At 44.9% G+C, this 57,671-nt stretch carries 31 protein-coding genes and 1 pseudogene; 6 read left to right on the forward strand and 26 right to left on the reverse strand.

Annotated features, from left to right (window positions below; genetic code table 11):
- Window positions 1–123 (forward strand): annotated as a pseudogene (locus B4Q04_RS22965) (IS5 family transposase); the annotation flags it as partial.
- Window positions 124–189: 66 nt separating this feature from the next.
- Here B4Q04_RS22965 and B4Q04_RS16545 read toward each other — a convergent pair.
- The 18 genes from B4Q04_RS16545 to galB form a co-directional block, all read right to left on the reverse strand.
- Window positions 190–3,105: a glycoside hydrolase family 2 protein gene (locus B4Q04_RS16545; protein WP_201723409.1), complete on the reverse strand. Its 2,916-nt coding sequence runs from the start codon at window positions 3,103–3,105 to the stop codon at window positions 190–192.
- A gap of 35 nt (window positions 3,106–3,140) precedes the next feature.
- Window positions 3,141–5,402: a c-type cytochrome gene (locus B4Q04_RS16550; protein ID WP_088697472.1), complete on the reverse strand. Its 2,262-nt coding sequence runs from the start codon at window positions 5,400–5,402 to the stop codon at window positions 3,141–3,143.
- Window positions 5,403–5,444: 42 nt separating this feature from the next.
- The gene (locus B4Q04_RS16555; protein ID WP_088697568.1) at window positions 5,445–6,692 is read right to left on the reverse strand and encodes a glycoside hydrolase family 117 protein; all 1,248 of its coding nucleotides are present in this window, start codon (window positions 6,690–6,692) and stop codon (window positions 5,445–5,447) included.
- A 49-nt stretch (window positions 6,693–6,741) separates the two neighbouring features.
- Window positions 6,742–8,229 (reverse strand): sulfatase family protein, encoded by a 1,488-nt coding sequence (locus tag B4Q04_RS16560; protein WP_088697473.1) that lies wholly within the window; start codon window positions 8,227–8,229, stop codon window positions 6,742–6,744.
- 220 nt (window positions 8,230–8,449) lie between these two features.
- Window positions 8,450–10,123, reverse strand: a complete 1,674-nt coding sequence (locus B4Q04_RS16565) for a T9SS type A sorting domain-containing protein (RefSeq protein WP_088697474.1) — start codon at window positions 10,121–10,123, stop codon at window positions 8,450–8,452.
- 180 nt (window positions 10,124–10,303) lie between these two features.
- On the reverse strand, window positions 10,304–12,784 hold the full coding sequence (locus B4Q04_RS16570; RefSeq protein WP_088697475.1) for a hypothetical protein: 2,481 nt from the start codon (window positions 12,782–12,784) through the stop codon (window positions 10,304–10,306).
- 46 nt (window positions 12,785–12,830) lie between these two features.
- The gene (locus B4Q04_RS16575) at window positions 12,831–14,363 is read right to left on the reverse strand and encodes an alpha-L-fucosidase (RefSeq protein ID WP_088697476.1); all 1,533 of its coding nucleotides are present in this window, start codon (window positions 14,361–14,363) and stop codon (window positions 12,831–12,833) included.
- Window positions 14,360–16,018, reverse strand: a complete 1,659-nt coding sequence (locus B4Q04_RS16580) for a DUF4038 domain-containing protein (RefSeq protein ID WP_013994951.1) — start codon at window positions 16,016–16,018, stop codon at window positions 14,360–14,362. Before B4Q04_RS16580 ends, B4Q04_RS16575 begins: the two co-directional genes overlap by 4 nt.
- 8 nt (window positions 16,019–16,026) lie before the next feature.
- Entirely contained in the window at window positions 16,027–18,681 is a 2,655-nt protein-coding gene (locus B4Q04_RS16585; protein ID WP_088697477.1) for a WD40/YVTN/BNR-like repeat-containing protein, read from the reverse strand.
- The gene (locus B4Q04_RS16590) at window positions 18,682–19,506 is read right to left on the reverse strand and encodes a polysaccharide deacetylase family protein (protein ID WP_013994953.1); all 825 of its coding nucleotides are present in this window, start codon (window positions 19,504–19,506) and stop codon (window positions 18,682–18,684) included. It lies immediately after the preceding gene.
- Between the two features lie 3 nt (window positions 19,507–19,509).
- Entirely contained in the window at window positions 19,510–20,508 is a 999-nt protein-coding gene (locus B4Q04_RS16595) for a family 43 glycosylhydrolase (protein WP_013994954.1), read from the reverse strand.
- Window positions 20,509–20,526: 18 nt separating this feature from the next.
- Window positions 20,527–23,157 (reverse strand): WD40/YVTN/BNR-like repeat-containing protein, encoded by a 2,631-nt coding sequence (locus B4Q04_RS16600; protein WP_088697478.1) that lies wholly within the window; start codon window positions 23,155–23,157, stop codon window positions 20,527–20,529.
- 33 nt (window positions 23,158–23,190) lie between these two features.
- On the reverse strand, window positions 23,191–24,474 hold the full coding sequence (locus B4Q04_RS16605; RefSeq protein WP_088697479.1) for a family 16 glycosylhydrolase: 1,284 nt from the start codon (window positions 24,472–24,474) through the stop codon (window positions 23,191–23,193).
- A 12-nt stretch (window positions 24,475–24,486) separates the two neighbouring features.
- On the reverse strand, window positions 24,487–26,103 hold the full coding sequence (locus B4Q04_RS16610) for a sulfatase-like hydrolase/transferase (protein WP_236631039.1): 1,617 nt from the start codon (window positions 26,101–26,103) through the stop codon (window positions 24,487–24,489).
- A 37-nt stretch (window positions 26,104–26,140) separates the two neighbouring features.
- Complete coding sequence (locus B4Q04_RS16615; protein WP_088697480.1) at window positions 26,141–27,709, reverse strand: sulfatase-like hydrolase/transferase; 1,569 nt, start codon at window positions 27,707–27,709, stop codon at window positions 26,141–26,143.
- Window positions 27,710–27,713: 4 nt separating this feature from the next.
- A complete protein-coding gene (locus B4Q04_RS16620; RefSeq protein ID WP_088697481.1) occupies window positions 27,714–29,102 on the reverse strand; it encodes a glycoside hydrolase family 28 protein in 1,389 nt (462 codons plus the stop codon).
- Between the two features lies 1 nt (window position 29,103).
- Window positions 29,104–30,507, reverse strand: coding sequence for a glycoside hydrolase family 28 protein (locus B4Q04_RS16625; protein WP_088697482.1), 1,404 nt, complete (start codon window positions 30,505–30,507; stop codon window positions 29,104–29,106).
- Between the two features lie 5 nt (window positions 30,508–30,512).
- Window positions 30,513–32,990 carry a beta-galactosidase GalB gene (gene galB / locus B4Q04_RS16630; RefSeq protein WP_013994961.1) on the reverse strand — a complete coding sequence of 826 codons (2,478 nt, stop codon included), beginning with the start codon at window positions 32,988–32,990 and terminating at the stop codon, window positions 30,513–30,515.
- 361 nt (window positions 32,991–33,351) lie between these two features.
- Here galB and B4Q04_RS16635 point away from each other — a divergent pair, with 361 nt between their 5' ends.
- The gene (locus B4Q04_RS16635) at window positions 33,352–34,908 is read left to right on the forward strand and encodes an alpha-L-fucosidase (protein WP_013994962.1); all 1,557 of its coding nucleotides are present in this window, start codon (window positions 33,352–33,354) and stop codon (window positions 34,906–34,908) included.
- Between the two features lie 209 nt (window positions 34,909–35,117).
- On the opposite strand, the gene B4Q04_RS16640 is transcribed toward B4Q04_RS16635, so the two are convergent.
- Both B4Q04_RS16640 and B4Q04_RS16645 read right to left on the reverse strand, forming a co-directional pair.
- Complete coding sequence (locus B4Q04_RS16640) at window positions 35,118–36,635, reverse strand: sulfatase-like hydrolase/transferase (protein WP_088697483.1); 1,518 nt, start codon at window positions 36,633–36,635, stop codon at window positions 35,118–35,120.
- Window positions 36,636–36,804: 169 nt separating this feature from the next.
- Window positions 36,805–41,046: a two-component regulator propeller domain-containing protein gene (locus B4Q04_RS16645; protein ID WP_013994964.1), complete on the reverse strand. Its 4,242-nt coding sequence runs from the start codon at window positions 41,044–41,046 to the stop codon at window positions 36,805–36,807.
- A gap of 500 nt (window positions 41,047–41,546) precedes the next feature.
- On the opposite strand from B4Q04_RS16645, the gene B4Q04_RS16650 reads away from it, so the two are divergent.
- The 4 genes from B4Q04_RS16650 (at window position 41,547) to B4Q04_RS16665 (ending at window position 49,614) form a co-directional block, all read left to right on the forward strand.
- Window positions 41,547–44,726: a SusC/RagA family TonB-linked outer membrane protein gene (locus tag B4Q04_RS16650; RefSeq protein ID WP_088697484.1), complete on the forward strand. Its 3,180-nt coding sequence runs from the start codon at window positions 41,547–41,549 to the stop codon at window positions 44,724–44,726.
- An 11-nt stretch (window positions 44,727–44,737) separates the two neighbouring features.
- Window positions 44,738–46,648 (forward strand): RagB/SusD family nutrient uptake outer membrane protein, encoded by a 1,911-nt coding sequence (locus B4Q04_RS16655; protein WP_088697485.1) that lies wholly within the window; start codon window positions 44,738–44,740, stop codon window positions 46,646–46,648.
- A gap of 20 nt (window positions 46,649–46,668) precedes the next feature.
- A complete protein-coding gene (locus B4Q04_RS16660) occupies window positions 46,669–48,672 on the forward strand; it encodes a SwmB domain-containing protein (protein ID WP_088697486.1) in 2,004 nt (667 codons plus the stop codon).
- Window positions 48,673–48,774: 102 nt separating this feature from the next.
- A complete protein-coding gene (locus tag B4Q04_RS16665; protein ID WP_088697487.1) occupies window positions 48,775–49,614 on the forward strand; it encodes a family 16 glycosylhydrolase in 840 nt (279 codons plus the stop codon).
- A 7-nt stretch (window positions 49,615–49,621) separates the two neighbouring features.
- On the opposite strand, the gene B4Q04_RS16670 is transcribed toward B4Q04_RS16665, so the two are convergent.
- From B4Q04_RS16670 to thiD, 6 genes are all read right to left on the reverse strand, one after another.
- Window positions 49,622–50,725, reverse strand: coding sequence for an aldose epimerase family protein (locus B4Q04_RS16670; RefSeq protein WP_088697488.1), 1,104 nt, complete (start codon window positions 50,723–50,725; stop codon window positions 49,622–49,624).
- Window positions 50,726–50,786: 61 nt separating this feature from the next.
- Window positions 50,787–52,478 (reverse strand): sulfatase, encoded by a 1,692-nt coding sequence (locus B4Q04_RS16675; RefSeq protein WP_088697489.1) that lies wholly within the window; start codon window positions 52,476–52,478, stop codon window positions 50,787–50,789.
- A 33-nt stretch (window positions 52,479–52,511) separates the two neighbouring features.
- A complete protein-coding gene (locus B4Q04_RS16680) occupies window positions 52,512–53,903 on the reverse strand; it encodes a sulfatase (protein ID WP_088697490.1) in 1,392 nt (463 codons plus the stop codon).
- Between the two features lie 14 nt (window positions 53,904–53,917).
- Window positions 53,918–55,426, reverse strand: a complete 1,509-nt coding sequence (locus tag B4Q04_RS16685) for an alpha-L-fucosidase (RefSeq protein ID WP_088697491.1) — start codon at window positions 55,424–55,426, stop codon at window positions 53,918–53,920.
- A gap of 28 nt (window positions 55,427–55,454) precedes the next feature.
- Window positions 55,455–56,204, reverse strand: a complete 750-nt coding sequence (locus tag B4Q04_RS16690; protein ID WP_088697492.1) for a DUF1080 domain-containing protein — start codon at window positions 56,202–56,204, stop codon at window positions 55,455–55,457.
- 306 nt (window positions 56,205–56,510) lie between these two features.
- Entirely contained in the window at window positions 56,511–57,308 is a 798-nt protein-coding gene (thiD, locus tag B4Q04_RS16695) for a bifunctional hydroxymethylpyrimidine kinase/phosphomethylpyrimidine kinase (RefSeq protein ID WP_088697493.1), read from the reverse strand.
- Window positions 57,309–57,671 lie beyond the last annotated feature (363 nt).

A 57,671-nucleotide genomic window follows, 5' to 3' on the forward strand; every position in this document is an offset into this window, starting at 1 on the left:
ATCGACAGTTTCAGGTCACTGCTCAACAGGTTCGATACCTCCGTTGAGAGTTGGAAAGGGTTCAACTACCTATCATTCATCGTAATCGCCCTGAAAAAAATCAAACTAAAAAAGTTTAAATGAGTTCGATGTAAAAAAAATCCCCTCGGCATAACCGAAGGGATTTTTAGAAGGTTCAAAGGTGATTTTTTAATGCCACTCGCTCAAAATAAAACTATTGAGCCAAACCGCTTTTTCGTCGGAGCCTTTAAAAACAAGGATCACCTTGTTTTTTCCATCCGATTCAAAATAGATTTCAGTAGGTTGAAACGGTGTGGTCTGCATATTTTCTCCTTCAGTAACCGTAATGTTCGGTAGGGTAGAGGTACCGTTCGCATCGCTAAGCGTAATACCGATTTCTCTGGCATAGGGAATCTTATAGATTTTATAAGTGGCCATTTTTTCTTGATTGGGGTCCATACTATCGGTATTGGTCCTTGGGGCATGATGCACCGTATTCAATTTGTACCTTCCTTTTCTTAGACCTGAAAATTCTAGGCTGAGTCCTTCTTTAGATATGCCCAAGACACCTTCGCCATGTGCAAAACCGTACTTTCCGATAACATTTATTTCGCCTAACCAACGGGTCGAACTGGCATGGCCCTTACTTTGAACCGTAGCGGAAAAACCTCCGAATTCTTTGAACTCTTTGGTTGATGGGGCGTTGTCTTTCCCGTTCCAGGGCGTCCAATCGAACTGTACCAATTGTTCTTCGCCGCCCAAATCCACTCGAAGTGTTTCAAAGTCGTAAATAGGTTTTGCATTAGTCGCGATGACATCAAAATTTGCTTTTTGGGTAGTTACCCTTGCACTAGCTGATTTTAGGCCTTTTGCCTTGGCCGTTATGCTTATGTTTCCAGGAGTGTTACCGGCCCGTATCAATACAGGTGCCACACCGTACTCCGTAGGCATGGGGTTGGAACCTATGCCTTCTTTGTCGCCAATAATCTCCGCATCGCCCTTAACCGAAAATGCGATATTCATCTCGGCATCTTGTAAAAGGGTTCCGTTCTTATCGACCACTTTGGCGTAGGCTACAAGGATATCGGAACCATCGGCAACAAATTTTCGTCCTTCGGTATCGGGCTCGAGTACGATTTTATAAGCGGATTCGGGGGTCTGGGTAGTTTCCGAAACCACTACTTTTCCTTCGATCAGACCATTTGCGGTGAGTTTTCCTTTTTCGTATTCGGGAATGGAAAAAACGAACGGGGCATGTTTGAGGTATTTGTACTTATCGGCTTTGGAAGGATGCTGTGTGGCTATGGTCTTACCGTTCACTTTTAATTCTACTTTTTCAGAATTGCTGAAGACTACGACTTCCTTGGTGCCTTCTTTCCAATCGGTGGCGATATGTAGATAGGGGTAGTCGGTAAGTTCGGCGGGGTACCAGGCCAAGTTTTCCTCGGGTCTTGGATAACGAAAAGCGGTCATAAAGCCACCGCGACTTCTGTTTTTTGGGGTTTTGGTAGGATGAAAGGTGTAATAGGCGTGGGCCGTCCACGAAATGAGTCCCAGTTTCATAGGGTCGTTCATATATGCATTGACGGCTTCGGGGCCACGACGGCCTTCCATGGCCAGAACGGGTTCATCACCACTCCAATAATAGGGGCCATAAACCATTTGTCCATAAATATCGGTCAGGCCGGAAGTTTGCCAACCCGTCCACCGGCTACTTTGCGAAGCGGTATATCTGAACGGATCCTCCTGTTTGATGACGTTATGGGCCCTAGGCACATAGCCCCTATGGTTGATACCCGCTCCCCAAATAAATACAGAGGTATGGTTTCTATGGTTCCTGACCATGGTTCTAGCCGCTTTTTCATAATTGTCGAACCATGCTTCGTTACCGATTGACATCCATGTCGGGGCTTCTTCATATACCAACATACCGAGTTCGTCGCAGGCCTCGAGCAAAGAGTTGTCATGTGGGTAATGGGCGGTACGAATTACGTTCATGCCTAATTTCTTCAATTGAAGAATATCTTTATAATGTAAAGAATTGGGCATGGCATCACCTATAAAGCCATAGTGTTGGTGCAAATTGGTGCCAATGAGTTTTATGGGCTTTCCATTAAGGACGACACCGTCGTGGTTGTTCATTTCAATTTTACGAAAGCCTGTTTTAACTTCGGCTTGATCTACGGCCTGATCATCGTCAAAAACCAAAGTATGTACACGGTACAAATTAGGTTCGTCGGTAGACCATAGTTTTAAATTGTCTTCTATACTTCCGATAAGATTAAACTGAACGTCCGTTCCGCTAGGGATTGTTTTGGTCTGCTTCAACTTTAATACAACCAGTCCGTTGTCATCTATAATCCTGTTTACTACCGTGGTCTTTTTAGACTGGCCACTTTCATTACGGACCGTTGTTTTGATATTGATCGTAGCATTTAGGTTTACCGGATCTACGGTCGGGGTGGTAATATACTGGCCGGCATTTTCGGCTTCCCAGTTAAAGGTAATGTGCAAGGGATTAGTCTCGACCAAATATACATCGCGGTATAGGCCGGCAAACTTGATATAGTCCATAGGCCCTGGATCAGGTGGAACGTCTTCGCGTCTACGGTTATCGGCCAGAACCGTAACTAGGTTTTTTTTCCCTCGATTTACAAAATCGGTAATATCAAAGTGGAAAGGGGTGTAGCCTCCAACGGCATGCTGACCGATGTGTTTGCCATTGACCCAAACATCGGTTACTTGGTGAACGCCTTCAAACTCAAGAAAAACTTTGGTGTTCGCATTTTCCGAAACCTGAACCTCTTTTCGGTACCATCCTACTTTTCGCATAAAGGTTTTTTGGTACTTATCATCTTGGGCGCCGTTCAGGTCCATCGTAGTCAGTTCCAATCCGTGGGGAACGTTGACCGTCTCCCATTTCGAATCATCCGTATCCAATGTATAGAAATCGGCGTCGGGATCGCCCAAATGGAACTTCCAACCTTGGTTAATATTAAGTTTACTACGGTCCGTTTTTATAAAACCTTCTGGCAAGTTTGCATTTTGGCTCCAAGCCGCTACGGATAAAAATAGCGCACAGAGCATTATTTTAAATGTTTTCATACTATAACGATCTAAGTGTTTTGAATTAAAAGATCTTACTTCTCTTTTTCCAGTTCTTCGATCGTCCAATAGTCTTCACGATCTTTTTGACTGTTCCGAACGTTTCTAACCTGCCATGCGCCAATACCCTTCGAATCGTTTAAGTGCATTCTGATATAGGTCAATACACTGGCAATGTAGTCATCGTCTTGTTGTTTCATGCCGACCATAACCCCTGAGTACTCCTTGCCGTCAATAGGACCTGTTAGTCCGTTTAGAAGAATTTTTACAGGGATATCCCATTTTTTTGCGGTTACCCTAGGGGAGCCGATCAATGAAGGGGCCATACCTTCAATTCCTTCGCCGTTTTTGCCATGACAAGAGGCACATAGGTTTTTGAAATGGGTATATCCGTTAACAATTCTATTTCGGGTATTGCTACTCTCTAGAACGTATTGCCTTTTGATCTGTTCGATTTCCCGGGGAATCTCTTTTAGGCTTTCCTTGCCGATAACCGCTATAACCTCATTACTTGGGTGGTTGGCCATAATTTCGGAAATGGTTTCTTTGCCCGCCTTGTCCTTGGCCGACCTTAGGGAGAGTACCACTTGCTGTAGCACCTCGGGTTCGTTGTCATTTTTCAGGGCTTTTACAGCCTCAAGAACGCTTGAATCTCCAGCAGCCAACAAGGGCTCTCCTACGCGTAAGGCCGCCATGCGTACGCGGGCGTCCTTATCTTGTAGCGCGGTCAATACAAGGGCTTTGTCAATGGCATCGAGGCCCTCTAATGTCCAGATGGCGTGGAGCCTGCCCAAGGCATAGTCGGCATTCCCGAACATAGAACCGATAAAGGGTTCGCCTCCGGTAACTATATCCTTTAAATCGGAAACGATAGCCTTGTCTTGTTTGAGTACCAATAGCTTTTGGGCGGTTAGCCGGTACCAGCCGTTCGGATGGTGTAAATAGTCTAATAGTGCATCACTGGATTTGTGTAATAGGTCTTCTTGTTTTGAAGGGGCGATTTGGTCGTGGACCACTCTGTAGATCCGTCCTTTTCCTATGTTCTTGTCAAAGCCTTTTCGTTCTACCACGGGACGTAGAAAGCTACCTTTTCTGACCCAGTTGCCTTCTTGTATGATACCTCGGTACATATCTACCACATACAGGCAGCCATCAGGGCCGGTCTGGGTATCCACAGGTCTAAAGTTGGTGTCGGTAGATGCCAGGAATTCGGTTTCACCATAAGGGTTTGACAATACTTTTTTACCGTTTACGATATTGACTTTGGCCCTGCGGATCAAGCGTCCGACAGGTTCAGGAATGAAGAGGTCGCCGTACATGGGGAGTTTGTCGCCCAAGAAAATCGACTGTCCGCAGCTAGCCGTAAAATGGTTCAATGTACCATCTTCGCGCAAGCGGCCAAAACCACCCTGAACGTCAGGTGTTCCGATAATGGGCCATACTTTTTCAAAACCTTCTTCCCATTTTCCTTCCATTTCCAAATTGCCGTAATAGGGGTGTTGTTGATAGCCCAAGGCGGGAGTCTCGCCTCCTGCGCTGGAATAATAGATTTGGCCGATTTCATCCTGTGTCATACCCCATTGTCCGGAGGGGGCATCCATGAGGGTGTCGATTTCCATTTCACCTTTGGCAAAACGGTATCGTAGGGAACCGTTGGATAGATAAAGATAGTTGTCTAAGCCCCATATCATGGTGGCGGACTGATGTTCTAAGTTGGCGTTGTCGCGTTTGTCATTTTTAAGGATGAGTTTTTTTTCATCGGCCACGTTATCGCCATCGGTATCACGGTAGGTGTATAGGCTACGATTGTAGGTTTCCCCGATAATGACACGGTCATCGAGCGGAAGCAGTATTCGAGGCAGGATCAAGCTATCTACGAATACGGTAGTTTTGTCCATTTTTCCATCGCCATCGAGGTCTTCTAAAACCGAGACCCGGCTCCATGGCTCGTTTTCATCGGTACCGTCTATATCTTGCATATAGGTCAACATTTCGGCCACATAGAGTTTGCCATCGGGGCCCCAAGCAATAGTAACCGGTTCGTTGATCATGGGTTCACTGGCTACGAGTTCCATATGGTAGCCTTCGGGAAGGTACATGTTCTTCATGCTTTCTTCGGGAGACATAAAAGTCGAAGGGGGATCTTTTACCAATTCGGGTTTGGTGTAAATAAGGTCTGTATAGACCGGCTTTTCTTTTTTACAGTTGCTAAGCGTCATCATGATGGCGGGTAGCAGTAAAAATAGATTACCTCTTTTTAGGAGACTTCTTTTAAGGTGGTAGATGGTTTGATACATATTTGTTGTTTATGAGTGTATTTAATTTTTATAAAGGTTAGATTATTTATGTTGTTTTTCGATGCGTTCGCGTTGTTTTTTTGAAAGTCCCATTTGGTAGTAGAATTCGGGCTTGAAATAAGTACCCAAGCGCTTCATTTGTGGGTCGTCTACATCTAGGCTTAGATCGCAGTCAAAGCGGGCCAATACGGCATGGTTTTGGTCCCAGGTCGTGGCATTGGTAAAATGCGATATGCCCCAAGAAATGCCCCGTCCGTATTTGGTGTTGGTGAAGGCGTCGGCTACGTATGGCCCGGCGGCATTGGGCATAAACTCGACTATGGAGGCAATGTTAAAATTGACCCCGTCTTCGGCGTATTGCACGGTATTGTGTTCGGTGCCGTCACGTATGACCAAGGCGGCCATACCTTCTTTGAAGGGAAACAAAGTAGTCTCATGGCCCGAGTTGATTACCGGGTTCAAGGGACTCTTTTTAAAAGGCCCCAAGGGATTATCGGCTATGGCTAAACCTTGCATACGCACCAAATTGGGGTCGCCGTCAAAATCGGACTTGTAGTACAGGTAAATTTTGTCTTTATAGACAATGGGGTAAGGATCGTGAATGGAATATTGGTCCCATTCCCCTTTTTTCCCGTTGGGAATGACCACCTCGGTATGGGGCGTCCAGGGGCCGTCAGGGGAATCGGCATAGGAAACGGCAACGGGACAATCATCGCCCCTTGTTCCACTGGCTTCCATAAAGCCTTGATAATACAGGTAGAATTTTCCTTTCCATTTTAAAATGTCGGTAGTGGTAACCGAGCGCCAGCCTACGTTCGGTTTGGGAGGTCTGGGTACGGCCACGCCCTGTTCTTCCCAAGTAAAACCATCCTTACTGGTAGCATACCAAATTTCAGCCAAGTCCCAATCTGCCGAGGGAATGGTATCATTGCTGTTTTTTGCGCCTTGCGGAGGGGTCGGGGTGTTGCGATAGGTATACCACACGTAATATTTGCCGTTTTCGTAGATGACTTTTGAGGGGTCTCTTCGCGAAATGGTACCATCATGGCCGTTGTAATCAAAGCCCTTTAATTCGGTATACTTGAATTGCGTATAGAGTTCGTTGTTTTCGGGCCTCGGGGCCATATAGTTGTCGTAGTTGCGTTGCATGGCCGCACTCAATGGCCGATTGGGTTTTTCTTTGGGAAGGATGAACGGAAACCCTTCGGGCTGCTTGTTTTTTTCTTGGCCCGATAAAAGGGTAGGGAGCCATAGCAAAATGGCTAGCAATTTAAAAATGCTTTTTTTCATGATCATTCTTTTTTCTTGGTATATGGTTTTGGTATGTGTTTACATGTTTTTAAAAAAGCGTGCTTGTATCGTTGTTTCTCAATTCAAGGTATTTCTTGTGCATTCGGGCTACACGCTTGGCCTGTTCGGGGCGGTCTATAAGGTTCATTTCTTTTTTCTCCTGAACATTATCCTTTAAATGGTATAACTCTATGGGCTTTAGGTCCTTGAAGTTTTTTTTGTTTTTGCCACGCAGGATCAATTTGTAGTGGCCATCACGTATGGCGTAAAAGGGACCGTTAGCGGCTTGCGACATGTGCATGAGGTATTTATGGACGGGCTGATCGGAATTTTGTGTAAAAATCGGCATGAGGTTGGCGGAGTCCAAGACCTTATCGTCTAAAGGTAGGTTGACAATTTCTGAGAGTGTAGCGACCATGTCGTGGCCCACAATGGCAACATCGGATACTGAGTTTTTATCGATTTTTCCGGGCCATACGGCTACAAAGGGAACGCGATGCCCACCTTCGTAGATCGAAGCTTTTTTACCCGCTAGGCCATTGCTCGAATCGTGACCTGCTTGGGTCAAGGCCCTGTCGTGATTGAGACCGCCATTATCGGAAGTAAATACAAAAAGGGTGTTTTTGTATGTGCCGGTTTTTTTTAGGGCCTTTATCATCATGCCGACCTGAGCATCGAGTTCGGCGATCATATCACCGTGATTGCCCAAAGTGCTCCCTTTGATTTTTACGCCGTCTAAGGTTTCGGCAGGGGTGTGCGGAACGTGTACCGCCTGACTGCAGTAATAGATGAAGAAGGGTTTTTGTTTTTGGTTCTTAATATAGTCTACGGCCTTGTTGGCCAATATGGGTCCGGCTAAGGAAGGATTCCAGTGGGAATCACCGATGCCGTCGCGATTGCGTTTTCTATTATCTTCTTCATATTCGGTCTGTTCAAAAGGAATGTGTACCAATTTGGAATCGGCTTGTAGTTTCATCCATTCCCCATTTTCATAATAGATATAGGGTTTGTTCTGTATGCCTTGGGGCAATTCTATAGAGTAATCGAAACCGAAGCGCTGCGCGCCTCCTTCGGTCTTTGAGTAATCGTCGGGGGCACCGTTCCAAACGCCGCCCAATCCCCATTTTCCGAAGAATGCGGTATTATAGCCCGCCTTTTTAGCGATACGGGATAGGGTCGTGGCATTATCGCCAATGCCGTCGCTGGTCAACGGGGACCATACGCCCCAAGGGCTATTTGTATTTCTGTACGGGTAATTACCGGTCATCATTGAATATCGGGTAGGAGCACATAAAGAAGCGGGGGAGTGGGCATCGGAAAACCGCATGCCTTGCCGAATGAGCTTGTCGATATTGGGGGTTGGAACCAAAGGGTCTTTGCCCGTTCTTTCTTTGTGGTAAAAACCAATATCGCCAAGACCGATATCATCGGCCATTACGATTACAATATTAGGGAGGTCTTGAGCTTTCAGGGAACTGCTAAGTCCCGCAAGGAAAACTAGAAAACATATTTTTTGTATTAATGTAAATCGATTCATAGTGTTCTATTTTTTGAAACAGTGTTTTGGTCCTTAGTATTTTTTGTATTATCCCTTCTTAGTAGGTTTTAAATAGTCCTTTTTCAAAACCTTCAAAAAAATGTGTAATAGCCCCAAGATATTTTACCTTGTATCTTGGGGCATTTGTTTTACACACCTTTGTTCGTCGAGGCATCTTCTACAATATCATTGTAATTCGATGTCGTCAACCAAGTTGGGATTAGATTTTATTAGAGCGGTCTATAATCAATTTTTGCGATTTTTTAGTTCCATCCTTTGTTTTGACTATCAACACGTATATACCGGGGTCAAACTCGCTTAAGTCAATGGTCTTATTCGGTATTTTGTTAGATTTTAGAACCTTTAGGACCTGTCCTGATACGGTCAGGATTACGACGGAGTAATCGGTAAGTTCTGTGGTAAGGGTTATGGTGCTTTTTGCCGGGTTTGGATAAAACAGTGTTTCTTCTTTATCGACCTCGTTTTTAGAAGCCTTGTTTTCTTCTTCGATAACAATCGGCTTTTGCAACCGAATAGGGTCTTTGTCAAAACTGACATCTAGAATATCAACATTGGTCTTTACGATATTCTGGCCTGCTTTGATCAGCACATCTCCCGTTCCTTCATCATTTCCGCCAAAGGATATTTTTTTAGTGTTTGCATCGCCGCCCATGAAATTGTTCAACTTGATTGCACCACCCTTTTTGGTTCCGATCTGTATATTTTCTCCCTCATTGATTGTGATGTACTTTGCGATTTTTGTAGAAGAATTGAAGGTGTTTCCGGCAATATAGATGTTTCTAGGTCCATATGCGTGTACATCTCGTTTACAATCTTTGTTAATGTGCCCTGTTTTCGCACATTTTGTATTTGCCCTCCTTTCATTACTTCCGTATACATTGTATGTCCATGTTTTGTACGTATCGGAGGGCCGTGACTGGGTTACCCTTTTATGTCCCTCGGTACCATTTATGTGGATGTAGGTATATGGTCGAGATACCGTATTGGACATGGAGAAGGTATTGTTGTAAATTTCGATGTTTTGGGTAAACTGTTCCATATGGATAGGTTGGCAGCCTCCTCCTGCATCATCCGTCATACCCGCAAATGTATTCCTTCGTATAATCACATCTTTTGATTGTACCATTGCGATATGAAATTGTTTACTTTTTTCAAACGTACAATTTTCAATGATCGAGCCGTTTAGGCTTGTGCTTTCGGTATACCTTCTTCCCGTACCACCGCCACTGTCTTCCCTATCGTTTCCATTATCCGATGAAATGGCGGTTTTATAGCCTTCCTTAAAGATACAGCCATCGATCAGTACCTTATCAACACTTAAAACGACTTCTCCTCCTCGTTTGTTCGTGTTGCGATTAAAAATTTGAACCGGCATAAATTCTATGTTCGAAAAAATACAGTTCTTTAAAACCAAGCCATCGGTAGCGTAAGCGGTAATGGCGGTAATGGCATTCCAGAGGGAATTGGTGAATTCTACATTTTTAAATTGATGTCCCTTGCTCTTATTGAAGCGAAATATAGTATTGCCCCAAGATTTTTGGTTTTTTCCTCCATCTAGGGTTAGGTCGGATATTCTATAATTATTGCCCTTGGCATCGATTAAAGCTCCTTTTTTAGAGGTCAGTTGAAGAATCGTTTTATTTTTGCCGCTTCCCTCTAAGATTAATCCATCATTTACAAAAGTCATGGTTTTTGAAAATTTATACACTCCTTCGGGAAAGATTATTTTTTTTGTTACACCATCATTTCCCCATGCAATAATCTGGTCTATATCGTTGACATCGGCAGTTTCGGTCTGGGCCCAGCTATGATATATATTTCCTAGGCATAATATTACTACCGTAGCAAACCTAATTCGTTTTAAATTATACATAATCTAATTTGTTTTTGAGTTTTGTTAATTACTGTTAGCGATCAAGCGTTGTTCCTTGATCATAAATTGTTGAGATTTTTACAGATTCATTTATTTTGGGTTTATAGGTTCATAGATTTGTTTAAGTGATTCTATCGTAAGTTTTGGGGACTATACTATTATTTGAAATGTTTGTAGCGCTTAACCTTTGTCCGCTGCAAGCTTAGAGAAAGCAATAATCAACTTTCCTTCCTTTGTTTTTCCAAGCAGTTTTCCTGCAAAATTCATATCCGTAATTCCATTTCCAGAGCCGTCAAATTCCACGATGAGATCCTTCCTTTTTTTCTTGGATTTAATAACTTTTGAGCCCTTTCCAAAATCGACTTCCTCTGAAGCGCCGAATCGTAAAGAGGCAAGGTCGATATCGTTTTGGGCGTCAAAATCCGCTTCTGAATGTATCAAGACCCTTATCTTCTTTGTTGATGGGCCTATCTTGTGTTTGTTCAAGAGCTGAATGCGCTTGTGTACGGTAAGGGGAACAATGATGTTTTTTGAACTGTGTTTATCCCTGGCCAAATCATCTGCTTTTGGGACATCTATTACGGCAAGGGAAAGATGGGTGGCCCTGCCGTATTCATCTTGCAATATATGCGGGCGCTCTAACTTGTACCAATGGGTTCGCGTACCGTCTTCGTAGGAAGTATTGTCTGGTGTGTAAGCCGTACCGGGATTGAACTTCCAATGGATGCCATCAGGTGAACGTAGGTAAATGGCGCGATAGTCCCAGAATGCGTTAATCATCATATGATACTGTACTTCATCCTTCCAAAGAACCGGGTCTTCGTAATTGGAGTTTCTATATTTTTTGGGAATAATGGGGTTGTATCGGACCTGGTCGGTCAGCACGGTATAGGGCCCGAGTGGGTCGTCTGTGGCACTGCGCATCATTTCCCCGGCCTTGGTTACAAATAGAAAGCGGCCATCTTCTAACTGAACTCCAGAAAGGTTACGATAATACCGGTATGAAAGTTTTTCGTCTTCATTGGTACTTTTCCAATCGACGGTCATGGTTCCCAAACGCTTCCATGGGCCGTTCATGCTCTTGGAGGTGAATAGGGTCGCTTCCCAATCTATCAAGGAATACAGCATATATGTGCCGTCGTTCAATAGAATTATATCGGGATTATGGCCTAGTCCATTATGAAAACCATAGGCCGTATCTTCTTTAACCTTGTACGGTCCGGTCGGTGTTTCGGAGACTACATGGGCCACCGTTGAATTGGGCCATTCCCAATGGCCTTTGGTTGCGTTTGCGGGCCATCGGGTGACCAGCATATGGTATTTGTTATCTTGGTCCTTTACCGGTCTGCCGCCCCAATAGCTCCATTCGGGATCTTCTATGCCATTATCAGGGTCACGGGGCACAACGCCTTCCGCTCCCCATAGATCGGTCCGCAATTGCTTATGGATGGGCATGGGTAGGATAAGGTCGCTAAACGAAGTGCCGGATATCGCTTTTACTTTGGCCCTTACCAGTTGTGAAGCCTCACTCTTATTCCCCGAATGATCATGGGTAAAGACCACATACGAGTTATAGTCCCCTTTTTTCGGGGTGAAATCAACATATTCGGTGCTTGTAAGGTCATGGGCGATCTGGCGAAGATGATTTCCGTTGGCCCCTCCTCTATAAACCGAATAATGGGCCACATCAACATCGACACTTTTGTTCCACTCCAGTTTAATTTCAGTTTCAAGGGCCTCAATTTTTAGTATTGTAGGAGGGGCAGGAGCCTCATGGTCTATTTTTTTAAGAAGCACCTTGTTGGATCCTGACGATTCTGAGGTGTCGAGACGGGTTACGACATAGCTATATGCCATACCGTTGATAAGGTTTGTATCGGTAAAGCTAAGATCAGCGGTCGTAGTCAGTTTTTTGTACGTTTCGCTTTTTCCTTTGCTTCTGTAAACCGAAAACTTGCTGTCTGAATGCGCTTTTTTGTCCGTCCAATCCAAACGGATACCGTTGGCCACTATTTTTCCCGAGAGGGTAGGACCTTCTTTTTCGGGAGCTCTTACGCTAAGGTTGACATAATCTAGAAAAACTTTAACGTCTTCACTGGAATAAAATACTACCCGAACACGGGGAGGTCCCGCCATTACGTCTTTTTGGGTTACGGTATAAGTCCCTGAAAAATGTTCTATGGTTTTGTCCGAACCTATGAGTTTTACTTTTTCGGCCAAGATGCGCTCTTGTTCACCAAAGAAGAGGTGTAAGGAAAGGGAACCCTTGCTGATGTATTCCAGATCGGCCCCAAGGCTCCAGTTCAATTCATCGCCCACTTTTAGGTCTTGATAAGCAGGGGTGGTGCTCAAGGGCTTGGAATCGATATAGGCATAATCAAAAGAGCTAAAATAGCGACCGGCGAACAGGCCCATAGAGTGTCCTTCTTTTTGAGGTTCCATAGAGGGGGTCCAGAATGGGGATTGCAATCCGAGGCGCCAAGAACCGGCCTGTATTAAATTAAAATCACCATCGTTTACATTGGGGTAGGGAGCGTTGTCCCCAAGGAGAACACTTTGTGCCGATAAGCTCAAATGGCAAAAAAGAAGCAAGGCAATTGACAGAAAAGTGAATGCAAGGTTGCTATTTTCTTTTTGTCGGCGGTGATTTAGAGGTGTCATTTTTTATAGTACTATATTAGTGTTCTATTATTTTAAGCGGGAAAATTTAATGGCGCTCGATTTTTAGTACATAAGCGAAGTCGCATGGTTTTTCTTTGGGAAATTGAACAAGGAGACCTTCCGCTTTCTGCTCCCATTTGATGCTTTCACGACTTCCCAACATTGAAATGCTTTTGATATCGTTGGGATAGAGCTTCCCTTTACTGCCTAAGGTTCTAATGGTAATTTCTTCCCCTGGCCATTCCATACAGATGGCATACAGGTTTTTGCCTTTCTGGGTAAACCGAATATCTTCTGAAGTGTATTTCGGAATCAATTCCCCGTGGTTTTTCCCTTGCCCGTGATGGCCTGGGTTAGTTACTTCCGTAGGGCCTTCACCAAAAAATATCCACGGCATGGTGTTGTAAATCGCTTCCCCGTTGATCTTTAGCCAATCGCCCATGGCATATAGTTCCTTTTTTGTTTCCTCAGGAAAACTTCCATCGGCCTTAGGGGGGACATTTAAAAGCATTCTGCCATTCTTGCTGGTCATATCGATTAACATGTCGACCAATGTACCGGCATCCTTTACCTTGTTCACAGGGTTGTAAAACCATGTGTTACGCCATTCAAAGTGGCGTTGCATATTGATGTCGGCCATCCATGGATCATATTGCATTCCCAATAGGTTTCCGTCTTCGATATCGCGAATCCCTATTCCCGGAGGGATATCATGGGTCTTATAAAAAACTTCTACTCCTTTTCCTAGTTCTTGCCCCTTGTTGAAATAATCACTGAGCAATTTTTGTTGATAGCTTTCCGGTACACTGATCAGTTCATTATCCCCCTCAGGCAACAGGCGGCCACGGTCTGTGTACTTTTTTAATTCGCCCTTTACGGTTCCGCCAAAGCCGGTGTCGAACCAGATCATATCCGGTTCGTATTTATCGATGGCTTCTGAAATACGGTCAAACCAAGCTTTAAATATAACTTCCGCTATTCGACCTTGATTAGCTGTAGCGTATTTTGAATTATCTTCATGGGGATTGAGGTAAGTAGGGTCGTCTTTGGATAATCGGCCCCACATACGGCTCCAAAAATCACCCGTATGGAAAGAGGATATTATAGGCATATTGCGTTTGCGAAGTTCTTTTGCCAGGCTTCCGTATAGGTCTACTTTAGGTCCTTTGTTTACCGAATTCCAATCCGTTATATCGCTATCCCAATTTACGATCCCGCTACCGTGCCATGCTACGGGCCCGCCGAACTGGGCGCCTGCATCTTGCATCAAATCGACCCATTTTTTAGCATCGAACTTTTCGCCTTTCCAAGCATCGATAGCTTCAAGAACCGTCATTTCGGGATTTTTGGAAGCTACTTGTACCGTCTGTGGTCCCCAGTGAAAATAGATTCCGAATTTCATTCCATAAAGCCAATCGGGCGTAGTATGCTTTTGCAAAGACGACCAATCCGCTTGATAGGGCGCGGCCGATTTTTCGTTTTTCTTAGGCGGGTTTTGGGCAAAGCCGATTACCGATGTCACGAAAAAAACAAGGCAGGGGCATAATTTAAAAGGGAAAGAAGGGGCTAAGATTTTCATTTAGTTTTCGGTTTTAGGTTGCGAATGATAAGAATGGCATCGGCCTCGTACCGCCATGGGCGGTAATCCCAAAAACCAAGCTCCTTCATATTGTACTTTTCTTCGGGAGTCAATTCGCCCGTAAGGGTATTGAACCACTGTTGGGTGGCGTTTTCGTAGTCGAACTCCTTTGAAACCTGAACCTTGGCCGAGGTGTAATGGTTTTCCTTTGGGGTATATATTAAAATGATGCCATCCTTTTCATTGGTCAAATTGTATCCGCTACCATTGTATCTGGCATTGGGTTCAAAATTCTCGAAAGGTGCGGAATCAAATAGTTTTCGCATGTGGGTGAAATATTCAAAATGGGGTTTTTTAAAATCTTCAGGTTGTTCAAAAGGGTTGTGGATCAAGGCATTCCATGAAGCGCCTTGCCAATAATAGGTGGTGTATCCGCCTGCGAACAGACACATATAGTTTCTTCGCAAACACACTTCGGCATTTACGTAAGCTCCCGGAAAGACCACATAAGGCGATTCTTCATATCCCCCGTGTTCGATATTAAAAATAGGTTTGTTGGGGAAGTCGTTTCGGGCATTCAACATATTCTGGTATAGGGTATGTTGCCAGTTTTGCATCGATATAAAATCGACTTCATCGGCATGGTTTCTACAGAAGCCATAATCATGGACGGATACCAACCTATCATAAGAATCTAGGTTTCTAGTCCGTTCAATACGTTCTGAAATATAGGCGGCAGTGGCCCTGGTTTTGTGCAGGGCTTCCTTAGAAACGTCCCAGATGATATTCGGAAAAGCTTGGTAGCGTTTTATGATATAGTCATAATACCTATTGTCGGCCTCAGATTCCATTTCCGGCCATGATACGAGTTTGTTCCAGACGTAGATCATAAGGTGACTAACGATTTCTTGATCGTGCATTTCTGAGATGACCTTGTCAAAATGCTTGAAAAAGTCAAGGTTGAGCGAACTGTAGTCCGGATTGGAATTGGACCCCAAAAACGGGAAAATATCTTCGCGTCCCCCATATTCGTGTTCGGGATGCTCGGCCAGACGTTTGTCTTTTGGCCAAGAAACGTCGTATGAATAGACGTTCATCACGACCTGATTGAAGCGGTATTCGTTTAAAAGCGATAAGAGGTGCTTGGTCTTGGCCATATCTTCTTTTCCGTAATCGAGAGCAAAGAGCCAATCGCATTCAAAAGCCAGATTAAAGTAATGTGAACCGTCTTCATAGAACAAATGCCGTGGGTTGTCTTTGTTCAATACAATGCCTCCATGGCGGTCGCTTTTTTGGTTTTTAACGACGGTAATCTTTCCCTTTTTTCCGTTCAAACCCTTTAGTTCGGAAGTTATTAGGAAGGATTTATCGCCCATGACGCCACTGGAGTATCGTAGCACCCATGTACCCTTGCCATTGTAAAATAGGGGAATCTGCTGTGTTTGTTTTCCATCTGTCACTTGGGCGGTGGCCACAACCTCAAAAGGGGCCTTTGGTCTTTTGTTTACAGGGAAGACCACGTCGATGACCTCCCATTGTTGGCATTGTATACCGGTGCTTGGTTTTGGGTCGGTATAGGTTTTAGACTGCGATATGCCCGCGATAGGAAGCAGTAATACATAGCAGAAAGCAAAAAGGGTTCTAAATAGCTTCATTTCGGTTCTTATTGGGCCCACCCGCCGGTGTTGCCGTTCAAATAGCTTATAAACCAACCGCTTCCCCATCCGGCACACCAAAGCACATCTTTGTTATAGGGGTCAGGTTTAACGTCGACGATTTTGTCGGGTTGGCCCAGGCCCTTGTTGATTTTTTTCCAGCTTTTACCGCCATTTGTACTGAGGTAGATCCCCGGATTCATGAATTTACCGGACATACTCACTTGTTGTCCCGCAGCGCTGAGAACGATAAGTTTCGGGTCAAGGGGAGAGGTTTCGGCCTGCCAAACAAAGGGGGCCTTGAATATTTGTTGCCAAGTTTCACCCTCGTCCGAACTCCGCCAAACTCCGCCTTCTTCATAAGTGCCGCTACGTTGTCCGGTAGAAATAAGTATATCCTTGGTATTGCGATCTATGAATACATTGTTCACCGAATTTATGATGGATGGAATGGCCATCTTTTCCCAATTACTCCCTTTGTCCCTAGACATATAGAGCCCCCCGTTTTTATCGTTCAGGGCCGCGTATAGGGTTTCCGGTTGATCAGGATGCATAATGATACGCCTAACACTTGCATTTTTATGAAAACCGGTATTGCTCAATTCCCAAGTATGGCCTCCGTCAAAAGAACGATAGAAACCATACCCCCCTTTGGTTAGTTTTTCAGGTTTTCCCCCACCTATTTCAGAAATTTTGCGAGAGGTCGAACAGAAATACATGGTATCGGGGTTGTTCGGGTCGATCAATAGGGAGTTCTGAGGGGCCAGACCTTGCCATGAATTATTGTCGGCTTCAAAAATGGTAGCGATATTCGCCCAAGTTTTTCCGCCATCGGTAGTCTTGCGTAATTTCCCGCGGTGTTCTTGGCGCCAAGACAAAATGAAAATAGTATTGGGGTCTTGCGGATGTACCGCTACGGTCGATATGGAATGGGCACCATGATTACCGCTATGGTCATGTACCTGTCCTTCAATCTGCTGAACGGCTACGGCCTGCTTGTCGGGCCACCCTTCTAGATCTGTGGTTTGCCACAATCCGTGTTCGCCGCTACAGAGCAATCTTCTGTTTTTAATACCCGTTTCTAAAAGCATAAACCTTCCCGGAAGATTACTGCCCCCTCGGCCGATCCATTTGTTACTGCCCGGTGAGGTCTCATAATCGTCTATTTGCTGCCAGGTCATGCCCTTGTCCGTTGATCGTAGGGTTTGTTGGTCTATACCGATATAAAGGTTGCCATTAGGGGCTATTGACATCATTCGGTTACCGGAGGAACCCGCGGTACCGTCCATATAGGTCTGTAGGTGGGCAAACTCGATATTGGTTCCGGTAGGGTTGTTCCTGCTTTTCCAATAGTCCAGATCCTTGTTTCCTTTCCAATACGGACCGTATCTGGCACAGGTAATCCAAGTTTTTCCACCATCTAAGCTTCGCCATACATCGCCTGGGCCGAAGGTGAAATCGTGTTTGCGATTGTAGCTCACATAGATTTCGTCTTTGTTCAAGGGGTTGACCACCAATCGATTGAAAACCGGAAGTGTTTTTGTGGGCAGGGCGGTGAACTTTTTCTTCGATTCCGACTTTGAGGTTCCGAACCAGTATCCCATGGTTTTATGGAAACGGTCAACTTCGGCATTGGAGTGGAGGGCAGTCATATCAAAATAGAGATTACCGGTAATGTCTTTCCAGCTTTTGCCACCATCGGTACTTTTAAATACGCCTCCTTTTGCGCTTACCGTATTTCCTTTGTCTTCATAAACGGTTTGGTCTACCAAGTACAGAACAAATTCATTGGTTTTTGGATCGTAGTAGGAGGTCAGGTCACGGGGAAGGTTGTTGGGGAGTCCCTTACCGCCTTTTTTCCAAGAAAGTCCGCCATCGGTACTACGCAGCACCCCGAAGTTGGTAGCCATAACAATGTGTCGATGGTTCTTTGGGTTTACAATAATCTTTCCCACGTCGGTCTTTTCGTGAAGGCCCTTAGTTATTTTTTTCCATGTTCGGCCTTTATCGGTAGACTTATAGATGCAGCCATAGGCTGCGTATTTGAAGAAAATGCCGTTGGGGTTGGCGGCCGATCTATGGTTGCTCTTTACGTTCCAAAAATCGCCTGCCCCTGCATACCAGATATTGTCGTCGGTAGGGTCTACGGCCAGTTCGCTCAAACGCGTTCCCTCTTGTTCGTAATACCAACCCTTTTCAAATGATTTGGGGTCGTTGGGGTCTATGTTTACGTCTTTATGGCTTCCGCCCAATTCCGTGGTCTTTTTCCAGCTTCGGCCCCGATCAAGGGTTTCAAAGACCCAACCGTTCCAATCGATGGCCATACCGTAGTCGGGGTTTTGCAGGGAGAATTCAATATCTAAGACCCGTTTCATGTCGTGGCCCAACCCATCGTGGTCTTTTAGCGAATGCCAAGATTTTCCGTTGTCCCATGTTCCGTAGCTCACATGCATATCGGGGCCCATAAACATCACGTTGGCGTCGGTGGGGTGGTTCCAGAATTCTTCGCAATAGCCCGACATTCCCGGACCGAAATTCTTCCATTCAATGGAAGGATCCGATGCTATTTTCTCCGTTTTGATCTGTTGAAAAAAGTCTTTGGTCTGGGCTTGAAGTGTCATAGTAAGACATCCCAATACTAGAAATAAAGTCGTTTTTTTCATCTATTTGTTTTTTTCAATGGTTTTCGGTTTATTTTGTGGTGTACGGGTCTTTATGTATTTCGCAACCTCGACTAGGGGAGCGATCCATATTTCATCTTGTTTTTCGCGCAAATAGGCTATCAATTCTTGATGGGCCTCTACCGAAACATTCAGGGGGCTACCACCTCCCACACCATGGAAGAGAAAGACCAAAAGAGTATTGCTTTCTATAGCTTGGTCGACCAATTGTTTCATTTCCTGTCCAGTGTGCCCTTTCATGCCGAAGCAATTGATATCGTCAAGGTCTATTTGCCCTGCTGTCATCATGTTTCGTTTAACTCCCCGGGCCGCAATAAATTCACCTTTAAGGTAGGGGAAGAACAATACGGAGTCTATTTTCATGTGACCGCAGGGATATGCGAAGGTGCGTTCGGTTTTACCGTCAATAGAGTGGAGTAAGGTGTTGGTAATCTTAATTTCATTGACTACCCGGTCTAAGGTAAAGTTGGCCAAGTCCTTTTCGGGTGAAAGCGGTTTTTTTCGACCAGGTTTATTGATGCAAGGATGGGTTAAGCTATGGTTGCCCAGTTCATGGCCGTTTTGGGCCGCTGAACGCCATTCGTCAAGTCTTTTGTTCAGGGTTTCCGATTCGCCGATCAAATAAAACGTAGCTCTAAGTCCATGTTCGTCCAAAGCGGGAATTACGTTGTCAAGGTGCTCGTTTAATGCATCGTCGTAAGTAAGCACTACGGCACATTTTTTAGTGTTCCAGAGCTTGTTTTCCTGCGCGACGAGGCTCTGAAAACCAATAGTGATAAGCAGCGATAAAAGGAGCTTGAAATGCATGGTTTACTTTTGTTTATGGTTTTGTGGCTTCCAGGTAAAGCGGTCTATACTCACCCCTCTGTAAGGCCATTCTACACTTGATATATACCACTGCCCATCTTCACCCTGAAAAATCTCGGGGGCATGTGCCTTTAACACGGTAATTTCCTTTTCTTGGTCAACCCCAAAATTGGTTAGGTCATTCGACTGATAGACATAGGCTTTGTGGGTATAGGCGCCTTGAATATCCTTGCCGTCCCATCCACCTTCCCAGGCACAGACAAAAAGGTAAAAGGAATTGTTATGAAACAATAGACTGGGAGATTCTGGGTCGAATTGATTCGTTTTGAGAATGGTTTTGGGTTCGCTCCAGTGTATTAAATCTTTGGAAGTCACCATACGGACACTTTTAATGGAACAGTAGGTCAGGTAATATGTGCCTTTGTATAAAAGTAAATTGGGATCTCGTGCGCCATCGGGGTCTGAAAAGAGTTCTCCTTTTGGTTCCCAATCATAGAGATTATCGGAAACAGCCAAACGGATAGGGCTATGGCCGTATACCATTTGAAAGCGTCCGTCTTTTCTAACGACATAAGGGGCGTGGTTTGCAGGTATTTCACCGGGTCGGTCTCTAGGGGCGAGTATCTTGGGAAGGTCGTTATAATGGTTTTCTTTTAGGGTTTCCTTGAAATTTGTAGCCCGTGACACGGCGTGAAAGGAAGCGTATTCACCTTCATGTATCCCCTTGTTGAGCGGTTTGGTTTCCACGAGGGGGTGGGTAATGCCGAATATGTGCCATAAGCCGTCATCGCCCTTTACAAAGGTGTGGTCGTTGGGCACCCATTCGTCGTACCATTTGCCCTCTTTCAGGTTTGGGGTGTCGGGACCGAAAAAATAGTCTCCGTCCGCTTTGTATACGCGTACGTATTGATTGGCCTGTTCGGGTACCAAAAGCTCTGCTTGGGCGTGTAGGCCGTAGGTTATACCGCATAGGGTCGAGAGTAAAAAGGAAAGGTTTTTCATGCTTCTTGGGTGTTCTGGTTAGTTCTGGGTGGTTATGGACTTGTTCGGTTTTGGGTGCTGTGCTACGTACCATCCACTACCTCGTGTTGAAGCGTAAAACTTGCCCGGGGTATAGTTGTCTATGGCAATATCGTTGATGCGATCGCTTTGGCCGTTGCCCTTATTTATTTTTGACCATGACTTTCCTCCATCTTGTGAAAGGTAGGTGCCTGCATTTTTTGTACCGATGGAGACATTGCCCAAGGTAGAGACCAAAATGGTGTTCGGGTTGTAGTAGGCCGTTTCAATACGGTTGGTCCAAGGGTGGTCAAAAATCCGTTTCCAGGTACGAAGGCCGTCGTTACTGACCCAAACCCCTCCGGCATTGGGTTTTCCCCTTTTGCTACCTGCGGTAATATAGGCTTTTCCGTCTCTAGAGAAATGGATGTCGTTAATGCCTTGGTCGCCCGATATTTTTTCGGTGGAAGAAACCTTACTCCAATACTTGCCGTTGTCAATCGATTTAAAGAGTCCCCCTCCTTTGTTCTGTATGGCTACGTAAAGCGTGTTGGGGTCCTTAGGGTCGAAGGCGATTTTTGTTGCATCACGGGAATCGGGCAGGCCTGTATTCGCTTCTTGCCATGTTTTTCCGCCGTCGTATGTTTTGTGTACTCCAAAACCCGTTACCGAATTCCCGACCCATTGCAGGTCCGTAGAACGCTTGGGTACCACAAAATACATGTTGTCGGGATTGTCAGGGTCTATGATAAGATGGTTTTGGTGTACACTTTGGTCACCACTGTGGGGTTTTGTTTCCCATTTAGGGATTGCTATGCCCTGCTCTTGCCACGTTTTTCCATTATCAATGGACTTTAGAAATTTGCCTTTTGCCGCCTGTCTAAAGAACAAAGCGTAATGGATCATCGTATCTTTAGGATGTATGGCGTACCAACTTAAGGAGGTTTCATTGTCAAGAAAATTATGTGACTCCGCAGCTTGTGCCCCTAGACGTAACTTAGGTCCTTCGTTGTTGGTAATCCATAGACTGTTTTCGCCGGCCATACAGAATACCTTGTGCCTTACTTCGGGATGTTGGTAGAAACCGTGGCCGGGCAGATTGCTGTTTCCCGCTCCGACATAACTTTCCGTACCGGGAGTGGTATACTCGTCATCGATATCTACCCAGGTTTCGCCCTTGTCGTAGCTCATAAGCGATATTTTGGCCATTTGGGTATGAAGTACGGTTCCGTCGGCATTCCACCGAACAAAATTGGAACCTTTACGTTCGTAAAAATCACGGTCTACCCAATCTTTCAAATAACGGAGGGAAATATTGGTTCCCATAGGGTTGCCCCTGTCGGTCCAATAGGCGTAGTCTTTAGAACCTTTTTTCCATGCCTTTCCGTTTCGCAGGGCAACATGCCATGTCTTCCCCCCATCTTTGCTGCGCCATATTTGCCCAGGTTTGAAATTATTTCGCGAGGCATTGGAATATTCGTTGTTCAGGTAAATGTTGTTGGCATCATTGGGGTCTACCGCAATGGTATTGAAACGAATGGTAATGGCCGAGGGCATCTCAGGATATTTCTTTTTGAATTCACCGTCTTTCATACCAAAAACATAGGCGGCACAGTGTACATAGCTCTTTTTGATATCGGCGTTGTTTTGAAATTGACGCATGTCTAGGCTTAGGTTGCCTTGTAGTTTTTGCCAAGTTTCCCCACGGTCTACACTCTTGAAGATACCCCCTTTGTCATCGGTCAATGTCTTCCCGTCGGGTTTCCACATAGGATTGGAGATAAGGTAGAGCGTAAGGGTGTTGGTGCCAGGGTCGTAATGGTGCGCCATGGCCCGCATTACGTCATAATCGAAGCCCTTGGTCTTCTGTTTCCAGTGTTTTGCCCCATCGGTACTTTTGTAAAAACCGTAGTTGGTGCTGGCATAGATCGTGTTCGAATCTTTCGGGTCAACCAATAGGGTTTCGAATTGGGTATCGGGGTGAAACCCCTTGTTCATGAGTTTCCAGGTTTTTCCCTTGTCGGTACTTTTCCATAGTTTGTTGAGGCTGGGCTTATGTTCTTTTGAGCCATGGGGTTGGCTATTCGGAAAGAGCATTCTTCCCAAATGCCGCATTTCGCCACCTCCTGCATACCAAATGGCATCATTTTTCGGGTCTACCGCTACACACGACACATATTTGCCCTCGAATACCGGATGGTTCAGGTTCTGCCATGATCGCCCGCGGTCATGGGTAACAAAGATGCCCTTGTTCTTGTCATCGCTACAAAAACCGAAATCGGGGTTTTGGCGTGAAAAATCGATACTGAACAACTGCATGGGGCCTCGTTGGCCTTCCCTGTACCCTGTAGCATCTTCATCGAGCATGGTATTGTAGGTTTTTCCTTGATCGAAAGAAACGTAGGAATTTCCCATATTCGGACTGATATAAAGGGAGTTGGGGTCGGTCGGATGCCAAAAGGCACATTTGTTGTTTCCGCTCATTCCCGGGCCGAATTGCTGCCAAACCACCGAGGGGTCGGAGGCTAGGTCTTGGGTCTTTAGGCGCTCAAAAAAGTCCTTGTTCCCATCCGTATTTTGCCCGTAGGTCGATATACCGCATAAAACCGTGAATAACAATGTTATCTTGGGGGCTATCATCTTTTTATTCATGTCATTTTTATTTAAGTGAACGACCTAGGGACCTTATTTGGTCAAATGGATATAGACCGTACTTTCGTCAAGGCTATTTTTTTTATTCCCCTTTAACGGACGTATATGGGCCGAGAGCTTATAAGGGGATTCGAGCGGTAATTTTTGATCCAATTGCAAGGTGTATTCCAGGTTGGCATATCCGGCATAGGCCGTGAGAATCGCTTCCTTTATTTTTTTGCCTTCGTTGTCAAACAGTATAAATGCTATTTCACGGTCTTCGTTCGCTTGATACGAAAGGGGGATTTCTAGGGATTTTGATCGTTTGTGTTCGATGGTCGCACTAGGAAACGTTACGTTTTCGTGGTACAGTTTTAGGGTCGGGTCTTTTTCTACTTCGGAATTAGGGTCGTTTACATCGACCAATCGGTAGGCCCTGACCCAATCGTAATAGACTGTGTTCTTGCTCGGGTCAGATAGCTCTTCGGCATTAGGAAGTTCGATCCAGGGAAAAGGATAGGTTTCGTTTACCAGACGCATGTACATTGGCTGGTCAAAAGGTTTCTTCTTTACCTTGTCATAGAATTTTTGGTGTTTGGGCGGCCTGTTGTTATAGTAATAGCTAGCGGTGCTTTCATCGCGCCACCATCCTCCATAAACATTAAAGTCTTCGGAGGTAAGCTTGGCGTCTTCGAACTTTACTTGCGGTGCCCTGTGGTCATATTTTTTTCCGTTGCAATCGGTATACCAAAAATGGGCATTGGAATGCATGCCACTGGCAAAATAACTTCCATTGAAATCGCCTTCGCGTCCGATAGATTCATGAATGTCCCATTCCAAACCGTAGCGGTCACAATCCTTAGGCCCTTTGAAATTATTGGAGCTTGAAAACCAAAAGGTGGTAGACATCGTTGTGGCCGCGGCTTTGACGCGACATTCGTAATACCCGAATTTCGTCGCCTTTTTAGACACTACTGCGGCACCCGCTATGTTAAAGGTAATGTCTTTGCCGTAGGCATGTACAATAGTGTCTTTCTCTAATTTTTTTCCTTCCATCTTTAAAAACCCGTCTCCTACCGAAACCTGTGAGGACATAAAAAGACCTGGGGCCCTGCCGATCCAGGTCGGGTGGTGGTCGAGCCATTTGGTGGTGTCGAGTTCGGTACCGTTGAACTCGTCGGAAAAATCAGGGTTTAGCACCCATCGCTTGCCCATAGGTGGTTTGGGTGGACCTTGGCGTGTTTCTTTGTCGGTGGAACTATAGGTTTTAGGGGGGTCTTGGGCAAAAAGACTGGCGTTTACAAGAACGAGGGTCAAAATAGCTTGTTTAAGAATCATTTTTAATAGGTATTATTTTTTTAAGATTAGCGGAGTTACGGGGCCTATGCCGTTCACCGGAGCGTCATGTGCCGTTTCATGAAGGTCATATTGGGGAATGACCCGCAATAGTTCATCGCGTTCTTTTCTATGGGCTTGCGATACTTTGCCCCAGTCGGTGATTTTTGGAAAACTGATCAGGTCTTCGGGCGTTCGGCTCACATCGTACCAGACATTGTTTCCATCCTTTAGAACAAGATTTCCTCTTACGATCTGGGTTTCCTTATGATATGCGTAAATCCAATTTCTATGTGTTTTTTTATCGGTAGTTAAAAACGGAAGCAAGCTTTCTCCGTTAATTTCGTAGCTGTCGGGTATTTCAACCTGGGCAATGTCGGCAATGGTAGGAAGCATATCTGAGATATTCACCAACACATCTTGTAAGCCTTTCTTGGTCATATGCATACCGGGGGCATAGATAATCAAGGGGACATGGGTTCCCTTTTGCGAAATAGGGCTCGATTTCCCATAACCGCTCGTACCATTGTCGGCACAGAAAATGAAAATGGTGTTGTTTTCGATACCGAGCTCCTTGAGTTTGTTTATGTACTGCCAAACTTGATAATCGAGATAGTTGATGTGATGGTGGATACCACTTTCGGTAACCGTACCATGGGTGTTGTATACTCCCTTGTCTCCGGTGATATGGGGTTCGATACGGGAGTATTTGGTGCCGTCCCAGTTAATCTTCGGGGTGCCGGGCCATTTGTTTCCAGAACCTGGGTGAAGAAAGTCCCATGCATCATGACCTAGGTGGCTGGTGTGGTAAACAAAGAAGGGTTCGCCTTCCTTTTGTTTTCTTTCCATGAACTCAAAGATGAAATCGAGTTCTACATCGGGACCAAAGGTGTTCAGGCCAAATTCTTTTTTTGCCTTTTTAGTGTTCGGCCACCAAACCAGCTTTTTGTTGGTGCCCGGGTGGTTCATGAGTTGTACGTGCGGTTTCCAGTACCAACCGGATTGCACATAGCTTTTCTTGTGAATTTCTTTATTGGTATCCGCATTGAAAATCTTCTTTTTCCCGTTTACTTTTCTAGTCTCTAACCGGAAGTCCGTAGTATGAATGGCTTTGTTGTAAGAGCCTTCACCAGGGGTAAAACAGCCTTCGTCAAAAGCGAAGCCCTCTATGTTCATTTGGGTTTTTCCCGCCCAAAAAGTGGCATACCCGCCCGCTTTGGCCACATTTGCAATGGAGTGGGGGGAACTGTCGTATAAATTCCAAGAGCCCTTGCCGTCGGGTGCCTTGCCCTTGTCTTTGTTATGCCACCATTTGTGCAAGTGGGCATATCTGCCCGTCATCATCATGGCCCTACTTGGGCCGCATATGGTGGCTGCCCAAGCGGTCTTTATATAGCAGCCTTCTTCGGCGAGTTGGTTCAATACCGGGGTTTTGGCCCGGTATTGAATATCGGAGCTGTTGCCCCCTTTCGGTGGGCTCCAAACCGTAGAACCGTAAATGGGAAGTTCCCGAGCACTAATATCATCGGCATACAAAAGGATGATGTTCGGTTTTTCTTGGGCCATTGCATTGGAGGAAATGATGATGCTTCCTAGCAAGGCCCATAGGGTTTTGTGGTTTGTGACTTTCATTGTTCTGGTTTTGAAGCGGTTTTTAAATTGTCTGAATTCAATAAAACTCCCAAAACCCGTATTTCTCTCCCTCAATATTTTCCTTGATATCGCCCAATTCTTTGGCTTTCTCTTTCATTTCCTTACGCATGGTCTTCACCTGATCGGCGTATTCGGGAAAGAAGGAAAGGTCGTAGACTTCCCAAGGGTCGTTTTTTATATTGAACAATTGGGTAACACGGGATCCTTTTACGGTTTCACCATTTTTCTTGTCGTAATTTTTGGCGCGTACGTATTCGATGAGTTTATAATCCCCTTTTCTATAGGCCCTTTGGAATTGTTTGTAGGCATGATAGGTATAATCGCGAACACTGGCCTTCTCTTTGTTGATAACGGGCAATAGGCTTTTGCCGGTCACGGAACTTGGAATGTCTACACCTATAAAATCGCAGATGGTAGGAAAGATATCGAAGTTATAGGCCAGGGCATCTCTCTTACTGCCTTTATCTTTTATGAGGTTTCCTGAAAAGATAAGGGGAATATGAACCCCGTCTTCGTCATAAATATTCTGTTTGCCCATCAGGCCATGGTTACCTACGGCCAGACCGCTATCACCGGCAAAAACGATTAGGGTATTCTTATAGGCCCCACTTTCTTTTAATGAAGCGATGACTTTGCCTATTTGGGCATCTAAATGGGTAATAATGGCATAATAATCGGAAAGTTCTTGTTTGGCTACTTCCGGTGTTCGGGGCCATACGGCCAGTTCTTCGTCCCTTAGGAACATATCGCCGTTGTCAAAAGGATGTTGCGCCATATAGGAAGGGGGGAGTACAATGTCTTCAACAGGGTACATATCTTTATATTCTTGTGGTGCCTGTCGTGGGTCGTGGGGCGCGTGAAATGCCAGATACATAAAGAAGGGATTTTTTTTCTTGTAGCCCTTAATATACTCTGAAGCACTTTCTGCATAGATTTCAGAGGTATGTGGGCCATTTTTCTCCGTACCGGTCGGACCTCTTTTATCTTCTTTGCTTATCGGTCTTCGAACGACTTTTCCGTTTTTATCATATTCCAATAGGTAGCCGTCTTCAAATTTGTAGTCGCCATCTTTTTTCCAATCCCACAAGGGCATACGAAAATGGTCGACGAGGTAAAGGCCTCTTGACATAAGCCGGTCTCCCGAATCGAAGGAGCGCGCCAAGGAAGCATTGTCTTGGTGCCATTTTCCCACGATATGGGTGTTGTAGTCATTAGCTTGCAACGCTTCGCCTATGGTGGTATGTTCGGGAGGAATACTGTGTCCTTGTCCCTGTAGATCGAATACGTTTCTTCCGGTCAATAGCATAGCCCTGCTAGGTACGCAGGTGGCCCCAGAAAATGCGCCCATCAAGTAACCGTTGGAAAATGATACCCCATCGGCGATCAAGGCATCTATATTTGGTGTTTTTACTTGCATTCCACCCAAGGCATGAACACCTGAAAAACGGTGGTCATCGGTATAGATGATGAGTACATTGGGTTGGTCTTTCTTTTTTGTTTTGCGCTTTTGGGCTTGGATAGGAAGGCCCAAGAGTGCGCTGAAAAAGACTAAAACGTAAACGGTGAATTGATTTTTGAAATTCATAATGTTATTCTGATAGGGTTGTATGGGTGTCCACTAAAACTTGAGATTCTCTTTTATCGGTGCCGTTTAACGTGAACACGACGTTGTTGGTTTGCAGATTTTCTATATGTCTTCCGTAAAGGCCGTAGGCAGGCAGTACTGTAAAGAAGCTGAACTCAGGGTAACGGGTTTCATCTTCCGCAACCGTGGCCATTGTGTGTTCTTCAATCCCACCGCCGGGCAATTCCAGTTCAATGTTCTCTAGGAGGATTTTCCCGATTTTATGGTTGGGAGTGCCCGTCATCAATATACCTGAAGGCGGATTTACCCTAGAGCTATCGAGGGCCCGTGCACTGCCTTTTACATTTTTGATGATTACATCGGTAATAGAGCCAACTTCTTGTTTTTCGGCATTGCGATAGGTGCGTAGGCGTTCTCCAAGACGAATGAAAATGGGCATATCTACTCGGTCCATCTGAATACCGTCTATGGTCACATCGTGAATATTGGCCCCGTCAACACTCAAAACCTTGATACCGCCGCCCTTAGTATCGTAAATTTGGCAGTTTGTAATATCGATGTTGTACATATCTCCCATAGACTCCGTGCCGAACTTGATCGAACCCCAGTCGCTTCTGAGTCTGCAATCGCTAACCTGTACGTTATAGGTGGGTTTTGGACTCGTAGTTTTGATGCAAATGGCATCATCACCAGTATTGATGTCGCAGTTTTTAATAATGGCATCGTAACTGGAATCTAGATCAATACCATCGTTGTTTTTATGGGCATGGCTGTAAATAGATACGTTCTCGACCAGGATGTCATTGGATTGGTAGAAGTGGCATGTCCATGCGGCCGGTTGGCGTAAGTGAACATCCTGTACCTTAATCTGGGAGGAATTAACAAAACGCAGAAGAAAGGGCCTGTTTGAGCCAAAACCTTCGGTTTGGGCAAGGTTCAGCTCCTTAATTTTTGCCTTTATATTTTTTGCAAGGAAGGCTTCCCCGTTTCCATCGATAGTCCCTTTTCCGGTTACGGCAATGTTCGTGGCATTTTTTGCGCCGATAAGGCAGTTGCCCCGTTTTTGTCCCGTAGCATCGGTAAAGGTATCGATGCTCTGGTAATCTAAGGGATTGGAGCTTCCTATCAGTTGGGCATCTTCGGCAATATGAAGCGTAACCTTGTCTTTCAGTAGCAGCGTTCCCGAAACATAATCCCCTTTATCAAGGATCACTGTACCGCCTCCTCCTTCGTTACAAGCGTCAATGGCACGCTGTATGGCTTCCGTATTTACGGTTTTCCCATTGGCAATGGCCCCAAAATCGGTAGCCTTGTAGACGTCTGATTTAGGGTTGCAGCCGACAAATAGTATAAAGGCTATCAATAGACTTGTAAAGTGTAACTTATCCTTCATTTTAGTTGTTTTGGATTTGGTTTTTGCTGAGCTTTTTTTTGTTGAGGTAAATCCTGTTTACTTCCACGTTTTCAACATTTTTTAGGACTATGGGGGCTCTTTGGTCTTCGTTTATCGTTTTAATACTGAAATTGTCAACGACCAAGCCGTTGATATGGCGAGCGTAAAGTCCCGAAGCGGGCAGGGTACCGACCAAGCTGAATTCGGGCCACCAGCCATTAAGTACTTCTTGGGTGTATTCTTTGAGATCTGTTTTTTTTGCATCCTCCACCGTTCCTCCGCCGGATACCGTAAATTGAACATCCGTAATGGTAATGTCTTCTATACGATGTCCTGGAAACCCGGTCAAAAAGAAGGTTGAGTTTTTATCAAGCTTGGAATTGTCTACCACAATATTGCTAAAGCTAAAGTTGTGCATACTTTTTAGCGGCTCTAATTGGCCTTCCGGTGTATCAACTGAGGCACGTTGCTGGGCGAAGGTCATAAAAATGGGGCGTGGCACATTTTCCATCACCAAATTACTAAAGACCATGTTCTTCATTTCACCCCCTTCGCATTGCTGGATCTTAAGTCCCGAATCCTGAATATCCTTAAAAGTACAGTTGGTCACCGTAACCGATTCGATATTTCCCCGAGAGAGGAGGCCGATGCGCATTCCGCCCCATTTGGTACTAAAATGGCAATTGCTGACCGTAATGTTTTTGCAAGGTTTATCGGGTCTTGAGGCCTGCAGGCAAATGCTGTCGTCACTATTGTCAAAATTGCTATTGGTTACGCGAACGTTCGTGCATCCGTCAAAATCGAGGCCGTCTCCGTTATTGTTTACCCGACTGATGATAGTGATGCCGCTCACCGAAATATTATCACAGTAGAGCCAAGCAGAGGTCCATGCGGCAGGGTTGATAAGGGTAATGTTATTCAGATGGATGTCTTTCACATTAACAAACCGAATCATCATAGGCCTGCCTCCTTTTTTCTTGTTGAAGTTTTTTTGATGTCCATTTCCGTCAATTGTACCATAACCCTCAATGGCAATGGAGCGTGCGTCTTTGGCAAAGATCAAACAACGGTCCATGTGCGGTTCGTTCTTGTACATGTTCTTATGGGTGTCCGTTGCGTAGTCACGGTAATTCGGGCTCCCAAGGAGTGTGGCTCCGTTTTCAATATGGAGGGTAACAAAATCCTTTAAGTAAATCGTACCCGTGACCACGGTTTTGCCGGCCGGAATCAAAACTCGGCCGCCGCCATTTTTGGTACAGGCATCAATAGCATCTTGAACAGCTCTGGTGTCTACCGTCACTCCATCTGCCTTAGCGCCATAGTCAAGCACATTAAAATCTGTGGCAACTGCCTGCCAATAAAACAATGAGCATATGGCAAAACAGATGAATTGAGATATTTTCATTTGGATTACTTTGTCCTTACTATGATTTTTGAGCTCTCTAGTCCTTTGGAAGTGGCTGATATTGTGATGTTCCCTGCTGCCTTGGCAGATTTCACTATAACTAAACATTTTCCGTTAAAAGCCTTGATCTTAGTGTCTTGAAACGATTCTAAAGAGGCTGGGTTTCCGTTGCCCACGGCAACAAGACTTCCTACGCCTTCAACGCTAAAGTGCACTTGGTTGTCGGCTAAGGGTATTAGGTTGCCATCGGCATCCGTAATATCGACCTCGATAAAGGAAAGGTCTTTTCCGTCTGCCGTGATTTCGGTACGATCTGGCGTTAGGCGAATGTTTGATGCCTTTTTAGCGGTTTTGATGGTTTTTTCGGCCACGGCTTTTCCGTCTTTATAACCAATTACTTTTAAGCTTCCGGGTTGGTAAGGAACATTCCAGCTTAATCTGTATTTAGATGTGTACATTCCTTTTTCAAATCCACGGAATTCCGCTGGGATATCGGTAGTATCGACTCCTTTTACTTTTCTTCCCATTGATTTTCCGTTCACGATCAATTCAACTTCATCGCAGTTGGTATAGGCGAATACGGGAATTTCTTCCCCTTCCTTTCCTTCCCAATTCCAATGTGGCAATACGTGAACCATAGGTTTTGTGGTCCATTGGCTTTGGTAGAGATAGTATCTGTCTTTGGGAAACCCACATAGATCTACTGGGGCAAAGTAAGAGGCATGTACGGGCCAATCGGCGTTCCAATAGCCATCCGTAGAATTGTCTCGGCCGCCATAAGGAGTGGGTTCGCCGAGATAATCGAAGCCCGTCCACATAAATTCCCCTAAAAAAGAAGGGTTTTCGGCCTGTACGTCAAATTCAACATCGGGAGGATAGGCCCAAGGTGGTCCTACCGTTACGTCGTAACTCGATACTTGCAGGGTTTCTTTTTGGTGGTCGTAAGTTATGGGCAGATGATAGGAGCCACGGCTACTGGTCTGCGATGAGGTTTCGGAGCCATAGAGGATCATACCGGGATTTTCCTTTATAGTAGCGGCATAATCATAAGGCTTGTAGTTCAGGCCAACGATATCTATCTGATAGGCTAGTTTGTTTTTAAAAGCCCCGCCGTAGTTGTTGAAACCGGCCGTGGTAGGTCGGGTATGGTCTTCATCGTGACAGATGTCGTTTAGCATTTTGGCGACTTTCCAACCGTCTTTTTCACGTTGTTCTATGATTTCGTTACCAATACTCCACATAATTATGGACGGATGGTTGCGGTCTCTCTTGATCATATCCCGTAAATCGCGTTCGTGCCATTCGTCAAAGAATTTGTTGTAACCGTTTATGACCTTTGGTATTTTCCATTCGTCAAAGGCTTCATCTATGACGACAATGCCTAGTTTATCGCAAACCTCGAGCATTTCGGGGGAAGGAGGGTTGTGACTTGTTCGCAAGGCATTTACCCCCATACTTTGCATAATTTGCATTTGGCGTTCGGTAGCCCTATAGTTTACCGCGGCACCCAAGGGACCAAGGTCATGGTGCATGCATACCCCGTTAAGTTCTACGGGCTTTTCATTAAGGAAGAATCCTTTTTTTGCATCGAAGGAAATGGTACGGATACCCAGGGTGCTGTGGTATTCGTCTATTAAGGTATTGCCCTTTTTGATCTGGGTCACTACTTCGTACAGATACGGATGTTCAATATCCCATCGGGTAGGGGAGTTTACTGCTATTTCTTCTATAACGACTTGCTCGGAAGATTTATCGAGTTTGATTTTTTGGCTGTTCGAGGCCACTTCCTTTTTATGGGCATCTAGAATTGTAGTGGTCATGGTCACCCTTGCTTTTTTGTCAACGGCATTCTTGACGGTCGTTTCTATTTTTACGATGGCCTTTTGATCGGAAACCTCGGGCGTGGTAATGTAGGTGCCCCATTGGGGAACATGAACGGGGCTGTTTATTTTTAGATAGGTATTTCGGTAGATACCCGCTCCGGAGTACCAGCGGGAAGCTAAATCTTCGGGGGCGACCCGAATGGAGATTACGTTTTCTTCCCCGAATTTGATGTAGGGCGTCAAATCGACTTCAAACCCCATATAGCCAAAAGGGCGTTCGCCTACGAAGGTTCCATTGATATAGACCTTGCTATTGTTCATAATACCATCGAAGGCAATTGCTATTTGTTGACCGGCGTATTTTTTGTCGATAGTAAAATGTTTGCGGTACCAAGCAGTACCGTGTACGGGCAAGCCCCCCGTACGGGCGTTGTATTTTTTGTCGAAGGGGCCTTCAATGGCCCAATCATGTGGTAGGTCTAATTGCCGCCAAGCGGCATCGTTAAACGAACTTTTTTCGGCTCCGGCGGGATCACCTTTTTGAAAACGCCAATCCGTATTGAAAGATATGTCGCCATAAGCGGCCTCGGTATTCAGTTGGGCGAATGAAAAAGAGAACTGTAGTAAAAGAATAAAAAGAAAGCTGTTTCGTAACATCATTTTACGTTAATATTTGTTGTGGTGAAATTCTAAAATAATTATGTGGAAAAAGACCACGTACAACCGAAAAAATAGAACAGATGGTTTTTTTGGCGGTTGCGGGCCCTAAGTGGTCCAAATTCGTCTCGGTTTGACTGGATATGCCGAAAATATCAGGAAAGCACCGATGTCAATTTATTGTCAAGTTCCAGACAGAAAGAGAAGCCTTGCTTTAGCTAGGTATAGGGCGACAAGAAATTTAAAATGCCCATTTGTTGTAGCCTTTAGAACATTCGTGGCGCGGCGATCGTCTATAAAAATAGAATTTAGCCAAGGTAAACATGACGGTAAAAAATAGCATCGTCAATAACAACCATTACTTATGAATTTAAAACACTTAGCGGCAATGTCTGTCGCTATTGTCTGTATTGCTTCTTGTGGTAGTTCAGATAAAAAGAAAGGGAAGAATACGGCTCAGTTGAGCGCTGCGGATACAGCTAAAGTGTTTCAGCCGAATTGGGAATCTATCAAGAAAAACTATAAAGACCCTAAATGGTTCAGCGATGATAAATTTGGAATTTTTATCCATTGGGGCGCCTATTCGGTACCTGCTTTTGGTTCGGAATGGTATCCTAGGCAGATGTATATGGATACCGCAACCTTTTCTGCTACCTTAAAACCCGGTAAGAAAGGACCCAATGCAACCTATACACATCATAAAAAGACCTGGGGAGATCAAAAGGAGTTTGGTTACAAAGATTTTATCCCCATGTTCAAGGCCGAAAAATTCGACGCCAAGGAATGGATCGACCTTTTTAAACGGTCGGGAGCCCGTTATGTGGTGCCGGTGGCGGATCACCACGATGGTTTTGCCATGTACAAATCGAATACGACCCGCTGGAATGCTTACGATATGGGCCCTAAAAGGGATGTCTTGGGCGAACTGTTCAAAGAGGGTAGGGCACAAGGCCTAAAGATGGGGGCATCGTCGCATTTTGCCTTTAACTGGTCTTTTTACAATAAGAAAGATAAGTTCGATACGGTAGACCCCGAGTACGCCGACCTATATTCGAGCAAAGGAAAAGACCTTAAGGAACCGGTTTCCGAAAAATTCAAAGAACGCTGGTGGAAGCGAACCATTGACTTGGTAGACAACTATCAACCTGATATTCTTTATTTTGACTTCTATGTAGATATTGAAGATTTTGCCGATTTACGACCTAAGTTGGCCGCTTACTACTATAATAAGGGTATTGAATGGGGAAAAGAGGTTTTGATCAACGATAAAAACTTTGGTCATGAGGCTTTTCCCGAAGGTACCGTAATCTATGACCTTGAAAGGGGGAAACTGCCGGGTATTCGTAAGTTGCCTTGGCAGACCGATACTTCAATAGGTAAAAATTCATGGTCGCACGTTACTAACTGGATTTCAAAAACCCCGAACCAAATTATCGATGATTTGGTAGACATTGTTTCTAAAAATGGAAACCTATTGTTGAACGTAGGCCCGAAGTCAGACGGAACCATTCCTGAGGACCAAAAGGAAATCTTGTTGCAGATCGGTGATTGGCTTGCCGTTAACGGTGATGCCATATATGATACCCGATATTGGAAAACCTTTGGAGAAGGTCCTACAGAGGTTAAGAAGGGACATCATTCCGAAGGAAAGAACAAAGAATTTACAGGACAAGACATTCGGTTTACCCAAAAGGGAGATAAGCTCTATGCCATTATGTTGGCTTGGCCGAAGGACGGTAAAATAGATATAGCCTCCCTAGGAAGTGCCAATGCATACGCCGAAGGTTTGGATATCAAGGGTGTAAGACTCTTGGGGAGCGAAGCTAAAATAGATTTTGAGCAAACCAAGGAAGCCCTTACGATTAAGGATTTAGGTGATAAATCGGGTGAATACGCCCATGTGTTAGAGATTTCGATTTAAGGGAAAGTTCTTTTAAAAGATTGTTTTTTTTGTGTTAGTTTTAAGTGCATCGATGTTTTATGGTCGATGCACTTTTTTGTTTGTTACACCGTAGGTTTACAGGGACTTATGCTGTCTGTGATGATGTTTTGGTACAAGCATAAAAAAATCCGGCCTGTTCATTGACTTATGAATAGGCCGGATTTTTAAGTTACTATGGCAAGCGTAGTTTACTTCTTTTCTTGGTAGTTTTGAAGCACCTTGCTTATGTCTAATGAATCGTCCATATCTTTTTGAAGTTGTATTAACTCGGCGAATAGGGTTTCAACCTTTTCCTTGTATTCAGGGTTGGAGGCCAAATCGTTCATTTCCTGTGGGTCGGCTTTAAGGTCGTATAGCAATACCACATCCATTTTCGGATAAACGATCAGCTTGTACCCATCCTTACGAATCATTCGCTGTAAGTCTATATAGCCATTGTAGATGGCGTCATAGTGACTTTCTTTGCGTTCCCCGTTTACGAGGTCTATAACACTGTTGAAAAATACATATTCAGGTTTTTCAATGCCGGCCAGTTCTAAACTGGTAGCCATGGCATCCTGCAAATAGATATCGGCATCGATTTTTTTATTTTCGGGTATTTTCGGGCCAACGATCATAAAGGGGGCGCGTATGCTATGGTCAAATTGGCTTTGCTTTCCTATAAGACCGTGTTTCCCCATGGCCAGTCCGTTATCGGCCGTAAAGATGATATAGGTATTATCCATTTTTCCGGTTTTTTCCAATCCGTCCAAAATCTGGCCGATCTGAAAATCAAGATGGGAAATCAGGGCGTAGTACTCTTGGGTATGCTTTTTTATGGCGTATTCCGTTCTGGGGAAAGGTGCCAAGGCCTCATCCCTAAGACTTGGGCCATTGCCCATTCCATCTTTATAAGGGTAGAGGGGGAGAAAGCTTTCGGGAACGCTGATGTTTTCGATAGGATATAAGTCTACGAACTCTTGTGGGGCTTGTCTTGGATCGTGTGGGGCGTTAAAAGCCAGGTACATGAAGAAAGGCTTCTCGCTTGTTTTGGTCTGCTCAATAAAGCCAAGGGCATCGTCTTTTAAGACTTCGCTCCAGTGTTTGCCCCCTTGCCAGAAACCTCCGAACTTTTTATCTGTCGGGGTCCATGTGGTATCGTTCTCGTTCTGGGGCCTGTTATAGCCCACGGGCATAATATCTTCAGGTTTTTTTCCCGATTCCTTGAGTGTTTTGAACTTGGCGCCTATATTTTCCTTGGCCCATGCATCACCGGGCATTCCGGGGCGTACGTGGACCACATTCTGGAAAACGTTTTGGGCCTTGGCATCAACGTGCCATTTACCGGTCATATAGGTGTCGTAACCCGCACCTTCCATGAGTTTTCCCCAGGTTTTATCGAATTCTTTACCCTCGCTCCAATTGTGTCGGAACTCGCTGACTTCCCATAGTTTGCGTCCTGAAATGATCATGGCCCTTGAAGCGGCACAGATAGCGCCGTTCCATCCTCCCATGTTAAACGCATGGGTAAAGGTGGTCCCTTTTTGTACTAACTTATCTAGGTTGGGGGTTTGGATTTCTTTGTTACCCAAAGCATGGATGGCCGAATAGGTCATATCATCGGCGAAGATGAAAACTACATTGGGTTTTGGGGCGGGGACTTCTTTTTTTTCGGTTTTGCATGAAAAGAGCAGTACCGAGATAAGGGCAAGCGTTAATTTTTTCAAAGGATTAAATTTTTTAGGTTAATTGGTTTGTATTCTAGTTAAAAATGGCGTTGTAAATCTAATGAATCGAAATAGATATTATTCTGTTCGGTTTCTTTTCTTTAGGTGGTATCCATAAATCGCTATTTGCATTGATAATAGATTATGGCCTTGTTATGCCAATATGTATTTATTCGGTGTTGGCAGATTCTTTCTTCTTGCTGATTTGCTTTACGTACTCGCTGGGTACCACCCCGAACTGTTTTTTAAAACATTTCGAAAAGTACGATGCCGTACTGAAACCGGTTTTGTACATGATTTCCTTAACCGAAAAGTTGCTTTGGTTGAAGAGTTGTACGGCACGTTTTAAGCGAACACTTCTAATAAATTCACTTGACGATAATCCAGTGAGTTCCTTAAACTTTAAATAGAGCGTACTTCGGCTCAAGCCCATTTCCTTTACCAGCATTTCTACGTTGAAATCGGTGTTCATCATGTGTTTCTCGACAATGGCTATGGCCTGGCTCAAAAACTTCTCGTCCATGGAGGTGACGACTACTTCGCTCGGTTGTACGGTGATTTTCCTGTTGAAACGCTTTCTTAACGTTTCCCTGCGCTTGATTATATTCGAAAGCTTAAGCTTCAAAAGCTCAAAGTCAAATGGTTTTCGCAAATATTCGTCCACACCCAGTTCAAGACTCTGTAACTCGCTTTCTTGTGAAGATTTGGCGGTCAGGATAATAATGGGGATATGACTCGTTTCGGGCTGGCTTTTTAAGATGCGGGAGAATTCAATACCGTCCATTACCGGCATAACAATGTCACAAATGACAATGTTCGGCATAACTTTTTTGGCTATTTCTAGTCCTTTTTTACCGTTTTCAGCCTTGTATACGGTGTAGGTCTTGCCCAATACCTTACTGATAAAGGTGCGAATATCGGGGTTGTCGTCAACGACCAAAAGAACGGGCAGTTTAGATCTTGTCTTAGACATGCCTTCGTCAATAAGGTCATCGTTAAGGCCGATAGCGAAGGACTCGGTTTCGGAAGACCTTACCAAAAAGTCGTTGTCCGATACATCCTTGCAACTGATTTCGTCGATATCGGTATAGGCTTCTTTGTCTTTGGGAAGGTAAACAACAAATTTGGTGCCTTTTTCAGGCTTGCTATATACTTCTATTTTACCTTGGTGAAGCTCTACCAAGTTTTTAGTAAACGACAGTCCTATACCTATACCTTCCGGATTGATCTTTAGGTTCTTTTCATTTTCCTTTACCGAATTGAAACGTTCGAATATTTTTGACATTTTATCCTTAGGTATGCCTATACCCGAATCTTTGACCTTGATCACTACTTTGTTCTTTCCTTCAATGACTTCCTCCGAAATCTTAACCTTTATGTGTCCTCCGGCCTCGGTAAACTTGAAGGCGTTGGAGACCAGATTGTTCATGATTTTTTCAAGGGCCTCATGGTCAAACCAGGTTACCAAAGATGGTGAATCGGTATCTATTTCAAAATCTATAGATTGTTTGTGGGCCATAAATTGAAAGGGTTCGGCAACCTCACGAATGAATGCTACGATATCGCTATTTCGCATTACCAATCTCATTTTTCCTTGGGTAATCTTTCTAAAGTCGAGTAGTTGGGTGACCAAGCGCAGTAGGTAATTCGTGTTTTTCTGCATTAGGGCGAGCTGCTCCTTTAACGAGGTTTGGTCGAGGCTCGATAGGTTGTTCTGAACGTACTCCAATGGCCCCTTGATCAAGGTTAAGGGGGTTCTGAACTCATGGGAGATATTGGTAAAGAACTCCAGTTTCATTCGCTGTAATTCGGCAGACCTTTCGCGTTCGACCGATTCGAGTTCCAACTGGTGTTTTTCCGAGGTTCTGATAAAGGTATAGCGCCAGAATAGCCAAAGTAGGCCTAAGACCAAGAGGCCATAGAACACGTATGCGATGTTGGTGCGCCACCAGGGAGGAATGATACGGATATGGATCTTAGTAGGGTTTTCGTTCCAGACCCCATCGTTGTTCGAGGCTTTGACCTTAAAGGTATAGTCGCCGGGCTTAAGATTGGTGTAAGTGGCATATCTTTTCTTTGCATCGGTCTGGGTCCAGCCCTGATCAAAGCCTTCTAGCATGTAGGCAAATTGATTCTTGGTCGGAGCGGCGTAATGAAGGGCGGCAAACTCAAAGGAAAAGTTATTGTTACTATATTTTAATTCAAGGTCAGGGATTTTACTGATGTTTTTGTCGAGAATGACCCTTCCGTTTATTTCTTCGCCAATTCCTACGGATCGGTTGGAAATCAAAAGGTCGGTAATGACGGCCTTCGCTGGATATTTGTTTTCTCGGATATCATCGGGGTAGAAGGCATTGAAACCGTTTACGCCTCCGAAAAGCATTTCGCCATCGGCCCTTTTTAAACAGGCAAGCTCTTGAAATTCATTGTCTTGGAGTCCGTCACTTGAATTGTAGTTTTTAAAGGTTTCCTTTTCGGGGTCAAAACGCGAAAGGCCTTTGTTGGTGGAAAGCCATAGGTTTTGCTGGCCATCTTCCAAAATGCCTTTGATCACATTGTTCGGAAGGCCGTTTTGTGAGGTATAGTGCTTAAATGTGGGTGGTTGTTCATCGGTACCCGGTATCAGTTTGTTCAAACCGCCTCCGAAGGTGCCGATCCATATGGTGCCCGAGCTGCTTTCGTATAATGAAAGGCCATAGTTGTGGCTAATCGAGTTCGGGTCGTTGGGGTCGTTCTTGAATACGATAAACTTGGGCCGTTTCTTGTAGCGTTCCTTGGCCGATAACATGGTGAGGCCGTCTCCCGTGGCGAGCCAGATGTTGCCCTTTCGATCTTCGAGTATGCATCGTATAATATTGCTGGGAATGGAGCTAGGTTTTCCTGGATAAAAGCTGAACGACTGTTTTTTGAACTGTCCTATGGTGTCTGATTTTATCCAACGATGAACGCCCGAATTATAGGTGCCGATCCAGATATTTTCGTTGGAATCTGTCAAAAGGCTGAATACGCCATTATTCAAGTTCGTGCCGGTCAAATCTTCAGTAGATACCTTGTTCGGGTCGGAAATATCTAGAAAATAGAGGCCCGGAAATCCCTCTGAACCGATTAACAAAGTCTTTTTGGCGCCGATTTTGGTCTCTTCAATGGCAAAAATCTTTGAAATGGATCTAAAATGTTTAAAGTTATTGTACGACCCGCTATCGTTTTCCTTTTTCAACATATTGAGTCCACCACCTTCGGTACCGACCCAAAGGGTGCCGTTGCTGTCTTCGAACATGGCTCTGATTTTATCGTAGCTTAAGCTCTGTGGGGCGGAGGTATTCCTTACATGTTGGAATTGTTTTCTTTCTGGATCGTAGGTATTGATGCCGCCCCCGTTCACGCCGATCCAAATAATACCTGTATCATCTATAAAGAGCGACCGGACGATATTCTTGCTCAAGCTGGTCGGGTCTTTGGGGTCGTATCTAAAACGTTTTAAAAAAACGGGCAGTCTATCATCGGTAAAATTCTCGAAATAATAGAGGCCGTTGTCGGATCCGGCCCAAATGTGATTGTCCTTGTCCAATAAAATATTGTTGAAATGCCCCTGAATAAAACGTTTGAAAGGTTCTTCCGGGTTTTTGGTCTGGCAATAGAGCCCTCTTCCCGTAGCCATAAAAAGGCGTCCAGTGGCATCTTCCGTTATACTTTTGACATTGGTTTGGGGAAGACCGATCTCGGTAGTGACGTTTACAAAAAAATCATTGCCTTTTTCGTCTTTTTTCAGCCGGTGCAGGCCCGCTTTGCCTCCAACGTATAGACTGCCCTTTGTGTCTTCGTAGATCATACTTACGAAGGAACCGTCGTATTTGGCCATGGTAGTCGAAACCTGTGAATTAAAATGTTCAAAGCTTACCTTGTCGCCCGTTGTATTTAGATCTAATTTGTCGAGACCGTTTTTGGTGCCTACCCATAGGCGTTGTTTGCTATCGATAAAAACATCGGTGATGTGGTTGCTCGATATGCTCGTAGGATCATTGGGGTCATGTACGTATTGTGTGAATTTCCCGGTGGTGACATTGAAGAAATTGAGGCCGTTGCCCGTGGTACCGATCCAAAGATTTCCCTCATTATCGGCTACGATATCAAAAATCAGGTTACTGTTTATGTTATCGGGATGCTTGTCATCGAGATTGTATACGGTAAACTCATAACCGTCATATTTGTTGAGGCCGTCATGGGTGCCAAACCACATGAAACCATATTTGTCTTGATATATGGCATTGACATCACTTTGTGAGAGTCCGTCTTCCGTAGAAATATGTTGAAATGAAATTTGGTTTTGCCCTAAGGTCTTTATTGTCGGGCCAAGGTAAACAAGGACAAGAAACCAATATAAACTTATTCTTTTCGGTACTACAAACATCATTTAGTAAAATGAATTAAGGGTTATGGTCTGTCTAATGATCAATAGTTAATTGTTCTTTTTTTACTCGTGTGGACTCGTTTTAGGGTCCTATAAAGCTGTTAAGATCGCTTTGCCAAACATCATCCACGTTTGAGATACAAGGTAAGGTAAAACTAATATTTGAAATGGAGTAAATGGTTTTGATAATGGAACATATGATTAATCGAGCGGCTTTTTAAGCCTGTACACTCTTTTTTAGGATGCTTGTGCCTTATGGGTTTTGCTAACATAATATTAACGTTTAGGCCCTTTTCGATCCTTACTTCCCTCAATTCATCAAAGTACCTTCAGAAGCTTTGTTTTTACAGAATGTCTTCTATTTAAAAACTTGTTGATTAACCATATACGGCAGATCTAGTTTTGAGACTTAATCATTTGACCTAAGGATCAAATCATATGTCATTAGGAGAACGAAATAAAAAAGACACATTTGTTTAACTAAATTTTAACAAGGAGAATGTATGAAAAACGAGCTATTATTAATTAGGAATTCCAAGCTAAGGCTTATCACACTTATAGTGTGTCTATGCTTTGGTTTTGCGAATGCGCAATCACAATCCGTTTCCGGTACGGTGTCTGCAGATGGAGCGCCATTACCGGGTGTAAGTGTGGTGGTAAAGGGGACACAGACGGGAACCGTTACCGATTTTGATGGTTTGTACACCATTAAGGCCAAAGCGACCGATGTATTGATATTCAGCTATATTGGTTTTGCAACCAAGGAAGTAGCCATTAAGGGCAAGTCGAGCATAAATATTACGTTGGAGGAAGACGCGGCCCAACTCGACGAGGTTATCGTAGTAGGGTATGGTACCCAACGTAAAAAAGAACTTACCGGGGCGGTGGTACAGGTCAAGTCCGAAGATTTGGCCAAGACTACAACGGCCGATATCGGTACCGCATTGCAAGGGCAGATTGCAGGTGTTAACATTACGGCCAGTTCGGGGCAACCTGGGGAAGAGGCCAATATTCTAATTCGTGGGTTTAGCTCTTTGCTAGATGGGCAAAACGGACCGTTATATGTCGTTGATGGTATACCGTACAATAGCGACCCCCAGTTAAGCATTAGTGAAATAGAATCTATAGATGTACTAAAGGATGCCGCTTCGGCATCTATCTACGGAACGCGTGGTGCCGGGGGTGTTATTTTGATAACCACAAAACAGGGTAAGGTCGGTAAGATGGATATTCGGGTAAACTCCGAATATGGGGTCCAGGATATTACTTCGGGCACACCTTTGATGACATCTTCCCAGATGACCTATATGGAAATGCTCCGTGGGGCGTTATCCAGTGGTAAATCACAAGGGGGCGTAAATGCCGAAATACATAGGAATAGATCTTGGTTCACCAATGATACCCAGTTGGAAGATTTGATCTTGAACGATTTGGCGCCGATCCAAAACCACTCGATCAATGTTTCGGGAGGGAAAGACGGCCTGACCTATAATTTCAACGCCAGTTTCTATGATCAGGCAGGTATAATGATCAATTCGGATTATAGTAGGTTCAATATTCGTTCTAACACCCAGTTTACCAAGGGCAAATGGAAAATCATGACCGGTCTTACCTTTAAGCGTGACGAGAAGACCGTGCCGAACTATGGGGTTTTCAATAAAATTTTAGAGTACAAACCCTTTCAGCCCGATATAGAACTGGGGCAAACGGAATTGACCGATGTAACCGAAGACGATATTGACGAACCCGGGGGCATAGGACCTATCAAAAACCTTGGGGGCGTAGCCAGAAACCTTAATACGAAAGAGGTTAGGGACGGTACCAGTAACGGAGCCAATGTACAGATCGATTACAAGCTTTCCAAAGCCTTGAAGTTCACGGCCAGGGGAGGTGCCAATTTCTCACATACCAAAGGGGTTCGTATTATACCCCGTCTTGATGTGTACAACACTGCGGGCGATTTGATTCCGCCCAACCCTTGGGATATCTCTTTGATGCAAACCTCGGTGACCGATAACAATAAATTGACTTTCGAAGGCATGTTGAACTATCACAAAAAAATAGGTAAGCACGATGTGACCCTGCTTTTGGTGAATTCCCTAGAGCAGACCGAAAACGAATATTTCAGGGCCGAAAAAAGAGACAATGCTGATGCGGCCGTTACGGTTTTTGATGGCTATACTACCGGAGACTTGATTACTTCCGATGGAAGGGATTATAAGCGAACACTGATCGGTTATCTCGGTAGGGTACAGTATAACTATGATGGAAAATACATTTTTAGCGGGAGCCTAAGAAGGGACGGTTCGTCTCAGTTTAGCCCTCAAAACCGATGGGGATGGTTTCCAAGTGCTTCCATAGGGTGGAACGTTTCCGACGAGCCTTTTTGGGAACCGGTAAAGGAAACGGTAAACTCGTTTAAGATCCGGGTCGGATACGGTACTACGGGGAATGATAGGTTTGCTTCCTATAGCAATCAGGCCGTTGTTGATTTAGGACAGGATTATGTATTCGGAAGTGCCGATGTAGATCCCAGCTTGAACTCAACCACCGAAACCCCGGCATTGGGTACTACCCAAGAAAGATACGCGAACGAAAACGTAAAATGGGAAACCTCGGTAGAGCGAAACCTCGGGGTTGATCTGGCGTTTTTCGATAATAAATTGACCTTTTCCAATGATGTGTATGTAAGTGAGAAGAAAGATTTGTTGTTCGGGGTCGTAAACCCACCGTCAACAGGGGTGTTCGGAGGTAATCGAAATAGCATTCTTAATATTGGCGATATGCGTAATACGGGTCATGAGATGGCTTTGAAATACAATCATCACGGTAAGAAGGGATTTAGTTGGAATGTGGGGGTTACCTATGCCAAGAACGTCAACTTGGTAACCAAAACCAGTCCGAACAATCCGGTGATATTTCTAGATAACAGCTATATATCGCAACGTGGTCCCAAAGAATTGGTCAGTGTGATCAGGGAAGGTTACGAAGCTGCCGCATTTTTCTTACGTGAGACCGATGGTGTCATCAAAACCGAAGAAGAGCTGGAAGCCTATCGTGAAATCGATCCGGCTGCTTCCCTAGGGCAACTGCGCTATGTAGACCAACTTACGGTCGATACCGATGGAGATGGTATACCCGATGCCGGTGATGGCAAGATCGATCAAGATGATAAGGTGTACAAGGGTAGTGGATCGGAAGATTTTAATATGGGACTGAATATCGGTGCCAATTACAAAGGAGTGGACTTTTCAATGAACTGGTACGGTTCGCAGGGTGCGGAAGTGATGAACGGAAGTAAGGCATATGCCTACCAATCAGGGACCCATGCCGATATCTATTATTCGTGGACCACGGTCAATACATCTTCCGATATACCTTACTACGATGGGTCGCCCAATACCAATTCATATCGGGATGCGTCGGATTACTTTTTAGAAGACGGTTCATTTATTCGACTTCGAAACGTTAGTCTGGGTTATTCCTTCCCTAGAAAAATAATAGACAAGATGAGGCTTGCCAAATTTAGGATTTACGTTCAAGCCCAGAATGCGCTAACCATTACCAACTATTCCGGTTTTGATCCAGAGGTAGGTAACAATGGTTTTAGTAGTAGGGGAATAGATCAGGGTACCTATCCGGTAACGTCACAGTATAAAGTGGGGCTACAATTACAATTCTAACACAACGAAAGATGAAAAAAACATATAAAACAGATTTGAGAAAGACAAAAGGTCTCTTAAAGAGAGCTATGGCATTATGCCTTTTGATAGGGGTGTCACAGGCATGTAGCGATGACTTTTTAGATCAAACGAACCCCAACTCGCTGACCACCCAAAGTTTTTGGAAAAACAATTCACAGCTGAACCAAGGGTTGAATTCAACCTATAGTGCATTGAAAAATAGTAATGTGCTGGGGATTAGTGATGAGGCCGTACGTACCGATATTGCCGTTCCTAGTGGATACCGACAGGCAACCCGGCCGGATGAAATGTATTTTCAAGATTTTACGGCCAACACCAAATATGTGGAAAATAAATGGAACGCCCTCTATTTGGGCATTTTTAGGGCCAATCAGGTTATCGAGAACTACGAGCGCTTGGCGGTCGATTATAATAGCGATGCAGCTCGGGAAGAAGGTTTAAGGGTATATGCCCAGGCCCGTGCCTTGAGAGGCTACTTCTACCACGTATTGAACGTAAGTTTTAATAATGGCAATGTGCCCTTGGTAAGTTCGGTTCCCAAAGACTTTGAGGAATTTCAAAAGGCCCTGTCCTCTTCCGATGCCGTTCAGGCATTTTATCGAGAGGATTTGCAATTTGGAGTCGATAACCTGCCCAAAACCTATGCGGAATGGGAGTCCCTCGGAAGTAATAACCTAGGGCGGATTACCGCCGGGGCGTGTGAAGCCCTATTGGGCAAGAGCTACTTGGCCGAAAACGATTTTCAAAATGCAGAAATACACTTTAGAAATGTAATAGAGAACTATAACTATGCCTTGGTAGAAGATATAGCCACCAACGTGACGGGTATAGCCGAGTTCAATTCCGAATCTATTTTTGAAATCAATTATACCACCAATGTCAATCTTGAAACCAATGGGGAAGAGTCCTTGGCCCAGAACATTACCCACATGATCTTCAATGCGAATATTCAGCCGAGTTCTTGGTTGGTCATGAAGTACCGGGCCGAAAAGCCCGACCCTGCCGATCCTGCCAATATCAATGTAGGGGCGAATGTATACAACGAGAATGGCGAAATCATCGGAACCGAAGATCGTATGAGGTTGTACAGTAAGCGAATGGGCGATTGTATGGGCCAAGTCGATGATCCCGACGCTCCCATGTACGGCGTAGTCTGCGGGGAGTATGGCAATGCAACGGGCGTTGCGCCCTTTGCAAGAAACCGTGTCAACATGTTTAAAAAGTTCTTGCACTGGAATACGATAGGGGGCGGTGCCGGTGAAGATCGCTCTACGTTGATGAACAACCGTTCCGGTATCAATATTCCCGTAATCCGTTTGGCCGATGTATACTTGATGTATTCCGAATGTATGATCGAATTGGGCAATCTTTCCGAAGCCTTAAGGTACATCAATCGGGTAAGGAAGCGTTCCCATCTTATTTTATTGGGCAAGTCTACCGAGGCCGGTGCCGAGTTCAATAATTTGGAAACGACGTATATGGATGATATCGATTTTGATTCTTCTAACGGTGAACAGCCCGTTACCCTTGATAATTTGATGGAACACCTTCGCTTCACCGAAAGACCCTTGGAAATGGGCTTGGAAGATGATCGTTCGGTAGATTTAAGACGTTGGGGCAAGTTCAAGGAGCAATTGGTACACATGGCTTCCATTTCATATGACTACTGGAATTTTGAGAAAAATTTGAATGGCAAACACGGTACCCGATACAAATGCTTCCTTACGGTTTCGGGCGAAGAGCCAACGACCTTTACCGGGTTGAAGGTGTTCAATCAGCCTGCCGAGATCCAAGATGTAACGGTAGGGGCACAAAAGTTCAATGAAAGTATCCATTCGTACCTGCCCATGCCACAGAGTGAGATTGATTCCAACCTGAATTGGGACGAGTTTGTTCAATAATCAAAGCTAAACAAAAGAAGATGAGAGATATAAAATATAGTATTAGGTTTTTGTTTTTGCTGCTGATCATCATCGGTTGCGAAGACGATGATGAGTATGTGGCCCCGAATAGTTTTGTCGATGCCGCATTTACCACCACTTGGGGTACAGCGGTAGATAAAGATATCGATATCAATAACTATGGGTCCTTTATGGATCTGTCCAACGGTACGATCAAACATGAGTGGACCATTCCGGAAGGCACGTTTTTCTTAAAAGGTCCCTTGCCTACAAATGCCGATAATTTTGAGAAGTATATCATTGAAGATGCCGGTAAGGTTTCGGAAGAGGGCACGGTACACGTACTGTTTTCCAAGGGCGATTCGCTTACACCGATAAAGTTGCACAACGAATATGAGGAGTATACCGAATTCGCTTTGCCTACCGGATGGGATGCGGAAACCAATTCAACTATAATCGACACCTTGAAAACTGTGAAAAAAGGTTCGGTATGGGTATTGGACTATACACTGATCATTGATGTGTACGATACTATTGTGGCCGATATGGAAATCAGGAATATGGCCGGCAATAAAATCGATTTTAAAAATCAGGATGTTATCGACCTGAAATTTGGCGATCAATTGATCTTCGAAGACCTGAGCCGTAACAATAATACGTCTCGCCCTAACACTACGGTATGGACGATCCATACCATTGCCGAAAACAAGGAAGACGAAGAAAACATCATCAACGTCAACGAAGAAAAAACGATCGATACCCTTACCTTCAACAAGCGTATCGGACAGTTTAAAGGTCGCCTGATCTCAAAACGGGAGCGAACCGAAACGGTGCAGGCAGATGAGGAGATTTATGAAATACCCGTAATCTTTAACGTAACCGCGTTGGATGAGGCTTTGGAGCTGTCGGGAGATGTAATGGAACTTGCCGATAATACCATTGTGGTGCCCGTGAGCTCAAAGTTGGCCCCATTGACCGAAGATGTTTCTACGCACTTTTCGGTAAAGGTCAACGGGGTTAAAAGACCTGTGGCCACGGTAGCCCAAAACCCGACCAATGCCGCGCAGTTGTGGCTTACACTGGCCACTCCCTTAGAAGGGGGCGATGCGGTGAATCCGGTTACGGTTTCGTATGACGGCGGAAATGCTACCTTAAAATCAATAGATGAGCGTTTGCTCGAGGCTTTTACCGATGTAGCGGTCGAGGTGTACGTGCCCGTACCGGTTCTTCGGGTCGGAACGGCACAAAAGAAAACTGCTGACGATGCTATTTTATTACAGTTCGACCAAGAGTTGGATCCGGCTTCTATTACCGCTTCTGCAGATGCTACCATGGGCTTTTCGGCGACCGTAAATGGAGTGGCCTCCGGAGTTAGTTCTGTTGAGCTCGATGCGACCGACCCTTCTATCTTAAAACTATACTTGAACGAAGAGTTGTACAGGGATGATGAAATAGCTATTTCATATATGGCCCCGGGCGATATTCGCTCCATCGGCGCGGGCGAGCTGTCCGATTTTGGTCCCGACATCGTCACGCCCGACGAAGATAATATTCTAGGGGATGTAGGTATGTTCGAGAATGCCATCGGAACCGATTGGTTGAACACAGGTTCGAACGGTACGGGAGCGGCAAGTATTACGGCCCCGCCAACACCTGATTTTCCTTCAGCAGTAGCTCCTTCGGGCAATGTAATGCATCTATCGGCCCCTGACGGGAATAAGCCCAACACCATAACGAGTGGCACCTATCCTTTTGAGGCCGGGGTGGTGTACCGGGTGAAGTTCAAGCGCTACTTGGGCAGCACCACGTCTACCACCTTTGCCAAGCATTTTTTCGGAAGCCAGCAGATCAACGATAATTGGAACGATCCCGAAGATGAGTTGGGCAAGTGGCAGTTGGTCGAGTTTACCTTTACCGCAGCTTCCACAACCAACGGAACTGTTCGTATTCAGCCTGTACCGGCAGGCATAAGCGATGTGTATTATGATGAGTATATCATTCAAGTAGATGATAATAGACCTTAAGTGAAAATTTGTTTGTTTGTAGTGTTTTGATTATTTAGGAAAAACCGCTCCCACTTGATAAATTGGAGCGGTTTTTAATTGTAACGGTTTAAAAAAGATACGATGGGAAATACAATGCTTTTGACCCTATTATTGGTCGTAGTTGTCGCTTATGGGCAGACGCCGCCGCCGCCGGAAGGTTTTCGATGGGTAAAGAACGAAAGTTTTAGTGATGAATTTGATGGGGAAGTGCTCGACACTACAAAGTGGTATGCTCGTTCGCCCTATTGGGTAAACGGCAGGCCCCCCGCAACGTTTAGGGCCGGTTCGGTTTCGGTAAAGGAAGGTAAGCTTCAAATCAAAAATTCGGTTTTGGATGGCGATAAAAAATACAATATAGCCGGAGGGGCAGTCGCCTCCGTGGCGAAGGATGCCCTATACGGTTATTACGAAGCGAGAATGAAGGCATCAAGCATCAGTATGTCCTCTACGTTCTGGATGAAAAATAAACCCGACACCAAAGAATGCCCCTTCGAAGTACAGGAATTGGATATAGTTGAGGTGGTGGGCCAGCAAAAGACGGGGTGGGACTTTAGAACCAACCTGAAGTCAAATACCCATATTTTTTATACGGATTGTGATGGGGAGAAAACCGTAAAATCGGCAGGGGGAACCGAAGCTAAGATCGATCCTCCGGCCAATGAGGCCTATCACGTTTATGGCTGCTGGTGGGTAGATGCCAATACCATTAAGATCTACTTGGATGGCGAATACCAATTCACCATGAACCCCAGCACCCATTTTAGGGACACTCCCTTCAATAAGCCCATGTATATGCACATGGTCACGGAAACCTACAATTGGGAAACACCGCCGACCCCCGAAGAATTAGCCGACGATACAAAGAATACCACCTATTATGATTGGGTAAGGTCGTATACCTTGCTTCCTGTAGATCAATAGGGGGGAATTACTCTTCCACCCCAAAACGGAAGATGGTGGTTTCGTCGTATTTTTCTCCCGGAAGCAATAGTGTGGAAGGAAAATTAGGATGATTGGGCGTGTCGGGAAAATGTTGGGTCTCTAGGCAAAACGCCATATGATCGGAATATCGGATGTCGTTCTTTCCCGTAAAGGTATCGCCTATGGTATTGCCCGAATAGAATTGTACCCCGGGTTGGGTCGTGAAAACGCTTAGTGTTCTGCCCGATTTGGGCTCTACAACTTGTATTACCTCCTTGAGTTCTCCATTGGGCTTGTTGAAAACATAATTGTAATGGTAGCCGTTGAAATTCAATTTGTGGATGTTCTTTCCTATTGGGGTAGGGGAAGTTAGGTCCCAATCGGTACCTTTTACCGTCGCCAAATTCCCGGTAGGAATAATTTCTTCATCAATTTCGGTATAGTTGTCCGCATCGATTTTGATGATGTGGTCGTAAATTTTATCCTTTCCACCATTCAGATTAAAATAGCTGTGCTGCGTCATGTTGACGTGGGTAGCCTTATCGGTAGTGGCTTCATAATGAACGTGAATGGAATTGTCGTCGGTCAGGGTATAGGTAACGTAGCTATCTAAATTACCAGGAAAGCCCATGGTGCCCTCTTTTGATAGGTGGTGTAACTGAACGGAGGGCCCTAGTTCGTTCGCTACGATTTTCGACTGCCATACCACACGGTCAAATTCGTTGCCGCCGTGCAGGCAATGGCCATTACTGTTTTGCGCTAGCTGGTAGGAGGTTCCGTCAATTTCAAATCTGGCGTTTCGTATGCGGTTCGCTACGCGTCCAATCGTGGCCCCAAAACAAGGGTGCTCGGCCTTGTACTGTTCTAAATTATCGAAACCGAGCACCACATCTTCAAAAACCCCTTCTTTATCCGCAACGTGTATAGCGGTTATGGTCCCACCAAAATCGGTGATTTTGACCACCATACCGTTTTCGTTTGTCAGGGTGTACAATAGTACTTCTTTACCTTGGGCCACACCCCATTTTTCACTTTTGACGCCGGCATGTTGGGAATTCAACCGAGCTATGGAGCAAAGGCATATCAAAACGGCATACATGTAACTTTTCATAGTCTCTTCGTTTCAATCGGGGGGCTTAGGTTAAAAAGTATTTTACGTATAAAATTACCTTTTATTTGGGTTCTATGAGTACATTTCTCTCGGCTTCGCTATCGGCGGTGTATCTGACCACCTTGGGGAAACCGGTGCCTCGGGCCTTGGTTATCTCTTTCTTCCAGACCTTTCGCATGGTGTTCAGCTTATCGGCTAAAGAAGCGTCATTGGCTAGGTTGGAGGTTTCCTTGGGGTCTTTTTTTAGGTTGAAAAGCTCTTCGTAAACCGCAGGTTCTCCTTGTAAAGGCCCTTCGGCATAATCACGGTATACGGCAATATCGGGATCATGTACCTTATAAAGCATGGAACTCATGTTGATGCCCATCGCTTTGGCCGTTGCTATTTTCTTTAAAGCCGAAAAGTTCTCGTTTTTGTAGTAACGGATATACTTCCATTCTTGATCTTGAACCGATTCGCACCTTGGGTTTCCAAATTGGGTCGACCATAAGTTTTCGGTGTATAGATAAGGGCGTACACTTTCTTGGTTTCCGGCCAAAAGTGGGGTCAGGTCTTTTCCTTGGTAAGAATCGGGAATGGGTATACCTGCCATGGACATCATGGTTGGGGCAATATCGATACTTTGCACGAGGGCATCCGATGTTTTCCCGCGCTTTGATTTCTTTGTTAGGGGATCGAAGATGATCATAGGAACATGCGTGGTCTCTTCATAACACAAAGCTTTTCCCCCTAAACCGAACTGGCCCATAAATAGTCCGTGATCGGAAGTAAATACAATAACGGTATTCTTATCTAACTTTTGGTCCTTCAGGGTTTTTCTCAGTTGACCGAGAAGGCGGTCGATGCCGGTGAGGGCTTCCATTTGCCTTATATAGCGTTCCCTAAAACCTTCGGGGGTATCTACATAGTCATATCCCGTTTGCCGGTCTTCGGCATGAAGGAGTTCCGCGGGAAGCTTGGGCGTTGTGATATCTTTTCGGGCCACGTAATTTTCCGGTAGGGGAATGTTTTGGTCGCGGTAGAGCGACTTGTAAATTTCATCGTCTGAATCGCGCATTTGCATAGAACCTGTGCCCGCACCATGGGGTAGGTTAAAACAAACGGAAAGCATAAAGGGTTTGTCCGATGGTCTCTGGTCAATAAACTTCAAGGCCCCACCCAACTTTTGTTCGTTCGATAAAAAATCTTGTACGCCTTCGTCGATCACTTCTACTTGGGTGTCGTATTTGGCATCTTTGAAAATTTCATGGCGATCTTTAGGGTAGAAACCAAGGTGGCCGTGTCCTGCATACCAGTAATCAAAACTCTTTTCCATAAGGCCACTGGCGTAGCCGCCTTTACCTACGGGTACATGGTTTTTTCCGATCCAGCCCGTATAGTAACCGTTTTCTCGCATCACCATAGGATAGGTGTTGGCCCAGCCTTCTTCAGACATACTGGTGCCGGAATTAAAGTTTATACCGTGCTTTCGTTCAAATTGACTGGTGAGTATACTGGCCCTGCTTGGGGTGCATATGGCGCTGGTTATATGGGCATTGGTGAATAGAACGCCCTCTTTGGCCAATTGGTCTAGGTTGGGGGTCTGAACAATGGTATTGCCCGTACACCCCATGAGTCCGTATTGTTGATCATCGGTTAGGATGAATATAAAATTGGGCCGTTCTTGTGCCCATCCCGATAATGTAGAGGCCGTATAGACCAAACATACTAGGAGTAAATTTCTAAGGGATCTTACTTGTAAATTCCGTGTCATTTTTTCAAATACTTAAAAGTGCTTTTTCCGTTCTTATTTTCCTGTGGGGCCCATGGCTTTTTTTCTGAGGGTTTGAAAGGCTTTTTCCTCCTTGATAACGTTTTCACGATGGGGATCGATCCAACCTGGCACCAGGTTTTTGGCATCCCAAGCGGTGTAGGCTTTTTCCAATTGGGCAATTATCTCTGGATGCTTATCGGCAACATCGGTGCGTTCCCATGGGTCGTTTTTTAAATTGAAAAGTAAGGTTTTGCCTTTGTATGCGCTCTTGTAAAGCTTATAATCACCAATTCTAACGGCGTACTCGAATCCTCCTACGGAACGCCAGAACAGTTTGTCGTGTGGGCTCCCGCTTTTACCCTCTAAAATGTAGGGTAGGAGGGTGGTGCCGTCTAATTGGCTTTCTTTTTTCACCTTGCCACCGGCAGCTTCCAAAAAGGTGGGGAAGAGGTCAAGGGAGCTAACCATCTTTTCATAGTGCTGGCCACCTTTTAGTTTTTTTGGCCAAGTGATAAAGAAAGGAACTTTTATCCCGCCTTCGAAAAGCATCCCTTTATGTCCACGATAGGGTCTGTTATCGGCATGTTCGCCACGTCCGCCATTGTCGCTCAAAAAGACCAAAATGGTATTTTCTTTCATGCCGTTCGCAACCAGGGTAGAGTCTATTCGACCTACGTTGGCATCAACGGCATTTACCATAGCGGCATAGATGCTACGGCCACCATACTCTATATGTTTGGTCTGCTCAAGATATTGTTTGGTGGCCTGGTCTGGGGCATGTGGTGCATTATAGGCCAGGTACATGAAAAAAGGTTTGTCGTCTTTTTTGGTGATAAAATCTATGGCCTCATCGGTAAAATCGTCCGTTAGGTACCTGAGTTCATTTTGGGGAACCGGTTCTCCGTTGCGAACGATAGTTTTTATCGGGCCGTCAGGTATTCCCCAGTAATTCATGCCGCCTCCCGCAAAACCGAACCAGTGGTCAAAACCTTGGTGGATCGGGTGAAGGCTGGGGTGGTCGCCCAAATGCCATTTACCGATGGCGCTGGTGCGGTACCCATGTTCCTTTAGGGCTTCGGGAATCATTTTTTCGGAAAGGGGAGTTCCTACCGTATCATCGTTCTCGGAATCGTAAGGCATATTACAATCATGCCCAAAACGGGCTTGGTAGCGTCCGGTCAAGAGTCCGGCTCTAGATGGACTACAATAGGGGTGCGATACATAGGCATTGTCAAAAACGATACCTTCCGAAGCCAATCGGTCGAGGTTAGGGGTGGGGATGTCGGTCGCCCCGTTAAAACCTACATCGGCCCAACCTTGGTCATCGGTCAATACGACAATAATGTTAGGTTTTTTTTCTTGTGCCAAACTTGAAAAAGCGGTCATAAGCGCTAAAGCAAGTGCGTATAGAAATTTTGTGTTCATAAGGAAATCTGTTGTTATTGATTGAATACTATTTTATAGACTAGTGCGGCTTCGGCCTGTTCGGGTTTCTTTCTTGGGGAGGTCACCCAAAGGCCTTCCATTGTTTTTTTCCACTTTATTTTTTGCCTGCTGCCCAAGACCGAAATCGATTTGATTTTTTTGTCTTTGGCCTTATCGGCAAAAACGGTCAGTAGCTTTTCTTTGTTTTCACCTGGCCAACCGAGTTGAATGGCATAGACGATGTTGTCTTTTTGGGTGTAGCGGATATCATTGGAGTTTAAGTCGGCTAAACCTTTTTTTATCGCCCCATAGGCGTTCCAGGCGTCTTTGGGGTCGCGTTTCAAGATGGTGGGGCCTTCACCAAAGGCTACGAAGGGCTTGGTGTTATAAATGGCTTCCCCATAAAGCTTGAGCCAGGCACCGATGCCTTCCATAGCCTTTACCTGTTCTTCGGGGATGGTGCCATCGGCCATGGGACCTGCCGATAAAAGCATTACCCCATTTTTACTGACCACTTCCGCCAACATACGAATGGCCTTATGCGGATTGATCGCGGTACGTTTGGCCTGATTGTAGCACCAAGAACTTCCTAATATAAAATCGGTGATCCAAACATCGGGGGTAATATCCTCCATCGTGGCCCGCTCGACGTTTACCACGGCCAGTTCGGTGGGAAAAAAAGTGCCCTTGGTATTGACCACGACTTCTTTGCCCAATGCCTCGGCCTTGTTGAAATAGTTGGCCAAGAATTGTTTTCTGTGGCCTTCCTTGATAAAACGTTGCCCAAAATCCATCCAAATATAATCGGGGCAGTGGGCCTCTATGACCTCGTTTAGTTTTTCCAACCAAAGGTCGTTCGCCTCATCATAGCCTAAATTGCCATAAAGTTTACGGTATTTGGGGGCTTGGGGTACTTCAACCGAATCGTATACCCAATTGAATTGGCTTACAGGCCGTAAAAAGGTGTTTTCGTTCTTAGGGTAGAACATCATGTGGAAACCGTGGTGAAAGGTGGCCATGAACTTTAGCTTGCGTTTTTTGGTTTCTTCCCCTATAGCTTTGACCACGTCGATACCGGGACCCATGGCTTTTGAGTTCCATTCGTTCACCTTGCTGTCCCACAACGAAAAGCCATCGTGGTGTTCGGCAATGGAGCCGATGAATCTGGCCCCCATGCCTTCGAACATATCGACCCACTCGACGGCATTGAATTTTTCGCCTTTCCACTGGGGGATAAAGTCATGATATTGAAAATCCTTACCATAGGTTGTTTTGTGATAATCGTAAATGTCCTCACCCCAACCTTCACGGTCGTAAATGTACATCCACCTCGGGTACCATTCACTTCCCCAAGCAGGTACGCTATAAACGCCCCAATGGAAGTAAACGCCCAATTTGGCATCGGCAAACCAATCGGGAGCGGCCTTATGTTGTTTCAAACTTTCCCATTCGGGTTTGAATTTTTGCTGGGCCAAGCCTAGGTGGGTAAAGGCAATTAGTAATATGGCAACATATTTTTTCATAGAACATATTGGTATTAAGAATATCTAATCAATTCAGCTCTTGTATTCTTATGTTTCTGTAGATGATTTCTGAGCCTTCGGCCTGTAGGGCTATATTGCCCTTTTCCAAAGGATGGCCTTCCGCATCTAAAAAGTCTTTTAGCTCGTTGACCAGATGTCCGTTTTCAAAGAATCGGGCACTTTGTGAGCCCCTGACCTCTACACGGACCTTGTTCCAACCGTCTACTTCGTAATTACCGTATTTGTCACCTTCTAGGTATGTTTTTTTACCGCTTGAATCGAGTAGTTTTTCAGAACCGTCTTTCTGGAACCACCTTACCTTTGGGCCTTTTATGACCCATAGGTCGCCCGTGTCACCTTCTTGTATCTGGCATTCCAAACAGGTGGGCCAGATGACTTTTTCGCCTTGTACGTGAAAAACTATGCCGGCATCACGTTTGGCGTCTTGTCGGGGAGCGAACTTGCGTTTGCCCCATTTATATTCCAATTCTAGGTTAAAATGACTGTACTCACGTATAGAGGTAATCATTCCGAAAGGGGCCTCATCGCCTTTCCAGTCATAGAGGACCTTGATTTTGTTTTTCTTTACTTCAAATAACTCTTGATTGTCGGGAAGGACGTTCGGTGTAATGGTATAGCTGATGCCGAGTTCGTTTTGGGGAAACGGATTGGTCCATTTTACCGATGATTCTTTCTGTAATGATTCTTGTGCCGTAGCGCAAAAGGATACGCATAGCCATAGAATTGACGTGAAAATCGAAATTATTTTTCTGTTCATTGGTGTGGTGTTCTAAACTAGGAGGGAAATTCCAAATTTAGAACTTATATCGGAGCAACAGATATTTTATATACTACCACATATGTTTATATCGAAGGAATTAGGGCAAAATAGGAAGCACAAGCGCCGTCGTTAAAATGTTTTATGGTTTTATGGGGGATTTTTTTCGGGCTCCCCTAACCACTCCATAACTTACATACGGTTTAGGTTTGATAGGTACTCATCTATTTCTGCCGTTGTTTAAATATTTAATGAAATGGATATTTAAAATTATAGATATGTGTTTATAAAAAATAACACTTATTGTCAAAAAAAATGATGAACGGGTCCATGGCCCTTGCCAAGGCGTCTGTCCTTACCATGGGCAATGGCTTCATTTAGGTAGGAGCACCCTTTTCTTACGGCGGGTTCTAGAGTTAAACCCAAGCTCAATTGTGCCGCAATGGCCGAGGATAGGGTGCAACCAGTTCCGTGGGTGTTCTTTGTGGCGATGTAGTTGTTATGAATAAAAACCGTGTTCTGGGTTTCGTAAAGAAATAAGGTATCGGTCATTTGATCTGAGACTTCCAAGTGTCCCCCTTTCAATAATACCGAGGTTTGAAATCGATTCCCGATTTCCTTGGCCGCCTCACCCAGTTTTTCGGAATCTATTTTTTTGCCGATCAGGAGTTCGGCCTCGGGTAGGTTAGGGGTAATGAGGAGGGCATCGCCCAAAAATGACTTTAGACTGTTCAGGGCTGCCGAGTTCAGAAGTCTGTCACCCGACGTGGCCACCATTACGGGATCTATGACGATATTTCTTATACGGTATTCCTTAAGGGTTTCTTGTACCGCTTCTATGACTTCGGAAGAATGGAGCATTCCTATTTTGACCGCACCGAAGACAATATCCCCAAGAACGGCTTTCAACTGTTTTTTTATATGGGGTACGGGTATGGGGTGAATGTCAAAAACACCCTGGGTGTTCTGGGCCGTAGTGGCGGTTATGACCGATGCCGCAAAAGCCCCATTGGCACTGATACTTTTAATGTCGGCCTGAATACCGGCACAGCCCCCGGAATCGCTTCCGGCTATGGTTAATACACTCTTATAAGTTGAATTCATACAAGGCAGGGAATACGATGGTCATAAAAGAAGCTCAAATGTATCAAATTATTTTAGAAGGAGTCGGGTGACAACGCCTGAGATTTGTCTTGGAAAAACGAACAAATGAATAAAACCAAAATTTGTTGCTAGCCCTGAAATTTTCACTGTATTGCGGCAATGGGAGGCTAGGCATTGAGGCCATATTTCCCTTGTTCTGATCTGTGATATAGAGCTAGTTTACTTCGGATTTTAATTATGCCCAATAATCTGAAAGGAAAACAACACCTCTGTTAGGTACTGGTACCAAAAGGATCTTCGATGAAATACACAGTTGAAAAATGAGTTCGTATACAAAATTTAAGATTTCCCATACACTCCGCC

The organism is Zobellia sp. OII3, assembly GCF_002211465.1.
GTDB lineage: Bacteria > Bacteroidota > Bacteroidia > Flavobacteriales > Flavobacteriaceae > Zobellia > Zobellia galactanivorans.

Excerpts from the sequence above, each read along its gene's own strand:
- B4Q04_RS16545 (WP_201723409.1), bottom strand. The coding sequence starts at position 3,105 with ATGAAAACATTTAAAATAATGCTCTGTGCGCTATTTTTATCCGTAGCG.
- B4Q04_RS16550 (WP_088697472.1), bottom strand. The coding sequence starts at position 5,402 with ATGTATCAAACCATCTACCACCTTAAAAGAAGTCTCCTAAAAAGAGGT.
- B4Q04_RS16555 (WP_088697568.1), bottom strand. The coding sequence starts at position 6,692 with ATGAAAAAAAGCATTTTTAAATTGCTAGCCATTTTGCTATGGCTCCCT.
- B4Q04_RS16560 (WP_088697473.1), bottom strand. The coding sequence starts at position 8,229 with ATGAATCGATTTACATTAATACAAAAAATATGTTTTCTAGTTTTCCTT.
- B4Q04_RS16565 (WP_088697474.1), bottom strand. The coding sequence starts at position 10,123 with ATGTATAATTTAAAACGAATTAGGTTTGCTACGGTAGTAATATTATGC.
- B4Q04_RS16570 (WP_088697475.1), bottom strand. The coding sequence starts at position 12,784 with ATGACACCTCTAAATCACCGCCGACAAAAAGAAAATAGCAACCTTGCA.
- B4Q04_RS16575 (WP_088697476.1), bottom strand. The coding sequence starts at position 14,363 with ATGAAAATCTTAGCCCCTTCTTTCCCTTTTAAATTATGCCCCTGCCTT.
- B4Q04_RS16580 (WP_013994951.1), bottom strand. The coding sequence starts at position 16,018 with ATGAAGCTATTTAGAACCCTTTTTGCTTTCTGCTATGTATTACTGCTT.
- B4Q04_RS16585 (WP_088697477.1), bottom strand. The coding sequence starts at position 18,681 with ATGAAAAAAACGACTTTATTTCTAGTATTGGGATGTCTTACTATGACA.
- B4Q04_RS16590 (WP_013994953.1), bottom strand. The coding sequence starts at position 19,506 with ATGCATTTCAAGCTCCTTTTATCGCTGCTTATCACTATTGGTTTTCAG.
- B4Q04_RS16595 (WP_013994954.1), bottom strand. The coding sequence starts at position 20,508 with ATGAAAAACCTTTCCTTTTTACTCTCGACCCTATGCGGTATAACCTAC.
- B4Q04_RS16600 (WP_088697478.1), bottom strand. The coding sequence starts at position 23,157 with ATGAATAAAAAGATGATAGCCCCCAAGATAACATTGTTATTCACGGTT.
- B4Q04_RS16605 (WP_088697479.1), bottom strand. The coding sequence starts at position 24,474 with ATGATTCTTAAACAAGCTATTTTGACCCTCGTTCTTGTAAACGCCAGT.
- B4Q04_RS16610 (WP_236631039.1), bottom strand. The coding sequence starts at position 26,103 with ATGAAAGTCACAAACCACAAAACCCTATGGGCCTTGCTAGGAAGCATC.
- B4Q04_RS16615 (WP_088697480.1), bottom strand. The coding sequence starts at position 27,709 with ATGAATTTCAAAAATCAATTCACCGTTTACGTTTTAGTCTTTTTCAGC.
- B4Q04_RS16620 (WP_088697481.1), bottom strand. The coding sequence starts at position 29,102 with ATGAAGGATAAGTTACACTTTACAAGTCTATTGATAGCCTTTATACTA.
- B4Q04_RS16625 (WP_088697482.1), bottom strand. The coding sequence starts at position 30,507 with ATGAAAATATCTCAATTCATCTGTTTTGCCATATGCTCATTGTTTTAT.
- galB (WP_013994961.1), bottom strand. The coding sequence starts at position 32,990 with ATGATGTTACGAAACAGCTTTCTTTTTATTCTTTTACTACAGTTCTCT.
- B4Q04_RS16635 (WP_013994962.1), top strand. The coding sequence starts at position 33,352 with ATGAATTTAAAACACTTAGCGGCAATGTCTGTCGCTATTGTCTGTATT.
- B4Q04_RS16645 (WP_013994964.1), bottom strand. The coding sequence starts at position 41,046 with ATGATGTTTGTAGTACCGAAAAGAATAAGTTTATATTGGTTTCTTGTC.
- B4Q04_RS16650 (WP_088697484.1), top strand. The coding sequence starts at position 41,547 with ATGAAAAACGAGCTATTATTAATTAGGAATTCCAAGCTAAGGCTTATC.
- B4Q04_RS16655 (WP_088697485.1), top strand. The coding sequence starts at position 44,738 with ATGAAAAAAACATATAAAACAGATTTGAGAAAGACAAAAGGTCTCTTA.
- B4Q04_RS16660 (WP_088697486.1), top strand. The coding sequence starts at position 46,669 with ATGAGAGATATAAAATATAGTATTAGGTTTTTGTTTTTGCTGCTGATC.
- B4Q04_RS16665 (WP_088697487.1), top strand. The coding sequence starts at position 48,775 with ATGGGAAATACAATGCTTTTGACCCTATTATTGGTCGTAGTTGTCGCT.
- B4Q04_RS16670 (WP_088697488.1), bottom strand. The coding sequence starts at position 50,725 with ATGAAAAGTTACATGTATGCCGTTTTGATATGCCTTTGCTCCATAGCT.
- B4Q04_RS16675 (WP_088697489.1), bottom strand. The coding sequence starts at position 52,478 with ATGACACGGAATTTACAAGTAAGATCCCTTAGAAATTTACTCCTAGTA.
- B4Q04_RS16680 (WP_088697490.1), bottom strand. The coding sequence starts at position 53,903 with ATGAACACAAAATTTCTATACGCACTTGCTTTAGCGCTTATGACCGCT.
- B4Q04_RS16685 (WP_088697491.1), bottom strand. The coding sequence starts at position 55,426 with ATGAAAAAATATGTTGCCATATTACTAATTGCCTTTACCCACCTAGGC.
- B4Q04_RS16690 (WP_088697492.1), bottom strand. The coding sequence starts at position 56,204 with ATGAACAGAAAAATAATTTCGATTTTCACGTCAATTCTATGGCTATGC.
- thiD (WP_088697493.1), bottom strand. The coding sequence starts at position 57,308 with ATGAATTCAACTTATAAGAGTGTATTAACCATAGCCGGAAGCGATTCC.